General features: G+C 74.1%; 36 protein-coding genes and 2 pseudogenes. 20 read left to right on the top strand and 18 right to left on the bottom strand.

Annotated features, from left to right (window positions below; all coding sequences use genetic code 11):
* Positions 1-126: 126 nt before the first annotated feature.
* The 3 genes from ACFWTC_RS31650 to ACFWTC_RS31640 are packed head-to-tail and all read right to left on the bottom strand — an operon-like array spanning position 127 to position 4,110.
* The gene (locus ACFWTC_RS31650; RefSeq protein ID WP_383916580.1) at positions 127-708 is read right to left on the bottom strand and encodes a flavin reductase family protein; all 582 of its coding nucleotides are present in this window, start codon (positions 706-708) and stop codon (positions 127-129) included.
* Between the two features lie 9 nt (positions 709-717).
* Entirely contained in the window at positions 718-2,850 is a 2,133-nt protein-coding gene (locus tag ACFWTC_RS31645; protein WP_384027077.1) for a tetratricopeptide repeat protein, read from the bottom strand.
* A 36-nt stretch (positions 2,851-2,886) separates the two neighbouring features.
* Positions 2,887-4,110, bottom strand: a complete 1,224-nt coding sequence (locus tag ACFWTC_RS31640) for a hypothetical protein (RefSeq protein ID WP_383916574.1) — start codon at positions 4,108-4,110, stop codon at positions 2,887-2,889.
* 393 nt (positions 4,111-4,503) lie between these two features.
* Here ACFWTC_RS31640 and ACFWTC_RS31635 point away from each other — a divergent pair, with 393 nt between their 5' ends.
* Complete coding sequence (locus ACFWTC_RS31635) at positions 4,504-5,331, top strand: APH(3'') family aminoglycoside O-phosphotransferase (RefSeq protein WP_383916571.1); 828 nt, start codon at positions 4,504-4,506, stop codon at positions 5,329-5,331.
* A 158-nt stretch (positions 5,332-5,489) separates the two neighbouring features.
* On the top strand, positions 5,490-5,813 hold the full coding sequence (locus tag ACFWTC_RS31630) for a hypothetical protein (protein WP_383916568.1): 324 nt from the start codon (positions 5,490-5,492) through the stop codon (positions 5,811-5,813).
* A 33-nt stretch (positions 5,814-5,846) separates the two neighbouring features.
* On the opposite strand, the gene ACFWTC_RS31625 is transcribed toward ACFWTC_RS31630, so the two are convergent.
* The 4 genes from ACFWTC_RS31625 to recQ form a co-directional block, all read right to left on the bottom strand.
* Positions 5,847-7,655 (bottom strand): hypothetical protein, encoded by a 1,809-nt coding sequence (locus ACFWTC_RS31625; RefSeq protein WP_384027079.1) that lies wholly within the window; start codon positions 7,653-7,655, stop codon positions 5,847-5,849.
* A gap of 345 nt (positions 7,656-8,000) precedes the next feature.
* Complete coding sequence (locus ACFWTC_RS31620; protein ID WP_384027081.1) at positions 8,001-8,438, bottom strand: hypothetical protein; 438 nt, start codon at positions 8,436-8,438, stop codon at positions 8,001-8,003.
* Between the two features lie 202 nt (positions 8,439-8,640).
* Positions 8,641-9,180 carry a hypothetical protein gene (locus ACFWTC_RS31615; RefSeq protein WP_384027083.1) on the bottom strand — a complete coding sequence of 180 codons (540 nt, stop codon included), beginning with the start codon at positions 9,178-9,180 and terminating at the stop codon, positions 8,641-8,643.
* A 130-nt stretch (positions 9,181-9,310) separates the two neighbouring features.
* Complete coding sequence (recQ, locus tag ACFWTC_RS31610) at positions 9,311-11,323, bottom strand: DNA helicase RecQ (protein WP_384027085.1); 2,013 nt, start codon at positions 11,321-11,323, stop codon at positions 9,311-9,313.
* 265 nt (positions 11,324-11,588) lie between these two features.
* Between recQ and ACFWTC_RS31605 the strand changes: the two genes are divergently transcribed.
* Entirely contained in the window at positions 11,589-14,150 is a 2,562-nt protein-coding gene (locus ACFWTC_RS31605) for a discoidin domain-containing protein (protein ID WP_384027087.1), read from the top strand.
* A gap of 181 nt (positions 14,151-14,331) precedes the next feature.
* On the opposite strand, the gene ACFWTC_RS31600 is transcribed toward ACFWTC_RS31605, so the two are convergent.
* Complete coding sequence (locus tag ACFWTC_RS31600) at positions 14,332-14,742, bottom strand: Fur family transcriptional regulator (RefSeq protein ID WP_383916090.1); 411 nt, start codon at positions 14,740-14,742, stop codon at positions 14,332-14,334.
* Positions 14,743-15,019: 277 nt separating this feature from the next.
* Between ACFWTC_RS31600 and katG the strand changes: the two genes are divergently transcribed.
* The 4 genes and pseudogenes from katG (at position 15,020) to ACFWTC_RS31580 (ending at position 20,363) form a co-directional block, all read left to right on the top strand.
* A complete protein-coding gene (gene katG, locus ACFWTC_RS31595) occupies positions 15,020-17,251 on the top strand; it encodes a catalase/peroxidase HPI (protein WP_384027089.1) in 2,232 nt (743 codons plus the stop codon).
* 226 nt (positions 17,252-17,477) lie between these two features.
* Positions 17,478-19,118 (top strand): pectate lyase, encoded by a 1,641-nt coding sequence (locus ACFWTC_RS31590; protein ID WP_384027090.1) that lies wholly within the window; start codon positions 17,478-17,480, stop codon positions 19,116-19,118.
* A 196-nt stretch (positions 19,119-19,314) separates the two neighbouring features.
* Positions 19,315-19,473 (top strand): annotated as a pseudogene (locus ACFWTC_RS31585) (sigma factor-like helix-turn-helix DNA-binding protein); the annotation flags it as partial.
* Entirely contained in the window at positions 19,470-20,363 is an 894-nt protein-coding gene (locus tag ACFWTC_RS31580; protein WP_383916098.1) for a hypothetical protein, read from the top strand. The pseudogene ACFWTC_RS31585 and the gene ACFWTC_RS31580, both read left to right, overlap by 4 nt.
* A gap of 34 nt (positions 20,364-20,397) precedes the next feature.
* On the opposite strand, the gene ACFWTC_RS31575 is transcribed toward ACFWTC_RS31580, so the two are convergent.
* Complete coding sequence (locus ACFWTC_RS31575; RefSeq protein ID WP_383916100.1) at positions 20,398-20,964, bottom strand: hypothetical protein; 567 nt, start codon at positions 20,962-20,964, stop codon at positions 20,398-20,400.
* Between the two features lie 300 nt (positions 20,965-21,264).
* On the opposite strand from ACFWTC_RS31575, the gene ACFWTC_RS31570 reads away from it, so the two are divergent.
* Positions 21,265-22,620: a cytochrome P450 gene (locus ACFWTC_RS31570; protein WP_384027092.1), complete on the top strand. Its 1,356-nt coding sequence runs from the start codon at positions 21,265-21,267 to the stop codon at positions 22,618-22,620.
* A 27-nt stretch (positions 22,621-22,647) separates the two neighbouring features.
* Complete coding sequence (locus ACFWTC_RS31565; protein ID WP_384027094.1) at positions 22,648-23,742, top strand: amidohydrolase family protein; 1,095 nt, start codon at positions 22,648-22,650, stop codon at positions 23,740-23,742.
* A 22-nt stretch (positions 23,743-23,764) separates the two neighbouring features.
* Here the strand turns inward: ACFWTC_RS31565 and ACFWTC_RS31560 are convergent, their stop codons facing one another.
* Entirely contained in the window at positions 23,765-24,298 is a 534-nt protein-coding gene (locus ACFWTC_RS31560) for an SRPBCC family protein (RefSeq protein WP_383916106.1), read from the bottom strand.
* Between the two features lie 67 nt (positions 24,299-24,365).
* Between ACFWTC_RS31560 and ACFWTC_RS31555 the strand changes: the two are divergent.
* From ACFWTC_RS31555 to ACFWTC_RS31545, 3 genes and pseudogenes are all read left to right on the top strand, one after another.
* Positions 24,366-24,470, top strand: a pseudogene (locus ACFWTC_RS31555) (hypothetical protein); the annotation flags it as partial.
* A 230-nt stretch (positions 24,471-24,700) separates the two neighbouring features.
* On the top strand, positions 24,701-25,951 hold the full coding sequence (locus ACFWTC_RS31550) for a serine hydrolase domain-containing protein (RefSeq protein WP_384027095.1): 1,251 nt from the start codon (positions 24,701-24,703) through the stop codon (positions 25,949-25,951).
* A gap of 296 nt (positions 25,952-26,247) precedes the next feature.
* Entirely contained in the window at positions 26,248-27,609 is a 1,362-nt protein-coding gene (locus ACFWTC_RS31545) for an AMP-binding protein (protein ID WP_384027097.1), read from the top strand.
* A gap of 85 nt (positions 27,610-27,694) precedes the next feature.
* On the opposite strand, the gene ACFWTC_RS31540 is transcribed toward ACFWTC_RS31545, so the two are convergent.
* The 5 genes from ACFWTC_RS31540 to ACFWTC_RS31520 form a co-directional block, all read right to left on the bottom strand.
* Positions 27,695-28,021 carry a putative quinol monooxygenase gene (locus ACFWTC_RS31540; protein ID WP_383916110.1) on the bottom strand — a complete coding sequence of 109 codons (327 nt, stop codon included), beginning with the start codon at positions 28,019-28,021 and terminating at the stop codon, positions 27,695-27,697.
* A 75-nt stretch (positions 28,022-28,096) separates the two neighbouring features.
* Positions 28,097-29,077 (bottom strand): NAD(P)-dependent alcohol dehydrogenase, encoded by a 981-nt coding sequence (locus tag ACFWTC_RS31535; protein WP_384027099.1) that lies wholly within the window; start codon positions 29,075-29,077, stop codon positions 28,097-28,099.
* Entirely contained in the window at positions 29,074-29,307 is a 234-nt protein-coding gene (locus ACFWTC_RS31530) for a helix-turn-helix transcriptional regulator (protein WP_267718979.1), read from the bottom strand. Before ACFWTC_RS31530 ends, ACFWTC_RS31535 begins: the two co-directional genes overlap by 4 nt.
* Positions 29,301-29,729 carry a hypothetical protein gene (locus ACFWTC_RS31525; protein WP_383916113.1) on the bottom strand — a complete coding sequence of 143 codons (429 nt, stop codon included), beginning with the start codon at positions 29,727-29,729 and terminating at the stop codon, positions 29,301-29,303. The genes ACFWTC_RS31530 and ACFWTC_RS31525 overlap by 7 nt, the downstream gene beginning before the upstream one ends.
* Positions 29,730-29,912: 183 nt before the next feature.
* Entirely contained in the window at positions 29,913-31,544 is a 1,632-nt protein-coding gene (locus tag ACFWTC_RS31520; protein WP_383916114.1) for an FAD-dependent oxidoreductase, read from the bottom strand.
* 230 nt (positions 31,545-31,774) lie between these two features.
* On the opposite strand from ACFWTC_RS31520, the gene ACFWTC_RS31515 reads away from it, so the two are divergent.
* Both ACFWTC_RS31515 and ACFWTC_RS31510 read left to right on the top strand, forming a co-directional pair.
* Positions 31,775-32,935, top strand: a complete 1,161-nt coding sequence (locus ACFWTC_RS31515; protein WP_383916116.1) for a SchA/CurD-like domain-containing protein — start codon at positions 31,775-31,777, stop codon at positions 32,933-32,935.
* 13 nt (positions 32,936-32,948) lie between these two features.
* A complete protein-coding gene (locus tag ACFWTC_RS31510; protein WP_383916118.1) occupies positions 32,949-33,206 on the top strand; it encodes a phosphopantetheine-binding protein in 258 nt (85 codons plus the stop codon).
* A gap of 88 nt (positions 33,207-33,294) precedes the next feature.
* Here the strand turns inward: ACFWTC_RS31510 and ACFWTC_RS31505 are convergent, their stop codons facing one another.
* Positions 33,295-34,362 (bottom strand): methyltransferase, encoded by a 1,068-nt coding sequence (locus ACFWTC_RS31505; RefSeq protein WP_383916120.1) that lies wholly within the window; start codon positions 34,360-34,362, stop codon positions 33,295-33,297.
* A gap of 46 nt (positions 34,363-34,408) precedes the next feature.
* The gene (locus ACFWTC_RS31500) at positions 34,409-35,473 is read right to left on the bottom strand and encodes a nitrous oxide reductase family maturation protein NosD (RefSeq protein WP_384027101.1); all 1,065 of its coding nucleotides are present in this window, start codon (positions 35,471-35,473) and stop codon (positions 34,409-34,411) included.
* A gap of 302 nt (positions 35,474-35,775) precedes the next feature.
* On the opposite strand from ACFWTC_RS31500, the gene ACFWTC_RS31495 reads away from it, so the two are divergent.
* The 3 genes from ACFWTC_RS31495 to ACFWTC_RS31485 all read left to right on the top strand — a co-directional run bounded on the left by ACFWTC_RS31495 (position 35,776) and on the right by ACFWTC_RS31485 (position 41,334).
* On the top strand, positions 35,776-36,138 hold the full coding sequence (locus ACFWTC_RS31495) for a hypothetical protein (protein WP_383916123.1): 363 nt from the start codon (positions 35,776-35,778) through the stop codon (positions 36,136-36,138).
* A 150-nt stretch (positions 36,139-36,288) separates the two neighbouring features.
* The gene (locus tag ACFWTC_RS31490) at positions 36,289-40,296 is read left to right on the top strand and encodes a helix-turn-helix domain-containing protein (RefSeq protein WP_383916125.1); all 4,008 of its coding nucleotides are present in this window, start codon (positions 36,289-36,291) and stop codon (positions 40,294-40,296) included.
* 162 nt (positions 40,297-40,458) lie between these two features.
* Complete coding sequence (locus ACFWTC_RS31485; protein ID WP_384027107.1) at positions 40,459-41,334, top strand: C40 family peptidase; 876 nt, start codon at positions 40,459-40,461, stop codon at positions 41,332-41,334.
* Positions 41,335-41,409: 75 nt separating this feature from the next.
* On the opposite strand, the gene ACFWTC_RS31480 is transcribed toward ACFWTC_RS31485, so the two are convergent.
* The gene (locus tag ACFWTC_RS31480; RefSeq protein WP_384027109.1) at positions 41,410-41,646 is read right to left on the bottom strand and encodes a cupin domain-containing protein; all 237 of its coding nucleotides are present in this window, start codon (positions 41,644-41,646) and stop codon (positions 41,410-41,412) included.
* A gap of 4 nt (positions 41,647-41,650) precedes the next feature.
* On the opposite strand from ACFWTC_RS31480, the gene ACFWTC_RS31475 reads away from it, so the two are divergent.
* The 3 genes from ACFWTC_RS31475 (at position 41,651) to ACFWTC_RS31465 (ending at position 43,467) form a co-directional block, all read left to right on the top strand.
* Positions 41,651-42,265 (top strand): hypothetical protein, encoded by a 615-nt coding sequence (locus tag ACFWTC_RS31475; RefSeq protein ID WP_383916131.1) that lies wholly within the window; start codon positions 41,651-41,653, stop codon positions 42,263-42,265.
* A gap of 93 nt (positions 42,266-42,358) precedes the next feature.
* Positions 42,359-42,817: a hypothetical protein gene (locus ACFWTC_RS31470; RefSeq protein WP_384027111.1), complete on the top strand. Its 459-nt coding sequence runs from the start codon at positions 42,359-42,361 to the stop codon at positions 42,815-42,817.
* Positions 42,709-43,467 (top strand): aryl-sulfate sulfotransferase, encoded by a 759-nt coding sequence (locus ACFWTC_RS31465; protein WP_383916135.1) that lies wholly within the window; start codon positions 42,709-42,711, stop codon positions 43,465-43,467. The genes ACFWTC_RS31470 and ACFWTC_RS31465 overlap by 109 nt, the downstream gene beginning before the upstream one ends.
* Positions 43,468-43,674: the final 207 nt, after the last annotated feature.

Here is a 43,674-nt window from a genome sequence, read left to right as displayed (position 1 = left end):
GGGCCGCCGGGGGGGGGGCGCCCGGCCGCGCCCTCGCCCCCGCCCCCCCCCCCGGCCCCCCCCCCCCCCCCCCCCCCCCCCCCGGGGCCCCCCCCCCCCCCCCCACGCCCCCGCCCGCGGGGCCGGTCAGCCGGCGGGACGTCCGCGTGCGGGTGGGCCCAGACTCCAGTCGAGGCGTCGGCGGAAGTACACCAGGGGCTCGGCCTCCGCCACCGCGCAGTCGACGACCTCGCCCACCACGACCACGTGGTCGCCGTGCGGGAGCAGCACGCCCGTACGGCACTTCGCGTAGACCGGGACCCCGACCAGCCGGGGAACCGGCCCGTCCCACTCCCAGAGCACGTCGGCGAACTTGTCCTCGGAGCTGCCCGCGAAGGTCTGGGCCAGGGAGGAGTGGGTGCGTGCCAGCAGGTGGACGCCGAAGTGCGCGCCCGGTACCGCGGCGAGCTCCCGGCAGGTCCGAGAACTGCGGGCGAGCGCCACCAGGATCGACGGCGGGGCCGCGCTGTAGGAGCAGAGGGACGACACGAGCAGCCCGCAGGGCCGCCCGTCGTCCCGCCGGGCGGAGACGACCGCCACCCCTGACACCAGCCGGGACATCGCCTCCGTGAACCCGCCCGCCTGGCCGGCTCCCCGGCTCTCGTCCCGGCCGGGGTCCTGTGCGCGTGCGCGTTCCCGGCGCTGCTTCTCCTGCTGTCGGAGGTCCATCCGGCCCCCCTACGCGTGAGCGCGCTCGGCCGCGCGCAGGCAGGTCTCCCGACGGCTCCGCGCCTCGGAGTCGTCGGTGACGGCCAGGACGGCCTCGAAGTCGGCCACGGCCCGTTCGAAGCTGCCCGCCGCTTCGTGCACCACGCCCCGGTTGAACCGGAAGTCGGGCCGGCCTTCGAGCTCCACCGCACGGTCGAAGTCGGCGAGCGCCCCGACCAGGTCGCCCTCCAGGTAGGCGAGTTCGGCCTTGATCGCCCACGCCTCGGCCAGCTCGGGGTCCAGGCGCAGGGCCTCGGCCAGGGCGGCGCGCGCCTCGGCCGTCCGGCCGTCCTCGCCCCACAGGCGTCCCTGCAGACAGAGCAGGTGCGGGTGTTCGGGGTCGAGCCGCAGACCGGCCGTCACGTCCTCCAGCGCGGCCGTGTCGTCGCCCCGGTCGGCCAGCAGGCCCGCGCGCGCGAGCAACGCCTCCAGATGGCCGGGTTCCAGCTCCAGGGTCCGGTCGAAGTCGGCCAAGGCCCCTTCGGCGTCGCCGAGTTCCAGCAGGGCCTCGCCGCGGTTGTAGTGCGCCTCGGGGAAGGGCGGCTCAAGGGCCAGCGCCCTCTCGTAGTCGGCTATGGCCTCTTCGACGCGGCCCAGGCGGCGCAGCATGCTGCCGCGGTTGAAGTAGTGGTCGGCGAAGTCGCTGTCCGCGTCGATGATCGAGGCGTAGTCGGCGAGGGCCTCCTCCAGGCGGCCGCTCATGCCGTTCACCTGGGCCCGGTTGTAGCGCAGGCCCACGCGGTGCCATGTCCGCTCGCCGATGCCCAGTTCGCGGTCGAGCCTCTCGATCCCCTCGTCGAGCAGCCGCAACGCCTCGTCGGGCCGGCCGGCCCTGACCTCCACCAGGGCCAGCCCGTTGCGGTTGAACACCGAGTAGAAGGCGCGTTCCTTGGGATCGGGCAGCAGGTCCGAGATCGCGATGGCCTGGTTGACGTAGGCCCTGGCCCGCCGGTCGTCGCGCAGTTCGGGCGGGAAGTGGCGGGCGTAGAGCATGCCCGTCTCGTAGGCGAGGCTCATGTGGTGCTTTGGCATGGAGGTCGCCGCCCGGGCCTCCTCCTGGACCGCGGCCGACTCCTCCGGCCGCCCCGCGGCGGCCAGGCACACGCCCGTCTCCCGGGTGAAGGGCCACCAGAGTTCGGGGCGCGTGACGGGATCCGCCCGGTGGCGGCCCTCCTCGCCCATCTCGGCCGCGGCGTGGTAGAAGCCGAAGTACTTGCAGCGGCCCTGTGCCCACCGCAGGGCGTCGAGGCCGGCGCCGTCGGAGTCGCTGCCCCGCAGCAGGTGGTACGGCAGGGCGCCCAGCTTCAGGGACGGTTCCGCCTCCGCCCGGGAGGCCAGTGTCGCGGCCCTGCGGTCGTGCAGGCCGGCGCGCTCCTCGTCGCCGAGCGCCCGGTACGCGGCGTGCAGCGCGGGATCGTCGTCGACGCACTCCCCCTCGACGTACCGGGTGGCCGCCTGGAGCGGCGTCTCCGTACGGGCGTCCGCGCCGTCGGGCCCGGGGCCGGATGCGGTGTCCGGGCGGTGGATGCGGGTGGTCCGGGTCGCGAGTTCCGAGGGGAGGGAGACCGACAGCATGCCGGGAGGGTCGGCGAGGGTGTCCGTGTCGGTGCCGATCACGAGGGTCAGCAGCTCCGCGGGGATGCGCCGCAGCGCGGCGGCGAGGAACTCCCGGTCGGTGACGTCCGCGTGGTGGACGTTCTCCACCACGAGGGTGCGCGGACCGTAACCGGCCCCGGCCAGCGCGGCGAGCAGGAAGTCCACGAGGCCGTGCGCGACCCGCAGCGAGTGCAGCCGGGCCGGGTACCTGGTCGCCTCGCCCGGCGCCTTCGCGTTCTGCTCCAGCGCCCGTTCCTTCGGCGGCACCAGCGGCGCCAGCTCCGGCGTGCTCTCCTGGAGTTCGATGTAGTGGCGGGCGGCCAGCTCCGGCTGTCGGCGCAGCGCGTCCGGCGCCACCTGCCGCAGCAGCTCGCCGGCCGCCGTGTAGGGGCCCCGGAGGCGCCGGTGCGCGTCCACCACCGTCAGTGGGGAGGGCAGTCCGAGGCCGGCCCGCAGCCGGTCGCGCTCGCGACGCCGGGGAGCCGAAATCCAGTAGTGGCCGGTCATGAACGTACCTTTCGCGGGGGCCGACGGGGGCACGCGTCAGTCGATGACGTGGTGGGTCCTGGACCGTCGGGCGCGCACGCGTTCCCTGGCGGCGATCCAGAGGGTGAGGGCGATCTGGCCGAAGGTCAGGAAGAGGAAGGCCGAGGAGTCCAGGAGCTCGGTCCAGCTCGACCCCTCACCCGCGCCGAAGCGGTCGATCGCGCCGGAGACCATCCGTACGAAGACCGGGGCGAGCGCGAGCACGAAGGTGCCGAGGCTGACGGTGTAGCCGGCCACGATGAGCCAGGAGTACCAGCGTGCCGCCCGGCGGTCCACCGGGTGCCACTGGGACTCGTCCGCCAGCCGTTCGGTCCGCCCGCACCACCGCAGGAACCGGTTGCGCAGCAGGCGGACGGAGGTGGTGTGCAGGTCCACGCAGCCGAGCAGAGTGGTGATCAGCACGTAGACGTCGGTGCGGAGGTAGAGGAAGAACTGCCACAGCAGGCGCAGCAGGGCGGCGAAGGCCAGCCCGAGGCACACCCGGCTGGTCGGCGTTTCGGCCCCGCCGGGGCCCCGGGACACGTCCGCCACCGTGATGAGCAGGCCGAGGAGGACGCAGTCGGCGACCATTCCTGCCACGATCGGCAGGTAGCGCTTCCTGCGCTCGACGGCGACCAGGCCGTCCAGTGCCGTCTCGACCACCAGGAAGTAGAAGCGGTACGACAGCCGGGTCCGTGAGCGGACGCCGAGACGCCGTGCGGCCAGGGCGTGGAACGCCTCGTGCACGGCGATGAGGGGGACGGCGGCGACCAGCAGCACGAGGCTGATCACCGCGTAGTAGTCGCTGAACAGCAGGTCCTCGGCCGTCGGTACGAGGTCCGGGGACTGGAACGTGCGCAGCAGCGCCCAGGCCACGACGAGGGCGTAGCAGACCCAGGCGAGCGGCGAGAACATCGCGCGGCCGAGCCTCTGCCAGCGCACCGGCTCCGCCTCCGCGGGCTCCTCGCCGTCCTCGCGGACGAACCCGAGTTCGCGCAGGGCGCCGATGATGTCCTCTACGTCGACCTGCTCGCCGTACTCGGCGGCATACCAGTCGGAGGCCTGCGCCGGCGTGGCCCCGTCCGCCAGGCGGCGCACCAGGTGGGCCCCGTCGGCCGGGAAGATCGCGTAGGAGTCCGTGTCGGGCCGGCCGATGGTGACGTCGTCGCCGTCCTCCAGGTAGACCAGCGTGTGGAACGGCAGCGGCGTGTCGGCGGTGCTGCGGATGCCGTGCTCCGGCATGGGGTCTCCCTCGGCTTCCGGTCCGGACCCGGCACGGGCGGGCGACCGCCTCCCCGGGAGGCGCCGTCGTGCCGGGCGGCGGCCTGAGTCGCCTCGGGCTGCCCGCAGGCACGACGGCGTCGTGGCCCTGGCGTGCTAGGGGCCAGGGCTCAACTGATCCGGGATCAGTTGGGGTTGGTGTAGACGCTGCAAGCAGACGAGGTCAGGCGGACCGGACCGGCCTTGCGTACCTGGATCTTCTTCATTCAGGACACCTCCTTCAACCAGTGGGTGATGCGGACGGGCTCATCCTGGCGAGGGCCGCCATCGTTTCCCCAAAGGCCTGCCAAACCTCTCCCGGGGTGTGCACGCCGCCCGGTCCGGACGGGGCCTTCGCTTCGTAGACTGGCTGCCATGGGTGATCGTCCTGGACTTCGGAGCGTGTCGCCGGTGCTGCTGGGTGCGGGCGGCGGCGCGGACGGCTGGCTCCCCGTCGGCGCCGGCGAGTCGGGGGCCGCCGTCTTCCGCAGCGCGGACGGCTCCCGGTACGCCAAGTGCGTCGCGGCGGCGGACGCGGCCGGCCTGGAGGCCGAGCGCGACCGGGTCGCGTGGCTGTGCACCCGGGGGGTTCCGGGCCCGCGGGTGCTCGACTGGCACTCCGGCGACGCCGGCGCCTGCCTCGTGACCGGCACGGTCTCCGGGGTACCCGCCGACCAGGTGTCCCCGGCGGACCTGCGGGCCTCCTGGGAGCACATCGCGGACGCGGTGCGCGGGCTGCACGAAGTGCCCGTACGGCAGTGCCCGTTCGGCCGGGACCTGGACGGGGTGGTGGCCGTGGCGCGCGATGTCGTGACCCGCGGCGCGGTGAACCCGGAGTTCCTCCCCGTCGAGCAGCAGCGCACGCCGCCCGCGGACCTGCTGGGCCGCCTCGTGCCGCAGGTCGCGCGGCGACGGGAGCAGGAGGCCGCCGACACGGTCGTCTGCCACGGAGACCTGTGCCTGCCCAACATCGTCCTCGACCCGCGGACCCTGGAGGTCTCGGGCTTCATCGACCTGGGCCGCCTGGGACGGGCCGATCGCCACGCCGACCTGGCGCTGCTGCTCGCCAACGCCCGGGAGACGTGGCCGGACGAGGAGCGGGCGCGGGCCGCGGACGCGGCGTTCGCCGCGAGGTACGGCACGTCCCTCGACCACGACCGCCTCCGTTTCTACCTGCACCTGGACCCCCTCACCTGGGGATAGGCGGCAGCCTGGGAGAACGGCGACCGGCAGATTCCCGTGCGGGACCTGGCAAAAGCCAAGGGCTTTCCAGCCCATTCCTTTACCGGGCGGGAGGTGTCGGCACTTCCGCTGCGGCTACCATGGGATGCACATCAGACACACTGCGTAGTGGAGGCGTAATGCTGGGTCTGGTTCCCGGCGCCAAGCCCGATCAGGGCGGGAGCGCCCTGGGACTCGGCGAGATCAGTGCGAATCCCTGGGTCTTCAAGTGCATGGGCCGCTGCTACAGCGCCGCGAAGTCCGGTGGCGCCGTCGTCATCCAGGACATCACCGACATCACGCGGCCGTTCCCCGTCGGCAGGGCCGAGCCCTCCTCCGACATGCTGTGGAGCGTCCGGACCCCCCGGGGTCAGCTCGCCGGCCACACCGGCGGCACCCTGCACGCGGTCGCGGCGCTCCGGGAGGCCGCCCTGCCGCCCGGCGGCCCTTTCCCCGGGGTCTGAGGGGGCGCCGCTCGGCCCCACCGGCGGGGCCGATCAGGGCCGTTGCGGCGCGGCGGTGTAGCGCAGGCCGTCGAAGCGCAGTCGTACGGGTTCCCCGGGGCCGGTTCCGTACGGTGGGGCGGTCGCCCCGGCGACGTGACCTCGATGACGATGCCGAGGATCTTCGCGGCGGCGGCCACGTCGGCCGGGCCCGCCGGCAGCCAGCGGAGGTGCTGCTCGGGGGTCAGGCCCGGCTCCTCCACGCTCAGCGAGCCTCCGAGCAGGACCGCGTGCGCAGCCTGACCGGCGGTCAGGACCACGTCCACGGCGCCGAGATCGGCGACGGGTACCGGGTGGCGGCGGTCCAGCAGGCCGCGGCCGTCCTCGTCGCCGAGCGCCGCCAGCAGCGCCGCCGCGAAGGCGGCCTGGTCGGCTGCGCGGAGGGAGGGCGGCTCCCCCTGGTCCGGTGGGGTGGCGGTGAACTCCGGCCCGAGCGACGGGGGTTCCACCGCACCGGCGGGCGGTCGGGCGGCCTCGGACCCCCCGGCGGCGGGCGGGGTCACGGTGGGCGGGTCGGGCGGTGGGCGGCGGGGGTTGCTCTGCCGGGACCGGCCGCGTGCGGGTCGCGGGGGTCGCGACGGCGAGGCGGTAGTGGCGGTCGTCCAGGACGAGGACGACGTGGGGGCGCGGGGCGTCCGGATCCTCGACGAGCCCGTGGAGGCGGCCGGATCCCGCCCGGCTGCCGGGGGTGAAGGCCTGGAAGCTCCCGTCGCCGCGCACCACGGTCACGTCGATGCCGAAGGTGCGGGCGGCGAGGAGCGGGAGGAGGTCGGCGGCGGAGTGGTCCCAGCCGGCGTCGCCGTCCGCCTCGCCGGGCCGGACCAGTTGGGCGGTCGCGAGGGCGGCGCGGGCGCCGTCGTCCAGGGCGGCGGCGTGCGGAACGACGCCGCGCTGGTCGAACTCCCGGCGGCCGGGCGCACCGGCGGCGAGGTCCGGGGCGGGTCCGGTGGCGTCGGCCTCGGCGGCGGTGAAGACGTCGGTGTCGTCCGGGGCGACGGCGGCGAGGAGGTCCGCGTCGGCGGGGTCGGACAGACGCGCGGCGACGAGCCGGCGCAGGGCCCGGGGGGTCAGCGGGTCGGCCGGGTCTATCCCGTGGCGCGCCAGGAGGGCGGGCGCGGTCCTGGCCAGCCCCTCGGCGAGCGCGTGGAAGAAGGCGTCGCCGTCCCGGGGCACCTCGTGCACGGTGTACGGAACCCCCTCGGGCGAGGTCAGCCGGCTGCCGCCGGCGGACGGGGTGTAGCGGGGGCGCGCGGGCCCGGTCGTGGTGGGTACCGGCGGCGCCGGCGGGGCCCTGGAGGTGACCGGCGCCGGTTCCGCGAGGCCGCCGAGGCGCCGGCGCCCCGCGGCGGTGGCGTTGAGCTGGTGCCAGCGGGTGAGCCGGTCGGTGGCGGCGCGCACCCGGCCGAGGTCGGCCGCGGCGGCCTCCGTCGTCCGGGCGAGGGCGTCCAGTTCGGCCCGGCGGGTGTCGAAGGCGCGGTCGGCCGCGGTGGACCGGCCGGTCGCCCTGGCGAGGGCGGCGCGGGCGGCGGCGTCGGCGCGTACGGGACCGGTGAGTCGGCGGGCGGCGGCGCGCTGTCGGGCCGCGGCGTCGGTCAGCCGCCGGTCGGCCCCGGTCCGCAGGGCGTCGGCGGTCCGCCGGGCGCGCGCGGTTCCGGGCCCGGGGGCGACGGCTGCGGCGACGGCGGCGGCGGCGGCCGGAGCGTCCGTCCCGGGGCCACGCGGCCCGGGGCGCCGTCGAGGACTCCCCGCCTTGCTCGGAGGTCCCGCCGGGCGCGGAACTCCCGCCGGGCGCGGAGATCCCACCTTGCTCGGAACTCCCGCCGGGCGCGGAGATCCCACCTTGCTCGGAAGTCCCGCCGGGCGCGGAAGTCCCGGCTGGCGCGGAAGTCCCGGCTGGCGCGGAAGTCCCGGCTGGCGCGGAAGTCCCGTTGGTCCCGGCAGCCCCCAACTCCCCCAACTCCCCTGACGCCCCGAGCAGTCCCGGTCCCGGCGCAGTCCCCGCCGGCCGGGACGTTCCCGCGCCCGCACCCGGCACGCCCCCCTCGGCGGCCGCGAGTTCGCCGGTGGCCGTGTCGTACAGGGTGCGGGGGGCGGCGGCCCGCCGGCCCGCGGCGAAGCGGAGCGCGGCGGCGGTGCGCCGGGCGGTGGTCAGCCCCTCCTCGGCCTGCCGTAGGGCGTCGGGGTCGGGCCCGTCGCCGGGCAGGGCGGCCCAGCCGTGCAGGGCGTCCAGGGCCTCGCGGGCGGCGTCCTCGGTGGCCCGGCGGTCCGTCCGGCGCGTACGGCGTCGGCCTCGGCCCGCAGCAGGGCGGTGGCGGCGCCGTCCAGGGCGTCGGCGGCGGCGTCCAGGCGGGCCGCCGCCGCGCGGTCCCGTACGGCGTCGGCCCCGGCACGGGCCAGGGCGGTGTCGGCGGCCTCGGCCGCGTCCAGGAAGGGGGCGAGCCGGCGGGCGGCGTCCCCGGCGGCGGAGCGGGCGGGGACGAGTGCCGCGCGCGCGGCCTCCCGGGCCTCGCGCAGTCCGGCCGAGGCGCGCCGCTTCTTCCAGTACGCCCGGTCGGCCCCGGTCCGTGCGGCGGCCGCCCTGCCCACGGCGCCCCAGGCGGCGGAGACCCGGGCGGGGAAGGCGCTGTCGTTGATCAGGCCGAGCTCCCGGGCGACGTCGTCGCGGACCCAGGCCAGGGCGTACGTCCGGGAGGAGACGGCCTTCGGGCCGCGCGGCGGGTGGCCGAAGGCTCCGGCGAGAACCTGCCGAGGCCGCTGTCCTTGATGCCGCGGTGCACCTCGGCGACGCTCAGCCAGTCCGTGGGGACGGCGAACAGGAAGGCCCGGCCCGTCTTGGGCTTGACGTTGAGCGAGGAGAGCCGCTCCGCGCCGACCGGGGCGCCGTCGCCGTCCGCCGCGTACGGGCCGGTGGCCGTCGCGGCGAGCTGGTTGAGGCCGGTGTCCTCGGTGCGGATCGCGACGCCCCGCCGAACGCGGAGTCCTGGGTGTGCTCGTGGGCCACGGCGGTGCCGGTGCCCTCGGCGCTCTCGCGCAGGACTTCGAGCTTCTTGCCGTCGGCGACGGTCAGCAGGACCGCCCGGGAGAAGTCGGGCTTCGCGTGCAGGGAGAGCCGGGCCGAATCGGTGCCGGCCGGATCGCGGTGGGTGAGCCCGGGGACCTCGTATCCGGTCGGGGTGAGCGCCTGGTCGTAGAAGGTGGACAGCGCGGTGTTGGTGGTGCCGTCCTCCAACGTCTGCGCGGCCCCTGCGCCGGGCCGGGTGAGGGCCGTTCCGGCGGCGCAGCGGAGCAGTTCCGTACGGCGTGCGGGGATGGGGAGATGATGACGCAACAGGCCCGCTGCCTGGGGTCGTTGGCGGCTCCCCGGCCTGGAGGACCTGCGGCTGCTGCTGCCGGAGGACCTGCCGGACTCCCGGCCGACCCGGGTCTGACCGCGCCGCGACACCCCCGCGGTGGCGCTGCTACTGCCAGTCGTCCCAGGGCGCCGTCTCGTCCAGGTCGTACGGCGGCTCCTCCTCGTCCGGAGCCTCCGGCTCTGCCACCGGCGCGGCCGCCGCCGCGGCGGCAGGACCGGCCGGGGCGGCCGCGGCGGAGGGCGCCGCGACGGGGGCGGGACCGGCGGCGTCGCGCTGTGCCAGGGTGTCGAGGACGCCCTGGGCGTACTTGGTCAGCTTGGCCTCGCCGACCCCGCCGATCGTGCCCAGCTCCTCCACCGTGGCGGGAAGCCGCGTCGCGATCTCCCGCAGCGTCGCGTCGTGGAAGACGACGTACGCCGGCACGCCCTGCTCGCGCGCCGTCGCGGCCCGCCAGGCGCGGAGTGCCAGGAACACCGGCTCGGCCTCGGCGGGCAGGTCGACCGGTACGCGGGCGCCCTTCCCGGAGCGCGACCCGGACTCCTTCCGGGACGGGGCGGCAACCGCCTTCTCCTTGCGCATCTGGACGGTGCGGCGGCCTCCCAGCACCTCGCCGCTGTCCTCCGTCAGCACGAGCGTGCCGTAGTCGCCCTCGACGGCCAGCAGTCGCTGCGCGAGGAGCTGGCGTACGACCCCCCGCCACTCCGCGGTGCTCAGGTCCGCCCCGATGCCGAACACGGAGAGCGCGTCGTGGTCGAACTGGATGACCTTGGCCGTCTTCTTGCCCTGGAGGATGTCGACGATCTGGCCGGCGCCGAACTTCTGCCGCCGCTCGTTCGCCAGCCTCCACACGGTGGACAGCAGTTTCTGCGCCGCGACCGTCCCGTCCCAGGACTCGGCCGGAGTAAGGCAGGTGTCGCAGTTGCCGCACGCTTCGCCGGACTGCCCGAAGTAGGCGAGCAGCCGCGTCCGGCGGCAGTCGACCGTCTCGCACAGCGCGAGCATGGCGTCCAGGTGCATGCCCAGGGACCGGCGGCGGGCGTCGTCGCCCTCGGAGCCCTCGATGAGCTTGCGCTGCTGGACCACGTCCTGCAGGCCGTAGGCCAGCCACGCCGTGGCCGGCTCGCCGTCGCGGCCCGCGCGGCCGGTCTCCTGGTAGTAGCCCTCGACCGACTTCGGCAGGTCGAGGTGTGCCACGAAGCGCACGTCCGGCTTGTCGATGCCCATGCCGAAAGCGATGGTGGCGACCACCACGACCCCCTCCTCCCGGAGGAAGCGCGACTGGTTCGCCGCCCGCGCGCGGGCGTCCATCCCGGCGTGGTAGGCCACGGCGTCGATGCCCTGCTCCACCAGGAAGGCCGCGGTCTTCTCCACCGAGGCCCGCGAGAGGCAGTAGACGACTCCGGCGTCGCCGTCGTGCTCGGTGCGGATCAGCTCCAGCAGCTGCTTCAGCGGGTTGTTCTTCGGGGCGATGCGGTACTGGATGTTCGGCCGGTCGAAGCTGGCGACGAAGTGCCGGGCGTCCTCCAGGCCGAGCCGCGCCACGATCTCGGCGTGGGTGGCCTCGGTGGCCGTCGCGGTCAGCGCGATCCGCGGCACCTTCGGCCAGCGCTCGTGCAGCATGGACAGCGCGAGGTAGTCGGGCCGGAAGTCGTGCCCCCACTGGGCGACGCAGTGTGCCTCGTCGATCGCGAAGAGCGACACCTTGCCGCGGTCGAGCAGCCGCTGCGCGCTCTCGGTGCGCAGCCGCTCGGGCGCCAGGTAGAGCAGGTCCAGCTCGTCGGCGAGGAACGCCTGCTCGACCGCCTGCCGCTCGTGCGGATCCTGCGTCGAATTGAGGAATCCGGCCCGCACCCCGAGGGCGGTGAGCGCGTTCACCTGGTCCTGCATCAGGGCGATGAGCGGCGAGATCACGACGCCCGTGCCGTCTCTGACGAGCGCGGGGATCTGGTAGCAGAGCGACTTTCCGCCGCCGGTCGGCATGAGGACGAGGGCGTCGCCGCCACCGACGACCTGATCGATGATCTCCTGCTGCTCACCGCGGAAGGAGCTGTATCCGAAGACGCGGTGCAGCACCTGCAGAGCATCGGAGGTATCGGGGGAAGCGTCCGGAAGGGCCATCCTCGAAGCCTAACGGCACCCGCCGACACCCCGGCGCCGTCCGCCCGTGCCTGTGGACGACCGCCCCGCCCGCACACCGCCCCGGAACCGGCCCGGCCGGTCGGGGCGCCGCTCGCCGGTGCCCCTGCGGAGCACTGGGGCGCACGCGCCGGCGCCTCGCCGGCAGGCCTCTCCGTTTCGCGCCAACCCTCGCTCATTCAGGACGAGTTCATCCCCGTCTGACCTATGTTCTACGGGCCACACCCGCCCGCTCCAGGAGGTCAGATTGCAGTCCAGGCGCTCCCCCGCCGTCATCCGCGCCTTACGGCGGTCCCACCTGCTCATCGCCTTCGGCCTCGGCTCGGTGCTGCTCGGGTCGACGCCGTGGCTCGGAGTCGCGAGCCAGGCCGCGGCCGGCCGCGCCCCGGCGCCCCGGCCCGTACCCGCGCCCGCCCCGTTCGAGCAGCAGCCGGCCTCGCAGTCGCCGCACCACGGCATCGCCCCGGCGAACGCCATGGAGCCGGCGGCCCCCCTTCTCGACCGGACCGGATGGACGGCGACGGCGAGCGACGAGGAGACCAGCGGCGAGAACGGCCGCGCGGCCCACGTCCTCGACGGCGACGCCGACACCATCTGGCACAGCAAGTGGAGCGGCACCGCGACCCCCCTGCCCCACAGCATCACCATCGACATGCACCGCACGGCGGTTGTCTCCGCACTCGTCTACCGGCCCCGGCTGAACGGGGCCAACGGGCGCGTCGGCGAGTACGCCCTCAGCGTCAGCGCGGACGGCCAGAGCTGGGGGAACCCGGTGGCCACCGGCACCCTCGCCGACGACGGCAGCGCCAAGACCCTCGGGTTCGCCCCGCAGGGAGCCCGCTTCGTCCGGCTGACGGCCCTCACCGAGGCCGGCGCCCGCGGACCGTGGACCTCCGCGGCCGAGATCAACCTGCTGGGCGACCCCGGCACCCCGGCCGCCACCGTCGACCTGGCCCGGACCGGGTGGACGGCGACCGCGAGCGACGAGGAGACCACCGGCGAGAACGGCCGCGCGGCCCGCGTCCTCGACGGCGACGCCGACACCATCTGGCACAGCAAGTGGAGCGGCACCGCGACCCCCCTGCCCCACAGCATCACCATCGACATGCACCGCACGACCGCCGTGTCCGCGTTCGTCTACCACCCCCGGCCGGACGGTCCCAACGGTCGGGCCGGCACGTACGCCGTCACCACCAGCACCGACGGCTCCGCCTTCGGCGCGCCGGTCGCCTCCGGCACCTGGCGGGACGACGACACCGTCAAGACCGCCACCTTCACACGTGCCGAGAACACCCGCTTCGTACGCCTGACCGTGACCACCGAGGCCGGCGGACGCGGCCCGTGGACCTCCGCCGGGGAGATACGGCTGAGCGGACCGGCCAGTCCGGCCGCGCACGGGGCCTGGGACCGGATCACCGGCTTCCCGCTGGTTCCCGTCGCCACCGCCGCCCTGCCCGGCGACAAGCTGCTGGCCTGGTCGGCGTACGCGGTCGACCGCTTCGGCGACAGCAACGGCTACACCCAGACCGCGATCCTGGACCTGAAGACGGGCAAGGTCACCCAGCGCCGCATCGACAACACCGGCCACGACATGTTCTGCCCCGGCATAGCCATGCTGGCCGACGGACGCGTGCTGGTCACCGGCGGCAGCAACGCGGAGAAGGCGAGCGTCTACGACCCGGCCACCGACCAGTGGTCCGCCACCACGAGCATGAACATCGCCCGCGGATACCAGGCGATGACGCTCCTCTCCACCGGTGAGGCCTTCGTCCTCGGCGGATCCTGGAGCGGCGCCGCGGGCGACAAGGCCGGCGAGGTCTGGTCCCCCGACACCCGCACCTGGCGGACGCTGCCGGGCGTTCCCGCCTCCCCGGCGTTGACGGCCGACCAGGCCGGGCCCTACCGCGCCGACAACCACATGTGGCTCCACGCCACGTCGGGCGGCAAGGTGCTGCAGTTCGGCCCGAGCAAGCAGATGAACTGGATTTCGACGAGCGGCGCGGGCAGCATCACCGGGGCCGGCCCGCGCGCCGACAGCCCGGACGCGATGACCGGCAACGGCGTCGCCTACGACATCGGCAAGCTGCTCACCCTGGGCGGCTCGCCCGCGTACGAGAAGACCCCCGCCACCCCGCGCGCCTACACGGTGAGCGTCACCGACGGCGGTCAGGTCCGGTCCGCCCGTACGGGGGACATGGAGCACGCCCGCGGATTCAGCAACAGCGTCGTCCTGCCCGACGGCAAGGTGGCCGTCTTCGGCGGACAGTCCTTCCCGGTGCCGTTCAGCGACGCGACCTCGGTCCTGACCCCCGAGCTGTGGGATCCGTCGACCGGCGCCTTCACCCCGCTCGCCACCATGGCCGTACCGCGCAACTACCACAGCGTGGCCAACCTGCTGCCCGACGGGCGGATCTTCTCCGGCGGCGGGGGCCTGTGCGGTGACTGCGCGACCAACCACCCGGACGGGGCCGTCTTCACCCCGCCGTACCTGCTGAACGCCGACGGTTCGCCGAAGCCGCGGCCGGTGATCACCGGCGGCGTGCCCTCCCGGGCCGCTCCGGGGGCGTCGCTCGCGGTGAGCACCCAGGCGCCGGTGGCCTCGTTCGTCCTCATGCGGGCCGCGGCCGCCACCCACTCCACCGACAACGACCAGCGGCGGGTCCCCCTCGTGTCCGCCGCCACGGGACCGGGGGCGTACACGGTGTCCCTCCCCGCCGACCCGGGCGTGGTCCTGCCGGGTACGTACATGCTCTTCGCCCTCGACGCCCAGGGGGTACCGAGCACCGCCCGGTTCATCACCGTCTCCTGACCCGCGCCGACCGCCTGACGGGGTAGCCCGTCAGGCGGTCCGGGCCCGGGCCCGTCGGCGAAGGCCCGTCGGCCCGGCGCCGGCCCGGCGATCGGTTCGGGCCGGAGTCCGCGGCCGGCCGTACGACCGGGCCGCCCCGCTGGTAGAACAGCGCGGGGCGCGCCGCGCCCGCCGTACGCCGCTACGCGCAGGACGGGCACAGGCCGCGGTAGGTGACCTCGGCCCCGGACACCGTGAAGCCGAACCTCCCCTCCACCGGGAGGTCGGCCAGCGGGTCGCCCGTCGGACGGACGTCGCGGATCAGGCCGCAGCGCGAGCAGACCAAGTGCTCGTGCGGGTGGTGCGCGTTGGGGTCGTAGCGCTTCGCGCGACCGTCGGTGGAGACCTCCGCGACCTCGCCGAGGGAGACCAGCTCGCCCAGCGCGTTGTAGACGGTGGCCCGGGAGATCTCGGGCAGCAGCAGCGCCGCACGCGCGTGCACCTCGTCCGCCGTGAGGTGCACGTGGTCGCCTTCGAGGACCTCCGCAACGACACGCCGCTGGGCAGTCAACCGCCAGCCGCGCCCCCGCAGCCGTACCAGCAGGTCACTCATGTCGGCTCACCCGTTCAGGTTCGGCGGGACCCCGGAGTTCACGAAGCTCGTCCGGGATCCGATGGAATATGGGATTGGTATCCTTCTTGACTTGGATTCTGTCCATCGTAGGATCGGTTCCGTAGATAGCCAAGGGGCAGGAAGATTCCAGAGCGGCAGGAGACAGCGCCGTGAAGGACCACCGCCGAGGAGCCGCGCGACGCCGGAACGGCGTCCCGGCTGCTCCACCGCACGCACTTCCTGAGCACCGTGATCCGCCTGGTCCGGAAGGATTCCCATGTCTGAGAACCATGATGCAATCGTCGTAGACGCCAAGACGGAGGGCGGAGGTGGCTGCCCCGTCGCGCACGAGCGCGCCCCCCACCCGACGCAGGGCGGCGGCAACCGCCAGTGGTGGCCCGAGCGGCTCAACCTGAAGATCCTCGCGAAGAACCCCGCCGTGGCCAATCCCCTCGGCGAGGAGTTCGACTACGCCGCGGCGTTCAAGACCCTCGACCTCCCCGCGGTGAAGCAGGACATCGCCGAGGTGCTGACCACCTCCCAGGACTGGTGGCCGGCCGACTTCGGCCACTACGGCCCGTTCATGATCCGGATGGCCTGGCACAGCGCGGGCACCTACCGCATCAGCGACGGCCGCGGCGGCGCCGGAGCCGGACAGCAGCGCTTCGCGCCCCTCAACAGCTGGCCGGACAACGGCAACCTCGACAAGGCCCGCCGCCTGCTGTGGCCGGTCAAGAAGAAGTACGGCCAGAGCCTCTCCTGGGCCGACCTCATGATCCTCACCGGCAACGTGGCGCTCGAACAGATGGGCTTCGAGACCTTCGGCTTCGCCGGCGGCCGTGCGGACGTCTGGGAGCCCGACGAGGACGTCTACTGGGGCCCGGAGACCACCTGGCTCGACGACGAGCGCTACACCGGGGACCGTGACCTGGAGAACCCCCTCGGCGCCGTCCAGATGGGCCTCATCTACGTCAACCCCGAGGGCCCCAACGGCACTCCGGACCCGCTCGCCGCGGCCCGCGACATCCGTGAGACGTTCCGCCGGATGGCGATGAACGACGAGGAGACCGTCGCGCTGATCGCGGGCGGCCACACCTTCGGCAAGACCCACGGAGCCGGCCCCGCGGACCACGTCGGCGACGACCCCGAGGCCGCCCCCATCGAGCAGCAGGGCTTCGGCTGGAAGAACACGTACGGCACCGGCAAGGGCGCCGACGCGATCACCAGCGGTCTCGAGGGCATCTGGACGAACACCCCCATCACTTGGGACAACAGCTTCTTCGACATCCTCTTCGGCTACGAGTGGGAGCTGTTCAAGAGCCCGGCCGGCGCGCACCAGTGGCGGCCGAAGGACGGCGCCGGAGCGGGTACCGTGCCGGACGCCCACGACCCGGCCCGGACGCACGCGCCGACGATGCTGACGACCGACCTCTCGCTCCGGATCGACCCGGCCTACGAGCAGATCTCGCGGCGCTTCCACCAGGACCCGGCCGCGTTCGCCGACGCGTTCGCCCGCGCCTGGTTCAAGCTGACCCACCGCGACATGGGCCCGGTCGTGCGCTACCTCGGCCCCGAGGTCCCGGCCGAGACGCTGCTGTGGCAGGACCCGCTCCCCGCCGTGACGCACGAGCTCGTCACCGACGCGGACGTCGCCGCACTGAAGCAGCAGGTCCTCGCCGCGGACCTGTCGGTGTCCCAGCTCGTGTCCGCCGCCTGGGCCTCGGCCTCCTCCTTCCGCGGCAGCGACAAGCGCGGCGGCGCCAACGGCGCCCGCGTCCGCCTCCAGCCGCAGAGCGGCTGGGAGGTCAACGAGCCCGACCAGCTCGCGGCGGTGCTGCGCACGCTGGAGGGGATCAAGGAGTCCTTCAACGGCGCCCAGACGGGCGGCAAGCGGATCACGCTCGCCGACCTGATCGTGCTCGCCGGCGGCGCCGCCGTCGAACAGGCTGCCAAGGAGGCCGGGTTCGACGTACGGGTCCCCTTCGCACCGGGCCGTGCGGACGCCTCCCAGGAGCAGACCGACGTGGAGTCCTTCGCCGCACTGGAGCCGACCGCCGACGGGTTCCGCAACTACCTCGGCAAGGGCAACCGGCTGCCGGCCGAGTACCTGCTGCTCGACCGGGCTAACCTGCTGACCCTGAGCGCCCCCGAGCTGACGGTCCTCGTGGGTGGTCTCCGCGTCCTGGGCGCCAACCACCAGCAGTCGGCCCACGGCGTGTTCACCACGACGCCCGGAACGCTGACGAACGACTTCTTCGTCAACCTGCTGGACCTGGGCACGACGTGGGCGGCGACGTCCGAGGACGCGAACACCTTCGAGGGGCGCGACTCGGCCACGAACGAGGTCAAGTGGACCGGCACCCGCGCCGACCTCGTCTTCGGGTCGAACTCGGAGCTGCGCGCGGTCGCGGAGGTCTACGCGGGCGACGACGCGAAGGAGAAGTTCGTGAAGGACTTCGTCGCCGCCTGGGACAAGGTCATGAACCTGGACCGGTTCGACCTCGTCTGATCCCGGCAGCCGGGTCGTGATCACGACGCCCGGGCCCGGCCCCACCGGCCGCGGCCCGGGCGTCCGCCGTTGCACGGGGCAGCGGCTCCCGTACGTCCGCTTCACCGCGCGGACGTTCCGCCAGGCCGCGACGCGTTCGATCTTTCTGCTCCGGCGCGGCAACCTTCCCGGCTCCGGCGGCAACTGAAGGGGAAACAGCGCACCCCACCCCGAGGAGCAACCCCGGATGTCCGCTTCCCCCCACCGCCGTCCCACCGCCCGCCGAAGGCTCGCCCTGGCCGGAGCGGCCACCGTGGTCGCCGCCGGTCTCGGCGCCGTCCCGCTGATCGCGAACGCCGGCGCCGCCGCCCCCGCCGGCCTCGCCCACGGCGTACTGCCCGCCGGGGACGGCTGGGCCGCGAGCGGCGCGGGCACGACCGGCGGCCGGGCCGCCGACGCCGCCCGCGTGTTCACCGTCTCCACACGCGCCGCTCTGGCGAAGGCCCTGGCCGCCGGCCCGGCCGGGGCCCCGCGGATCATCCGGGTCAAGGGGATGATCGACGCGAACACCGACGACAGCGGCAAGCCGCTGACGTGCGCCGACCACGCCAAGGGCACCGGCTACTCCCTCGACGCCTACCTCCGGGCCTACGACCCCGCCTCCTGGGGGCGCGCCAAGCTGCCGGCCGGCCCGCAGGAGAACGCCCGCAGGGCGGCGCAGGCGCGGCAGGCCGCCCGCATGGTGTTCACCGTGCCGGCGCGGACCACCGTCATCGGGGTGCCCGGAACCGGCGCGGGCATCACCGGCGGCAGCCTGGTGGTGAAGGACGCCGACAACGTGATCATCCGCAACCTTCTCCTCACCGACGTCCGGGACTGCTTCCCGCAGTGGGACCCCACCGACGGCTCCACCGGCAACTGGAACTCCGCCTACGACGCCGTCAGCCTGCGCGGCGCCACCCACGTGTGGGTCGACCACAACAGCTTCTCCGACTCCCCGCACCACGACGCCGCGAGCCCGTCCCACTTCGGCCGGAAGTACCAGGTCCACGACGGCGCCCTCGACATCACCAACGCCTCCGACCTGGTCACCGTCGGGTACAACACGTTCGACAACCACGACAAGACGATGCTCATCGGCAGCAGCGACAAGGACACCAAGCTGCGGGTGACGCTCCACCACAACGTCTTCCGCGGCGTCGTCCAGCGCGCCCCGCTCGCCCGGGTGGGCAGGATCCACCTGTACGACAACCTCTACGACACGGCCGAGCGCGCGGGCTACGCGCACAGCTACAGCCTCAACTCCCGGGCCGGCGCCCAGGTCGTCGCGGAGAACAACCACTGGAGGCTGTCGCCCGACCGCAAGGTCTCCCAGCTGCTCAACGGTGACGGTACGGGAGCCGTGGCGGGCGGCGGCAACCTCGTCGACGGGAAGCCCGCCGACCTGGTCGCCGCGTACAACGCCGCCAACCCCGGCAAGAAGATCAGGACATCCGTCTCCTGGAAGCCCATCCTCTCGGCCGGCCTGGAGCCCGCCGCCGGGCTGCCAGCGAAACTCGCGGCGAAGGCGGGCGCGGGCGTCCTCACCGAGACCGGCTCCACCTCCGCCCCCGCACCCGGGGACACCGTCCTCGTCGCGCGCGGCACGTACCGCGAGACGGTGGACGTGCCGGCCGCCAAGCACGGGCTGACGCTCAAGGGCGCCACCGGCAACGCCGAGGACGTGGTCATCACGTACGACAACGCGTCCGCGCGGTTCGCCTACGCCAACAGCGGCCCGGGCGCCGGTACGGGGCCGGACCGGCCCCAGCTCACCGCGGCCCAGGCCGCCGGCCACACCGCCCGCACCTACCTGGCCGGCACCGACGGCTGGAACCCGGTGGGCTGATGGACGCCGTCACGCGGACCGGCACCCGGTTCCGGCCGGGCCCCGCCCGGGGCCCGGCCGGCGCCCGCCGGCCGGAGCGGGAAGCGCCCGTACGGCCGCTCGAACGAGCTGCTACGCTCCCGCACCCGCCGGTTGGCGCCCCCGTCGCATCGAGAGGCCGTACCGAGGCCATGACCACCGATGAGGCGTCCGCGGACTTCCACGCCCCTTCGACCTGTCGGAGAAGGACACCGCCCTGGCCCTGGGGATATCGGTCGGTACGGTGAAGAGCCAGACCTCCAGGGGAACGGCGGAACTACAGCGGCTGCTCGGCACGCGGGCCGCCAACGAGCTGGTGGGGAGGAGGAGCCGGTGACGGACGAACTGCGCGACCTGCTGCGCGAGAGCGCCGCGGCCCACCGGCCCGACCGGGCCCGCATCCTCGCCCGGGTCGAGCGCGGCACGGCCCGCCCGGAGCCGCCCGCCCGGCCGTTCGGGCGCGGGCGCCGCGGGGTCCTGTCCTGGCCGAGGGTCGTCCTCGCGACCCTGGCGACCGCCGGGGCCCTGGCGGTGGGCAGCTTCGCCGTGGCGACGGTGTTGCACGCCCCGGACCCGCCGCAGGTCGCCACGGATCCGGCGCCACCGGACTCCGTGTCCCCCTCACCCGCCCCGCCCGCGTCCGCGCCCCCGTCCCCCTCCACCTCCACCGCCCCGACCGGTACGGGGACCGGGTCGCCGCCCGCGTCGCCGCCGCCCTCCACGGCTCCGGCCGGGCCCGGACCCGACGCCGGACGGACCGCCTCCGGTTCCCCGTCCGCCGGTTCGCGCGCGACGCCGCCCGCGGCGGGTTCGCGTACCGAGGACGGCCCGCTGTGGGCCGACGGCTCCGTCGACCCCGACAGCACCGTCCACTGGGCGCTGAGCAACGTCACCCTCAAGACGTCGAGTCCGCTCACCGCACTCACGGTCGAGCTGCGGATCGCCCTGACCGAAGGGGTGCGGAGCACCGGCAGAGAGCAGTCGCTCCCGACCGGCGACTTCGCCGTCTCCGTCCGTACGGACGGCGGCTTCCTCGTCTACCGGTGGACGCTCAAGCCGGGCCGGACGGTCCCGGTCGGCGAGCACCTCTTCGCCGGCCGGTACGACCACGCCACCGGCGGGCGCGACGCCAACGACGACGCCTACGCCGCCGAGGCCACCGCGGCGCGCGGCGGCGGCCCGGACGGCAGGGCGTCGGTGTGGGGCGACTTCGCCCGGACCGGCTGAGCGGGGCGCCGGCCGGGGCGGACGGCCCGCCGGCTCAGGCGGCCGGCCGGGGGCGGGTGGTGCCGGGGAGGCAGGCCACCGCCGTGTTGTAGGTCTCGTACACGCCCTTCGGGTTCGCCTTCCAGAGCCACAGGTGCAGGGCGTAGTGGACGGGCTGGCCGGGGAAGTTGCCGCGCTGCGGGCCCTTGAAGGCGCGGCCGAACAGGCGGGGGCGGTCGTCGTCCGTGGCGGGGTTCTGGTCCCGGTCGTAGACCAGCCACTGGACGCCCACGAGGCGCTTGCCGCCGCGCCCGTCGTCCTCGTAGTACAGGGCGGCGGGCTTCGCCGGGTCCACGGAGTTGTCGTAGGCGTGGTTGAAGTGCGGGTAGCCGAGCGCGCCGGGGCCCGTCCGGTTCGCGACGCAGTACTTGTCCGGCACGTAGCCGGCCTTCACCCCCTTCGCGTGGATCAGGTACGGGGCGGTCGCGCCGTACGTGACGCTGCGTTCGGCGGCCGCTCTCGCGCGGTCGGCGCCGGCGGGACCGGACGCGGTGGCGGGAGCGGCGACGGCCAGCGCGAGCGCGGCGGCCGTCGTGAGGACCAGGGCGGGACGTCGGGCCATGCGGGGTCTCCTCTGGGCGGTGGGCTGCACGCACAGCCCCTTCCCCGCCCCCGGGGACGCGTCACCGCGGCGGACCGTACGGCCGTCGGCCGGTCGGCCGAAGGCCGGACCGCGGCGGGCGCCGCCGCCCGGCCTCCCCGGCGGGGCCCCGCCCTGCTCCGGCCGGGCCGGGCGGGTGCCGGAAGGGCTCCGGGCCGGGCGGGCGCGGCGGCTCACCCGATCGGGCGGGGGCCGTTTCGCGGCCCGCTCCCGCAGGGAAGCGCTGGGTCCGGGATCCCGAGTGTCACGGAGGCGCGGAACATGACGCAGGACAACGCGGCACCGAAGGCGGCACCGCAGGGCGGCGGAGCGCTGCACGACATCGTGTCGGCGGTGTCCGCCGGCGCGCCGGAGTACCGGGCGTGCCCCCATGCCGCCTACGCCGCGCTGCGCGAGCAGGCCCCGGTGTGCCGGCTGACACCGCCGCACGGGGTCGACACGTACCTGATCACCCGCTATGACGACGCCCGGGACGCCCTCTCGGACCCGCGGTTCAGCAAGGACATGCGCGGGGCGATCGAGACGTACCACGCCGTGTACGGCAGCTTCTTCGACGCACTCGACGACAACGTGCTCTTCTCGGACCCGCCGCGGCACACGCGGCTGCGCCGCAGCCTGCGGAGCGCCTTCACGCCCCGGCGGGTGGAGGCCATGAGACCGCGGATCACGGAGATCGCGGAGGGCCTGCTGCGCGACTGCCGGAGGCAGAACACGGTCGACCTGATGACGTCGTTCGCGTTCCCGCTGCCCATCGCGGTCCTCTGCGAGCTGATGGGGATCCCGGAGGCGGACCGCGGCGAGATCCTGGAGCAGTTCACGGTCGTGACGCGGGCCCGGTTCGACCCCCGCCTGAAGGCGGAGCTGAGGGCGGCCGAGGAGTGGCTGCAGAACCGTCTGGGACGGCTGGTGGCGCACACCCGCGAGAACCCGTCCGACTCGTTCCTCAGCGACCTCATCCGGGCGGAGGACGCCCTGGACGACGCGGAGCTCGTCTCGTCGATGTGGGTGATCTTCTTCGCGGGCCACAAGACCACCGCGTTCCAGATCGGGAACACCGTCCTCAACCTGCTGTTGCGGCCCGACCAGCTGCGGCGGCTGCGGGAGGACCCGCGGCGGATCCCGCAGGCGGTGGAGGAGATCGTGCGGTTCGAGGGGTCGGTGGAGACCTCGACCTTCCGGTACGCGACCGGGGACGTCGAGATCCGCGGGACGCTGATCCCCGAGGGCTCCCTGGTGCAGATCGCCATCACCTCGGCGAACCGGGACCCGGAGAAGTTCGGGGACCCCGATGTCCTGGACGTGACCCGCGAGGGAATCCAGGGCACGCACCTGGGGTTCGGGCACGGCACGCACTACTGCCTCGGGGCGCCGCTGGCGCGGCTGGAGCTGGAGATCGCGCTCTCCTGCCTCCTGCGGGAGTTCCCGCAGATGCGGACGGCCGACGACGAGGAGGCCGAGGGGGCGTGGCTGAAGGGGCCGGTGGCGGCGTTCCGCGGGCTCCAGCACCTGCGGCTCGTCCTGGACCCGTCCCGTACGGCCGTGAACCTCGGTCCGGAGCCCGTGCGCTCCGCGGCTCCGACGGCCGCCGCGGCCTCCCCCGCGGCCTCCCGCAAGTAGACCCGACCCGACGGACGGTGGACTGGCATGCCGGACTCTGCGCGCACCTCCGAACGACCCCTCCCGCCGATGGCGGCGGACGAACCGCTGATGGCGTCCGTGGGCACCGGTGACCTCGCCCTCACGGCGCCGGGCGATCACGCCCCGGGACCGGACGGGGAGCGTTCGGCCTCCTCGAAGATCGACATGCACCACCACTTCTGCGCACCGGAGTGGCGCGAGTGGGCCGAGCACCACGGGCTGATCGAGGCGAAGCAGCTGCCGCCGTGGACGCGCCTCGACACCGCGGCCGCCGTCCGTTTCATGGACGGCGCCGGCATCGCCACGGCCGTCCTCAAGCCCATGCTGCCGGCGCGCTACCGTTCGTCGGCTCAGCTGCGCGAGGCCGTCAACATCACGCTGCGTTCGATGATCGAGGTCGTGAACTCGCATCCGGGCCGCTTCTCGTTCTACGCGCCGCTCTTCCTGGACGATCCCGACGCCTCGTCCTGGGCCGTGCGCCGCGGGCTCGGGCAGCTCGGCGCCGTCGGCGTGAACGTCACGGCCAACTACGGCGGCGTCTACCTCGGAGACCCCTCCTACGACCGGCTGTTCGGCGAACTGAACGACTGCTCGGCCGTGGTGGACACCCACCCGCACAACCTCCCGGGCGGCCCGCCCGGCGCGGCGACGGTTCCGGGCATCCCGAACTTCATGTGCGACTTCCTTCTTGACACCACGCGCGCCGCGGTCAACATGATCAGCAGGCGGACGCTGGACCGCTTCCCGGACATCTCCGTGATCCTCCCGCACGCCGGCGGCTTCCTGCCGTACATCGCGACGCGCATGCAGGCCCTCGGACGGTTCTGCGACCCGCCGATTGACCCCGGCGCGGTGCGCGACCACCTCGGCCGCTTCTACTACGACACGGCGGGTCCCATGGCTCCCGCCGCGACCCTCCTCGCCCACGTGCCGGCCGACCGGATCCTCTTCGGCACCGACTGGCCCGCCGCCCCCGCCGACACGGTCACGGACCTGGCCTTCCCCGCGCTCGAAGCGGACCCGGCCTTCACCCCGGAGCAGCTGCGGGGAATCTACCGGGGCAACGCGCTCCGCCTGATCCCGCAGCTCGCGACGGTCTGACCGCCGCCCGGCCCCCGGGCCCTCACGGCGAGGGGGTTCCGGGCGCCGCTCCCGGCGCCGCTTCGAGCGCGGCCTTCAGGTTGCGCAGCGTGGTTCGGATGTTGCGCTGCTGGAACTCGGCGAAGGTGTGCCCGCGCGTCGCCACCCGGTCGAAGGCGTTGGCCACGGCGTCGGGCCACGTGCGCCGGTCGTCGGTCCAGGTCTCCGTGACGCGGGTGCCCTCCGCGACCGGCTCGAAGCGGTACTCCCAGGTGGCGATGGGGCCCGGAAGCCGCGGCCGCCTGAGCCCGATGGCGTGGACCCGGAACCGGAACAGCCGGTCATGGTCCGCCGCGGTGACCGTGCAGCGCGTGGTCCAGCGGAACGGGCCCCGCTTGTTGTGGCCCTCGAACACCATCCCGACGTACGCGCTCTCCCCGCTGCCGCCGGGCACGGTGGCCCCCAGGTTCTCCGGGCTCCAGTCACCCATGCGGGTGGGATCGGAGACCCGCCGGTAGACCGTGGACGGGTCGGCGCCCACGAGGACGCTGTCGGACACGCTGAACGTGCGGGGCATGGCACTCCGATCTCCGGGGGTCTGACGCTATCGCCTGACCACCCCCGAAGCTACCCCCCGGTAACCCGTGGCCGGCCTTCGCACCGCGGCGCGGCCCGACCGGCGGCTGTTCCCCGGCTGCCGGGACGTCGAGGGCGGGCACGTCGAGCCGGGCGAGTCGCTGGTGGGCGCCCTGGTGCGGGAGGTCGCGGAGGAGGACGACGTGTCCCCGGCCCGGTTCCCCTTGAGCGTCCGGCGGGATCCGAGGCGGGGCGCGGGCCCGCGGCGGGCCGGTTTCGCACGCCGGAACGGCAACGGATCTTCCGTATGCTCGTGCCGCCCGGAGCGGTCAATTCCGCTTCCCGGAGCACGAGTCCGCGACGCCGTGCCCGGGTCTCCCCGCCAGCAGACCAGAGGAACCGCATGCTCCTGTCCTTCGACCGACGTCTGGCCGTGTGCGCCGCCCTGCTCGCCGTCGTGGCCGGCGTCGTACCGGCGACCGCCGCGCACGCGGCGCCGGCCGGACCCGCCGGGACCGCGCAAGCCGGACCCCCCGCTCCCGACCTCGCGGCGCTGGAACAGGCCCTGCGGAACACGACCGCCGCCGGCGCCCCGGGGGCGATGGCCCGCTTCAGCGGCCCCGGCGGCGTCAGGACGAAGGCCGTCGGCGTGCGCGACCGGACCACCGGCGCCGCCATGGACCCCGGGGCCCGGTTCCGGATCGGCAGCGTCAGCAAGACGTTCACCTCCGTCGTCCTGCTCCAGCTGGTGGCCGAGAAGAAGGTCGCCCTCGACGCGTCCGTGGGCCGGTACCTGCCCGGCCTGCTGCCCGACGACCGCATCACCGTGCGCCACCTGCTGACCCACCGGAGCGGGCTGGCGGACTACACGGACGCGATGTTCGCGCGGACCGTGCCCGGGTTCGAGGCCGTCCGGAACAAGGTGTTCGGGTACGGGGACCTGGTGAGGCTCTCGCTGGACGAGCCGCGCACGAACCGGCCCGGCGCGGCGTACGCGTACTCGAACACCAACTTCGTGGTCCTCGGCATGCTCATCGAGAGGGTGACCGGCACCGAGATCGCCGGGGAGTACGGCCGCCGCATCATCAAGCCCCTGCGCCTGCGGAACACCTCGTACGTTCACCCCGGCACGACCATCAGGGGACGGCACGCGCGCGGCTACCTCCACCCCGACGAGCCGGGTGCGCCGCTGGTCGACTCCACCGAGCAGACGGTGTCGTGGGCCCAGTCCGCCGGAGCGGTCATCTCCGACCCCGCGGACCTGAACGCCTTCACGTCCGCCCTGCTCGGCGGGAAGCTGCTGTCGAAGCCGATGCTCGACGCCATGACCGCCGCGACCCCGACCGACGCGGCGCGCACCCGCTTCTACGGGCTGGGCCTGCGCCGCTACGACCTCTCCTGCGGCACCTCGGTCTACGGGCACACCGGCACCGTGCAGGGCTTCTACACCTACGCGTTCACCACCCGCGACGGCCGCCGGAGCCTCGCCGCCATGGCGAACACGTCGAACAGGGGCGAGGCGAACACCGCCCTCGGCGGCGCCCTCGACGCCGCGTTCTGCGGAAGGGCGGCCGCCAATCCGGCGAAGGGCGCGGCGCGCGGCTTCGCGGCCGCCCCGGCCGACGTCGACCTGCCCGAGCACCACGCCCGCTGACGCCTGCGCACGGATCCGGGGGTGCACGGCGTGCACACGGTTGCCCGCCGGTGCACACCCGGCCGAAACGGACGGACGGTGCAGTCACATGACCTAACCGGGCAGGAGGTACCCCGTCGATGCTGAGGACGCGCCCAACCGGCGCCGCCGCGCCACGGCCGACCCCGTCGTACGGCGCGCGCGACCCCAAGCCGCGCGGCCCACCGTCCCCCGGCACCACATCGAGGAGTCCACGGCCCAGTCCGTCGGCCACTTCGCGCCAGCCGCTGTCGATCGTCAAGGTGTGGCCCGCGCCCTTGATCTCGACGATCTTGGTGGGGTGGTCCTCGTTGCGGCCTGCTTGCGGTACCGCCCACGAGTTGGAGTACGTGCTGCGGCAGTCCGGGATCCGGCTGCTCGTCGCGGCCGACCGGTTCAAGACGTCCGACTACGCGGCGATGATCGAGGAGGTCCGGCCGAACTGTCCGGAGCTGGAGTTCACGGCCCTGCTGGGCGGTCCCGTCTGGACGTCGCTGCTGGAGCGGGGCCGGCTGGGCGACCCCGCCGGCCTCGCCCGGGCGCAGGCCGCGCTGAGCCCCGACGACGCGGTCAACATCCAGTACACCTCCGGGACCACCGGCTTCCCGAAGGGTGCGACCCTCTCGCACCACAACATCCTCAACAACGGTTACTTCACCGGCGAGTTGTGCCACTACACCGAGCAGGACCGGGTCTGCATCCCGGTGCCGTTCTACCACTGCTTCGGCATGGTGATGGGAAACCTGGCCTGCACCAGCCATGGCGCCGCGATGGTGATCCCCGCGCCCTCCTTCGACCCTGCGGCCACCCTGGCCGCGGTCGAGGCGGAGTCGTGCACCTCGCTCTACGGCGTGCCCACGATGTTCATCGCCGAGCTGGCGGACCCGGGCTTCGACGGCTACGACCTGTCCAGTCTGCGGACGGGGATCATGGCGGGCTCGCCCTGCCCGGTCGAGGTGATGAAGGAGGTCATCGACCGGATGGGCATGGCCGAGGTGGCCATCTGCTACGGGATGACGGAGACGTCCCCCGTCTCGACGCAGACCCGCGCCGACGACTCGGTCGAGCGCCGGGTGTCGACCGTGGGGCGCGTCGGCCCGCACCTGGAGGTGAAGGTGGTCGACCCGGCGTCCGGACGGACGGTGCCTCGCGGGGAGCCCGGTGAGCTGTGCACCCGCGGCTACTCGGTCATGCTCGGCTACTGGGCGGAGCCGGAGCGCACGGCCGAGGCCGTCGACGCCGCGCGCTGGATGCACACGGGCGATCTGGCGGTGATGGACGCCGAAGGCTACGTGAGCATCACCGGCCGCATCAAGGACATGGTGATCCGCGGCGGGGAGAACGTCTATCCGCGCGAGGTCGAGGAGTTCCTCCACGCGCACCCCGACGTACTGGACGTCCAGGTCATCGGGGTGCCCGACGCCAAGTACGGGGAGGAGCTGATGGCGTGGGTGCGGATGCGCGAGGGCGCGGAGCCGCTGACCGCGCAGGCCGTCCGGGAGTTCTGCGCCGGGCGCCTCGCGCACTTCAAGGTGCCGCGCTACGTGCACGTCGTGGACGAGTTCCCCATGACGGTCACCGGCAAGATCCGCAAGATCGAGATGCGGGAGGCGGCGGCCCGGCTGCTGGAGGGTTCCTGAGCCGCCGCCGGAGGGTTCCGGGCCGCCGCCGGAGGGTTCCTGCGCCCCCGCCGGAAGGCTCCCGGGCCGCCGCGTCCGGACCGGATCAGCCGCGGGGGGTCAGCTCGGCCATGGCGCTCCAGCCCTGGCCGGGCACCTCGACGTTGATGATCTCCGGGGTCGTGGCGATCACCCCGGCCAGCGTCTCCATGCCGGCCCGGAAGTGCGCGGACCCCACGTGGGCGGCGCCCGCGTCGGCGTCGGCGAAGGCCTCCAGCAGCGTGAAGCTGTTCGGGTCCTCGACGCTGCGCGACCAGTCGAAGAAGAGGTTGCCCGGCTCGTCGCGGGTGGCGCGGGTGAAGTCCTCGACGAGGGTGAGCCAGTCGTCGCTGTGCTCCGGGCGGACGTCGAACCTGACGGCGATGAAGATCATGCGGGCCAGCCTGCCAGGAACCGGCCGGCGGCGCACATTCTGCGGGCGCCTGGCCGGGGGCGGGCCCGGCTCCGGTCACCCGGCGGCGACGGTGACGACCGTCTTGCCGCGCACCTGTCCCACCCTCAGGCGACGTACGGCCTCGGGTACCTCGGCCAGCGGGTGGACCCCGTCGACGACGGGGGTGAGCGAGCCCGCCTCGATGAACTCCGTGAGGGCCACCAGGTCCGCGTGGCGCACGCCGGCCGCGAGCGCCCGGAGCCGGTGGCCGGTGAACGGCGACAGCAGGAGGGCGCGCAGCTGCCGGTCGTTCCCGCCGATCCACCGGCCGCCGCCCTCGCCGCCGACGATGACGAGGGTGCCGCGGGCGGTGAGGGCCCGGCGCAGGGCGGTGAGGGAGCGGTTGCCCGCGATGTCGAGGACGAGGTCGTAGCGGCGGGCGCCGTCGGTGGGGTCCTGGCTCGTGTAGTCGAGGACCTCGTCGGCGCCGATCGAGCGGACCAGGTCGGCCTTGCCCGGGCTGCACACGCCGGTGACCCGGGCTCCGAGGGCCTTGGCCAGCTGGACGGCGAAGGTGCCGACCCCGCCCGACGCGCCGAGGACGAGGACGCTCTGGCCCTCGGTGAGCCGGCCGACGTCGCGCAGGGCCTTGAGGGCGGTGCACCCGGAGACGGGAACGGCGGCGGCGGCCTCGAAGCCGAGGGTGCTCGGCTTGGGCGCGAGCTGGTCCTCCTTGGCACGGGCGTACTCGGCGAACGCGCCGCCGCAGCCGCCGTAGACCTCGTCCCCCACCCGCAGCCGGGTCACGCCGGGGCCGACGGCCGCCACGCGTCCGGCGACGTCGATGCCCCGGACCTGGTTGTTGGGCCTGCGCAGTCCGAAGCCCGCGGCGCGGATCAGGTAGGGCATGCCCGCGGTGAGGTGCCAGACCCCGGGGTCGACGCCGGCGGCGTGGACCCGTACAAGGACCTCGCCCCGACCGGGCACGGGCTGTTCCCGCTCCGCGGGGCGCAGGACGTCGGGCGGTCCGTAGACGTCGTGGACGATCGCCTTCATGGTGTGTCTCCTTCTGGGTCCGGGTACTGGAACACGCTGTCGAGCGGCGCCGCGAACACGCGGGCGATCTGGAAGGCCATCTCCAGGGAGGGCGAGTAGCGGCCCTGCTCGATGGCGATCACGGTCTGGCGGCTGACCCCGATCCGGCGGGCGAGTTCGGCCTGCGTCATCTCGCCGTGGGCGAAGCGCAGGGCGCGGATCGTGTTGGTGACCCTCGTCGACTTCACCACGGGTGGAATCCCAGCCGGTAGGAGACGAGTTTGGCCGCGGACGACAGGACGGAGGACAGGACGAACGCCAGGTAGATGGCGTTGGCGATCCAGAACTGGTCGGCGTCGGCCATGGCCAGCAGCAGGCCGGCCACGCCTCCGATCACGACGAAGGACTGGCCGACGTACTCGCCGAAGCGGTGGATCTCCCGGTCGCGCTGGTCCTTGACGTTCTCCTCGGCGGGCGAGAAGGAGGCGACCACGATGTGCAGGACGATCTGGGCGACGATCGCCGCCCCGACCGTCCACAGCAGCGCGGCGGCGTAGGGCGCCTCGGCGAGGGGCACGCCCGCCGGCCGGCCGAGCACGAGGACCAGGTAGACCGCGTACGCGGCGATCGCGACCACCAGCATGGTCCAGGCGCGTTTCTCTTCGACCGCCACGTCCGCTCTCCTCCTGATGTAAAGAATTCTTGACACTTTGGAGTGTCAAGCAGGAGCGACCTCATGTCAAGTTTTCTGTACATCGACGGAGGGCGTCCGCGGTCCCGGACGCCACGAAGCCGCCCCGGTTCCCGTGAACGGCACGGGAACCGGGGCGGCTCCGGCGGAGGACCGCCCGGGGGTTCAGTCCAGGCCGAGCAGCCGGCCCAGCACCTCGTGGAGCACGGCCTCCGGGTCCCCCACGGCCTCCGTCACCCGCCAGGCCACGAAGCCGTCCGGGCGGACGAGGACCGCGCCGGACGGGGTCGAGCCGTGGGCCGCGGCCCAGTCCGCCCCGTCCTCCGGGGCCAGGTCGGCGTCGGGCCCGGCACCGAGGGCGTACGCCTCCAGCGGCGCGCCCGTCTGGGCTGCGACCCGGCGGGCGGCGTCGCGCCAGGGCGTGCCCTCGGAGGCGAGCAGCACGAAGGAGCGCTCGTACAGGTCGACGGTGGACCTGCGCCCGTCGGGCCCGGTCAGCCACAGGTGCGGGGCCCGGGTTCCGGGCTCGCCCGACAGCTGCAGCCGCTCCGGGACCACCGGCAGCGCGGGGTCGGTGCCCAGGACGGCGCCCCGGGTGTAGCGGTAGCCCATGGCCACCTTCAGGACCCCGCCCGGCCGGCCGCCGCGCGCGTCGGGGGCGGGCTCGTACCCGGGGTGGCTGTGCTCCGCCGAGCGGGCCGAGGCGCGCTCGCTCGTCGCCCGCGCCACCGGCAGCCGCTCGGCCTCGTACGAGTCGAGCAGCCGCGGACCGGCCGTGCCGTTCAGCACCGCCGCCAGCTTCCAGGCCAGGTTGTGCGCGTCCTGGATCCCGGTGTTGGAGCCGAACGCCCCGGTCGGGGACATCTCGTGGGCGGAGTCGCCCGCCAGGAAGACCCGGCCCGACCCGTACCGCTGCGCGACCCGCTCGGCGGCGTGCCAGGGGGCCTTGCCGGTGATCTCGACGTCCAGGTCGGGGGCGCCGATCGCGCGGCGGATGTGCGCGGCGCAGCGCTCGTCGGTGAAGTCCTCCATGGTCTCGCCCCGGTCGGGGTGCCACGGCGCGTGGAAGACCCACCGCTCGGCGTTGTCGACGGGGAGCAGGGCCCCGTCCGCGTCGGGCTTCGTGAGGTAGCACACGATGAAGCGCCGGTCGCCGACCACCTCCGCGAGTCCGCGGGAGCGGAAGGTGATGCTCACGTTGTGGAAGAGGTCGCCGGAACCGGTCTGCCCGATGCGCAGCTGCTCCCGTACGGGGCTGCGCGGGCCGTCGGCGGCGACCAGGTAGTCCGCGCGCACCGTGAGGTGCTCCCCGGTGTCCCGGTTCTTCATCCGCGCGGTCACCCCGGTCGCGTCGGGGTCGAAGGACTGGAGCTCGGTGGCGTACCGCAGGTCGGCGCCGAGCGTGGGGGTCACGGACATCAGAACCGGCTCGATGTCGTTCTGGCTGCACAGGCACCACGCCGAGGGGCTGAAGCGCGCGAGCGTTCCCCCCGGGTCGATCTCCTCGAACAGCCACTCCGAGTCGTCCCCGGTCAGGGAGCCGCCCTGCAGGATCCCGTGGTTGTCGGACAGGACCGAGGCGGCGTCCCGGATCCGCCCCTCGACACCCGCGACCCGGAACAGCTCCATCGTCCGTACGTTGATGCCGCGTCCGCGCGGGTGCAGCGAGGTGCCCCCGTGCTTCTCGACCAGCATGTGCCTGATGCCGTGGCGGCCCAGGAACAGCGAGGTGCACAGGCCCACCAGGGAGCCGCCCACGATGAGGACGGGCACGTGGTGGTCGACGTTTTCCTTCATGGGTCCCTTCATGCCCGGTGCGGGGGGTCTTCCCTCGCCCGTTCACCCGCTTGGTTCTCCCCTCTCGCGCCGATCGCGCTACGGGACAACGATCGGTTCGGGTGGCGCCACCCGCGTTCCGGGGGGCTGACCGACCGCATCCGCAGGTGGATCACCCAGGCGGATGCCACCGAGGACCGACGACGCCCCAGGGAATGCGGCGACCACGTGGTCTCGAAGGAGTGAGAACGATGACAACCTTGTCGGAACGGATATCCCAGTCCGCCTTCGACGACTCCCGGCTGCGGGTCGTACTGCTGCTGGACCTCTACGACGGGGCCCAGACCCAGTTCCTGGAGGTGTACGAGCAGCTGCGCAGGCAGGTCTCGTCCGTCCCGGGGCACATCAGCGACGAGCTGTGCCAGTCGATCGAGAACCCCTCCCAGTGGCTGATCACGAGCGAGTGGGAGAGCGCGCAGCCCTTCCTCGCCTGGGTGAGCAGCGAGGCGCACGTCGCAACGGTCCAACCGCTGCACGGATGCGTGCGGGACACCCGGTCGCTGCGTTTCAGCGTGCTGCGGGAGACCGGAAAGCCCTCCCCTCCGGCGCCGGTCGACGCCTTCCCCGGTACCGCGGGCACGGGCGCCGCTGAGCGCCGTGACGGCCGGCTCCAGGCCGCCCCCCGGCGCGGGGACGGCGTGGTGCGCCACGCCCTGACCTTCACCGTGAAGCCGGGCAGCGAGGCCGTGGTCGCGAAGCTGCTGGCCGGGTACGCGTCCCCGCAGGCCCGGGTCGACGAGCACACCCGGCTGCGCCGCACCTCGCTGTTCATGCACGGCAACCGCGTCATACGGGCGGTCGAGGTCGAGGGGGACCTCCTCGCGGCGCTGCGCCACGTGTCCCGCCAGCCCGAGGTCAGGGCGGTCGAGGAGGCCCTCAACCCGTACCTGGAGCAGGACCGGGACCTGACCGACCCGGGGTCCGCGCGGGTGTTCTTCACCCGCGCCGCGCTCCCGGCGGTGCACCACGTGGCGGCCGGCGGGCGGGAACTCGCGGACCTGGGGCGGCACGCGCTCTTCTACCCCGCCAAGGACGGGTGCGGCTCGGCCCTCGCCCGGCTGCTGGCCGGCCAGGACGAGGCTGCCGTGGACGATCCGGCGAGCCCCATCGAGGCCAGCACGGTCTTCCAGCGCGACGACGTCGTCGTCCGGCTCCTCGATCTGAGCGGCCCGATCGACGCGCGGCCCGCCCACGCGCTGGGCGTCCAGGGCGGCCACAAGGCGGCCGTCCTCGCCCGGCTCCTCGACAGCGCCACGGACGGCGTGCCCACCACAGACGAGGAGATCTCCCGATTCCTGGCGCGCTCCGAGATGCGCCTGATCACCGACCGGCGCCCGCCGGCGCAATCCTGAGGAGAGACACGCCATGACCGTACAACTGACCATCGAGGAACTGGCCGTACTGATGAAGAAGGGCGCGGGCGTCACCGTGGACCCCGTCGCCATGGCGAGCCGCCCCGACTCCGGCTTCGACGAGTGGGGCCTCGACTCCCTCGGGCTCCTCGGCATCGTCGGCGAGCTGGAGAACCGGCACCGCCGGCCCCTGCCGCCCGACGCGGACCGCTGCAAGTCGCCGCGGGAGTTCATCGAGCTGGTCAACAACTCCCTGCTGGCCGGGAGCTGACCCGCCGGTCAGCGCCCGGCACACGAGCCACCACGCCCCGGGTTCGGGGCGTGGTGGTGGCGGTGGTGGCCGGTGCCGGCCCGGGGCCCTACCCGGGCACGGTGCACTCGAAGGCATGCAGGTACGCGTTGACCGGACGGACCTCGCCGACCGCCAGGCCGGCCTCGGTCATCCGCGCGACCAGGCTCTCCTTGGTGTGCTTGGCACCGCCGACGTTGAGCAGGAGCAGCAGGTCCATGGCGGTGGTGAACTTCATCGACGGACTGTCGTCCACGAGGTTCTCGATGACGACGACCCTGGCGCCGGGCCGGGCCGCGTCGAGGACGTTGCGCAGGGTCCTGCGCGTGCTCTCGTCGTCCCACTCCAGGATGTTCTTGATGATGTAGAGGTCGGCTTCGACCGGGATGGCCTCGCGGCAGTCCCCGGGAACGATGCCGGCCCGGTCGGCGAGCGGTCCGCCGTCCCGCAGCCGGGGGTCGGCCTTGGCCACGACGCCCGGCAGGTCGAGCAGGACGCCCCGTACCTCCGGGTGCTTCTCCAGCAGGCTCGCCAGGACATGTCCCTGGCCGCCTCCGACGTCCGCGACCACCGAGACGCCGGTGAGGTCGAGGAACTCCGCGACGTCCAGCGCCGACTGCGTGCTGGAGGTGGTCATCGCCCGGTTGAAGACGTGGGCCGACTCGTGCGCGTCCTGGTGCAGGTACTCGAAGAACCCCTTGCCGTAGAGGTCCTGGAAGACGCTCCCGCCGGAGCGCACCGCGTCGTCGAGCCGGGGCCAGGCCTCCCAGGTCCAGGGCTCCGTGCACCACAGGGCGATGTAGCGCAGGCTGTGCGGGTCGTCCTCGCGCAGCAGCCGCGACATCTCGGTGTGGACGAAGCCGCCGTCCTCCGTCTCCGCGAAGATCCCGTAGCAGGTCAGGGCGCGGAGCAGGCGGTGCAGGGGCTGCGGCTCGGCGTCCACCGCCGCCGCGAGCCCGGCCGCGGTGGCGGGCTCGTCACCCAGGGCGTCGGCCACGCCGAGGCGGGCCGCCGCGCGGACGGCGGCGGCGCACGCGGCGCCGAAGACGAGCTCCCGCAGGCGCATGGCCGGCTGGGGGGTGTGGGCGGGGGCGGGAACGGTGGGGGTGGTGGCGGGGGTGGTGCTCAGCGTGGTCATACGGCCTCGATCCTCCGGGGAAGGGGAAGCGACGGGAAACGGGGGGTCAGCACAGGCCCGCGGGCGTGGAGACCTGGCAGCGGTTGCCGAGGAACTTGTTGCCGCTTCCGGTTCCCTGGTTGGCCAGGTCGGCGGGCTTGTTGCCCGTCACTACGTTGTCCTTGACGACGTTGTCGGTGTTCTGGGCGCCGACGAAGCTCTTGAACAGCAGGATTCCGCCGGAGATCGGCGCGGTGCCCACGTTGTCCCGGATGGAGTTGCCCCGGATGACCGTCTCCTCGGCTCCGGTGAGGACGATGCCGGCGCCCTGGATGTCCGGGAGGCGGCTGTTGCCGCGGCAGAACTTGTTGTTCGCGTGGATGCGGTTGCCGCGGATCGTCATGTCGCCGGCGCCGGGGTCGCCCTCGTCGCCGACGACGAACACGCCGCCGCAGTTGCCGGTGAGGACGTTGTCGTTGACGGAGAGGTTGCGGACCCGCCTGACCGTCACTCCGATCCGGTTGCCGGTCAGCCTGTTGTCGCGGACCACGGCGCCCCGGGTGTCGGTGGCGCCGCCCTCGCGGTCGATGGTGTTCGCCAGGAAGATCCCGGACTCCGCGTTGTCCCGGGCCGTGTTGGAGCGGAACACCCCGCGCGTGGAGCGCTCCTGTGCGATGCCCCAGGTGCCGTTCTTCTCCGCGGTGACCCGCTCGACGCGCATCCGGTCGGTGCGGGAGGCCCAGATGCCGCTCTTCTTGAAGCCCGTCAGGGTCAGGGAGCGGATGCTCACCCGGTCGACGGTCTTCTCGGCTGCTCCTATGACGCAGATGCCGTTGCCGGACGCCGCACAGGCGTTGTCCGCGCGGGCCGTGCCCGGGGCGGGCGGCGTGATCACCGTCGTGGCGCCCGCGCCCCGCAGGGTCAGGGGCTTGGTGATGTTCACGCTCTCGTGATAGGTGCCGGCCAGCACGAAGATGCTGTCTCCCGGCCGTGCGGCGTCCACCGCTTCCTGGATCGACTCGCCCGGATGCACCGTGTGGCCGGCGGCGGCCGCGGGCGGCGCGACCGCGCCGAGGCCAGCGGCCATGACGACGGTGATGCATGCGAGGCTGTTGAACTGTCGGTTCGTCACCTTGCCGAAGCTAGGGGCGATCACCGCCGCCCGCCACACCGGGTAAGCGTATGGATACACGGCGCGGGCAAACGGCTCCATTTTGGCGCCCGGAGGAGTGGCCCGGGAAATGGCCGGGGCCCCTCCCCGCCGCGGCGGCCGGCGTACGCCCGGGGCCGTTGACCGCGCGTCGGGTACGGGCCTGGTCACGGGGGGTTTCCCGGCGGGGCCCACCGAGGGGCAACGGGAAACCCGTCGACCCCGGTGGGCTGCCGGGACAGGCTGAAGGCGTCAGCACGAGGCAAGACCCACAAGGGGAAATCATGCGCAAGATGATCCGCGGCGCCGCCGCCGTCGCCACTGCCGCCGTCGCCGTGATCGCGCTCGGCGGGACGGTCGAGGCGAAGCCCGCCGACGCGTGGGCCGGCTGCCCGGAGGGGGCGGTCTGCATCTACCCCCAGGACCAGAACCCGGCCGTGAAGCCGACCCACGTCTTCTACAAGTACGGGGCCCACAACCTGAGCAACCAGTTCGGACGCCACTGGGTGCTCAACAACCAGTACGGCGGTGCGACCGCGAACCTCTGCACCGGCTACAACGGCGCGGGCTGCGGCAGCTCCATCGCGGCGAAGACCGGTGTCTACGCCGACCTCGGGCCGATCAACTCCATCCGGCTGAACCCGTAGCACCCCGCCCCGGAGGGACAGGTTCCGGAGCCGCCCGGCCGCGGCTCCGGACGTTCCTCTTCTCGTCATACCGGGCGAAGGAACCGGCTCCCCGTCACACCCCCGCTGTAGCCTGGACCCTGCCATCTCGCAGCCTGGGCGCGCTCTGCCATGGGGGATGTTTTGGGGGATCCGGATCCGGACCACCGGCGGAACACCGACACCACAGAAACCACCGGGAACACCGACGGGACGGGCGGCACCGGCGGGACCGACAGCGACGGCGGGGCCGACCGCACCGGCGGGACCGACAGCGACGGTCACCGGCACGAACCGTCCGGCGGCCACGCCGCCGCCTTCCCCGCCCGGCTGCGGAGCCTGCGCGGGGAGCGCGGCCTGTCGCTCGCCGATCTGGCCCGGCGGACGCACTACAGCAAGGGCTATCTCAGCAAGATCGAGACCGGCGCGAAGCCCGCGACCCCCGACGTCGCGCGGCGCTGCGACGAGGTGCTGGGGGCCGGGGGCGAACTGCTGCGGCTGGTCCGGGAGACGGGCCCGCCCGGCGCCGTGCCCGGCCCGCGGCCCGCGGGTGCGGCCGGACCCCCGCCCGCCGGCGACTGCCCCTACCGGGGGCTGCCCGCCTTCACCGCGCGGGACGCGGAGTGGTTCTTCGGCCGGGAGCGGGCGACTGCGGAGCTCGTCGAGCGGGTCTTCGAGCGCGTCGGCAGCGGGCCGCTCCTCCTCGTCGCCCCCTCCGGGGCGGGCAAGTCCTCCCTGCTCAACGCCGGTCTCGTACCGGCCTTCCGGCGTGTCGGAGGGTTCCCGATGCCGGGCGCCGACGCGTGGCCGGTGATCCGGTTCACGCCGACCGCGCATCCCCTCAGGGAGCTGCTGGACCGCGCCGCGAAGGTGCTGGGCGGCGATCCGGGGATCACCGTACGGGACGTGCGGGAGCGGCCCGAGGCGCTGCTGGAGGCCGTCAGCCGGTTGGCGGGGGACGCTCGTGCGGGTGATTTCCCGTCACGGCCGGCCCGACCGGTCCGGCCGGTGCTGCTCGTCGACCAGTTCGAGGAGCTGTTCACCCTCTGTTCCGACGAGGAGGAGCGCCGGGCCTTCGTACGGGTGCTCTCCGCCGTGTCGGCCGCCTCCCGGGCGGCGGCCGCCGGGCAGGACCCCGCCGTCGTGGTGCTGGGCGTACGGGCCGACTTCTCCGGGAGCTGCATGGAGCTCCCGGAGCTCGCCTCGGCCTTCACCGAGGGCCTGTTCGTCCTGCCCCCGATGTCCGTGGCGGAGCTGCGGGAGTCCGTCACGCGCCCGGCGGAACTCGCCGGGGTCACGCTGGAGCCCGGCCTGGTCCCGCTGTTGCTGCGCGACGCCGGACTGCGCGGGGACGCCTCGGAGCGCACCCCCTCGGGCGCGCTGCCGCTGGTCTCCCACACCCTGAGGGCCACCTGGCAGGAGCGTACGGGCGACACGCTGACCGTCGCCGGGTACGAACAGGCCGGCGGGATCCAGGGGGCGGTCGCGCGCACGGCCGAGACCGTGTTCGCCGGGCTGTACCCGGCCGAGCAGAAGACGATCCGCCGCGTCCTGGTCCGTCTGGTGCACGTCGCCGACGGCGCCGGCCCGACGCGCCGCCGGGTCACCCGGACCGCCCTGCTGGGGCCGCCGGACGGCGCGGACCGGGCCGCGGCCGCGCTGGACCCCTTCGTCCGGGCCCGGCTGGTCACCATGGACCGGGACACCGTGGAGATCACCCACGAGGCCCTGCTGCACGCCTGGCCGCGGCTGCGCGGCTGGATCCACGCCGACCGGGCCGGCCTGCTCATCCACCAGCAACTGGCCCACGCGGCCGCCGAGTGGGAGCGCGAGGGGCGCGACGCCTCCGCCCTCTACCGCGGGACCAGGCTGGACACCGCGCGTTCCTGGGCGGACGAGCTGGACGGCCGGAGCCTGCTGGGCCCTCCGGAGGAGGCCTTCCTGCGGGCGAGCCAGGACGTGGAGGACGGCCGGCAGCGGCAGGCGCGGCGTCAGGTCCGGCTCCGGCAGCGGATGCTGGCGACGCTGCTGGTCCTGCTGGTCCTCGCGGTGGGCGGGGGCGGCCTGGCGTACCAGGAGCGCACGGCCGCGCTCGGCCAGGAACGCGTCGCCCGTTCACGGGCCCTGGCCCTGCAGTCCACGGCGCTCGCCGCCGGACAGCCGGAGGGGTCGATGCTGCTGGCCGGGCAGGCGTACCGGACCGAGCCGACCGCCGAGGCGCGGGGCGCCTTGCTGAGCACGCAGTCCCAGCCGTTCGTCGCCCGTCTCGGCGGGCACGACGGGCCGGTCAACGCGCTGGCGTTCTCGCCCGACGACTCCGTGCTGGCGACGGCCGGTTCCGACGGCCGGGTGGTGGTGCGCCGGCTGTCCGACCGCCGGACGACGGCGACCCACACGCTGCCCGGACGGGTGCGCGCGGTCGCCTTCGGCCCCGGCGGCCGCACGCTCGCGGCCGCGTCCACGGACGGGCCCGCCCGGGTGTGGGACACCACCGGGCGGGCGGCGCCGACCGTGCTCCCGGCGGTCACTGCGGGCGCCCGCGCCCTCGCCTTCGCGCCCGACGGGCGGACCCTGGCCGTCGCGGCCTTTGACGGGACGGTCCTGCTGTGGGAGACCGGCGGCGAGCACCGGGTCGTGGGGACGCTGACCGGGCACACCGGGCGGGTCAACGCGCTGGCGTACGCGCCGGACGGCCGGACGCTGGTGTCGGCCGGCGCCGACCGGACCGTACGGCTGTGGGACCCGGCCCCGGACCCCGGCCGGGAGCGGTCGGACCCCCGCGAGACGGCCGTCCTGTCCGGACACACCGACGAGGTGCTGGGGGCGGCGTTCGCACCGGACGGGCGGACGGTCGCCACCGGGGGCGTCGACCGGACCGTGCGGCTGTGGGACGTGGCCGGCCGCAGGTCGACGGCGACGCTGAGCGGGCACAGCGACGACGTCAACGGGGTCGCGTACACGCCCGACGGGACGACGGTGGTCAGCGCGGGCGGCGACGGGACGACCCGGCTGTGGGACGTGCGCGGCGGCCGCCCGACGGCGACGTTCGCCGGGCACACCGACTACGTGCTCGGCGTGGCCGTGGACTCCGGCGGGACGCTGCTGGCCACGGCCGGGTTCGACCAGTCGGTGGTGCTGTGGGACCTGCGGGGGCCGGTGCTGACCGCGCGCCCGTTCACGGAGATCTGGCACGCCGCGTACAGCCGGGACGGAAGGCTGCTGGCCACCGCGCAGGCGGACCACACGGTGCGGCTGTGGGACGTGGCGGGGCGCCGGGTCGTGGCCACCTTCACCGGGCACGGCGAGACCGTGTTCTCGGTGGCCTTCTCCCCCGACGGCAGAACCCTGGCCTCCGCCGGGTCGGACGGCACGGTCCGGCTCTGGGACGTGGCCGCGCGCGCCCCGGCCGCGATCCTCACTAGCCTGGGCGGCACCGTGTTCTCGGTGGCCTTCTCCCCCGACGGCAGAACCCTGGCCTCCGCCGGGTCGGACGGGACGATCCGGCTGTGGGACGTGGCCGCGCGCCGTCCGCTGGCCCTCCTCGCCGGGCACACGGACTTCGCCAACGACGTGGTGTTCAGCCCCGACGGGCGCACCCTGGCGAGCGCCGGGGACGATCTGACGGTACGTCTGTGGGACGTCGCGGCGCGCAGCCCGCTGGACACGCTGACGGGCCATACGGGCGCGGTCCGCGCCGTGGCCTTCACCCCGGACGGGCGGTCGCTGGCCAGCAGCGGCAACGACGGCACCGTACGGCTGTGGGACGCCCGGAGCCACCGCTTCGAGGCGGCCCTGTCCGGGCACACCGGCTCCGCGCGGGGCATCGCCTTCTCCCCCGACGGCCGGACCCTGGCGAGCAGCGGCAACGACCGTACGGTGCGGCTCTGGGACGTGCCCGGACGCCGGGCGCTGGCTGCGCTGGCCGGGCACGGGAACGCGGTGTGGGGGGTCGCCTTCGCCCCCGACGGCCGGACCGTCGCCAGCAGCAGCACCGACGGCACCGTACGGCTGTGGGACCTGGACGTACGGGCCCGGCTGGCCGAGCTGTGCCGCCTGGTCACGGACGGCGCCCCGCGCGAACACCGGGCGCCGGTGCCCGGGGTGGCCGTCTCCCGGGACCCCGGCTGCCCGCGGGGCTGAACACGGCCCCGCGCGGGATCCGGTGAACGCCCTGCTCGGCGGGGGTTTCCCGGGGTGTTTCCCGTTGCCCGTCCGGACAGGGCCGCGCCCGCCCCTCCCCGGGCGGGTGGTGCGGCGCGCAGGCTGCTGCCATCCCACCGCACCACGAATCGAGGTCCTCCCATGGTCCACCGCCGATCCGGACTGCCGGGCGCGGTCGCCGCGTTGCTGGCCGTCCTGCTCTGGGCAGCGGCCCCACCGGCCGCGGCCGCCGCGGCCGCCGCGCCCGCCGGGGCCTGCGCCGTCCGCGCCCCGGGGGCCTCGCCGGCCGCCGAACGGGCGGTCGCCGCGGCCTGCGCCCAGGTCGACGCCGACGTCTGGTACACGTGGGGCGGTGGTCACGGCGCCCGCCCGGGTCCCACGTACGGGCAGGTCGATCCGACCGACCCGGCCAGCGAACACGACCCCGAGCGGATCGGCTTCGACTGCTCGGGCCTGGTCCGCCACGCGTGGGCTCAGGCGGCCGGGTCGGACATCCTGAACGGGGTGGCGAGCGCGCAGTACTACACGACCCGCGCCGCCGCCCGCTTCGGCGCCGACCGGGGCCTGGCCCCGCTGCTCCCCGGGGACCTGCTGGTCTGGGGCACCCCGCGGGACCTGCACCACATCGCCGTCTACCTCGGCGCGGGCAAGATGGCCGAGGCACGGCAGTCCGGCACCAAGCTGATGGTCAGTGACGTCCGGCTGGGCGGCGACTACCACGGCGCCGTGCGCATCGACCCCGGGCCGGTGACCGGGCACGTGTTCACGACCTGGGGCACGGGGGTGTGGACCAAGGCGGAACCGTCGCTGAAGGCCGCCCGCGTGTACGCGTTCCCCGGCCCGACGAAGGTCCGCGTCGGATGCCAGAAGCACGCGGAGCGGGTCACCTCCGACGGGTACACGAACGACGCGTGGTCCTACCTCCCCGACTACGGGGCGTGGATGACGAACATCTACGTCCAGGGGCCGGAGTGGCTGCCGGGGGTGCCCGACTGCGCCGACGCGGGGGCTCCGTAGCGGGCGGTACGGAGGAGGCCGGCGGCGGGTGCTCCGCGGCGGGCGGCGGCGCGGCGGGTGCTCCGCGGCGGGCCGTCAGGACCCGGCGATGACCAGGAGCGTGCGGGCCCCGTCCGGGCCGCCCAGGCGGCAGCGGTGCGGGACCTCGCCGCGGTGGTGGGCGCTCTGGCCCGCCCGCAGGGCCAGCGGCTCCTCGCCCTCGACCTCCAGGAGGATCTCGCCCTCCAGGACGTACAGGAAGTCCTCGCCGGGGTGCTCGAACCAGCCCCACTCGCCCCGGCCGGGCTCGAAGTGGTGCTCGTACGCCTCCATCAGCGTGCTCCGCCCGCCGGGGATCAGCACGCGGGCGGTCTGTCCCGCCGCCTCGTCTACCCGGATCACCTGCGGGTCGCTCTCGTGGCTGACCGCGCCGGGTCGGGCGGGGGGCCTCAACCTCGCCCCGAACCAAATCACTTCGGCACTCGCCCGCGGTGACGTCGACGCCGGGGTCACCTTCCCCGGCTTCTACGGCGCCGCGCGCACCGCCCTCGGCGCCCGTTACGCCGAGCTCCCCTACTCCGGCTACACGGCCAGGACCCTGCTCGTGGCCGGCCCCTCGGCCACCCCGCAGGGCACGGCCGCCGTGCTGCGCACCCTGCTGCGGGCCCAGCGCGAGATCGGCGAGGACCCGGCCGCCGCCCGCCGGGCCGTCCTCGCCCAGTCCGGGGGAGCGCTCGAAGCCGCGTACGTCGAGGCGTTTTTGCCCCGCTACACCTACGGCGCCACCCTCTCCCCCGAGCTGCTGACGCAGTTGACGGAGGAGGCCGCCTGGGCCAAGACCGCCCAGGGCCTGCCGGGAGCCGCCGACCGCGCGGCACTGTCGGCCTACCTGAACCCGGGGCCGCTGGCGGCCGCCGATCCGGGCGCCGTCACCGTCACCGCCGCCGGCTGACCGGCCCCGACCCGGTCCGGCCCGCGCAGCCCGTACCGGACCCACCCACCCACCCACCCACCCACCCACCCACCCACCCACCGGGAGCAGCCCATGAGCATCGACCAGAACACCCTGCGCCGCCGCGGCACCGGCCTCATCGCCCACGACCCCGGGCGCAGCTACGGCGGCTACACCCTCTACACGCCCATCACCAGCGCCGGCGAGATCCACCTCGTCGACATCGAGGGACGGCCCGTCCACACCTGGAACTCCCCCCACCCGCCCGGCCGTCAGGCCCAGCTCCTGCCGAACGGCAACCTCTTCTACGCGGCCAAGGACACCGCCGGCCCCACCCTCTTCCCCATCTGGGACGTCTACCACGGCGGCATCTTCCAGGAACTGGCCCCCGACTCCACGGTCGTGCGCGAGGCCCGGCACCCTTCCACCACCACGACGCGTCCGTGCTGCGCAACGGGAACCTCGTCGTCACCGGCGTCGAGCCGCTGTCCCCCTGCGACACGGCCCGGATCCGGGGCGGCATCCCCGGCTCCGAGGCCGAGGGCGGCGTGATCTACGGGGACGTGGTGTACGAGCTGACGTGGGACGGCGAGGTCGTGTGGCGCTGGGCCGCCATCGAGCACCTCAAACCCGAGGAGGTGCCGCTGAACCGCCACTTCGCCCGCGAGCACTGGCCGATGGCGAACACCGTCAACGAACTGGCTGACGGCTCCCTGGTGGTGGGCTTCCGCAGCGCCTCCACCACCGTGGCGGTCGACCGCGCGGACGGCTCCGTGCGCTGGCGCATCGGCCCCGACGTCCTGGCCCAGCAGCACCACCCGCACGAGCTGCCCGGCGGCACCATCCTGGTCTTCGACAACGGGACCTACCGCGACCACACCTCCGTCCCGTACTCGCGGGTGCTGGAGCTCGACCCGCACACCGGAAAGGAGGTCTGGTCGTACGAGGACAACCCGCCGCAGAACTTCTTCAGCCCGTACATGTCCAGCGCCCAGCGCCTGCCCAACGGGAACACCTTCATCGCGGAGGGCTCCTTCGGGCGGCTCTTCGAGGTGACGCCCGGCGGGGACGTGGTGTGGGAGTTCGTGGTCCCGCAGTTCCGGGCCTTCGGGGAAGGCGTCGGACTGGAGTCCTCCGGCGGCGCCCAGAACTCGGTATTCCGCGCCTACCGATACGCCGCGGACCAGCTCCCCTGGCTCTGATCCGCACCCCGGTTCATTTCACCCGAGGGCGTTGTGTGTACGGCAGATGAAATTGGTACGCGCATAAGCCCGTTCCGATATCAGAACCGTTGACACCCGCTCTCCGCGCTGCCTAAGGCTTGTCCCGTAAATGATCTACGAGTCGCCTCGGGCGTGGTTGGCCGTGTGGCGGTCCGCTCGCCTATCCGGCGAGGGCGAGGTTGTGCA

The sequence above is a fragment of the Streptomyces sp. NPDC058619 genome, assembly GCF_042717785.1.
Lineage (GTDB): Bacteria > Actinomycetota > Actinomycetes > Streptomycetales > Streptomycetaceae > Streptomyces.
Note: the sequence above shows the minus strand (reverse complement) of the source record. Positions and strands in the feature narration are given on the sequence as shown.

What these genes read in the sequence shown, in the direction of transcription:
- ACFWTC_RS31650 (WP_383916580.1), bottom strand. Translation starts at nt 708, where the DNA reads ATGGACCTCCGACAGCAGGAGAAGCAGCGCCGGGAACGCGCACGCGCA.
- ACFWTC_RS31645 (WP_384027077.1), bottom strand. Translation starts at nt 2,850, where the DNA reads ATGACCGGCCACTACTGGATTTCGGCTCCCCGGCGTCGCGAGCGCGAC.
- ACFWTC_RS31640 (WP_383916574.1), bottom strand. Translation starts at nt 4,110, where the DNA reads ATGCCGGAGCACGGCATCCGCAGCACCGCCGACACGCCGCTGCCGTTC.
- ACFWTC_RS31635 (WP_383916571.1), top strand. Translation starts at nt 4,504, where the DNA reads ATGGGTGATCGTCCTGGACTTCGGAGCGTGTCGCCGGTGCTGCTGGGT.
- ACFWTC_RS31630 (WP_383916568.1), top strand. Translation starts at nt 5,490, where the DNA reads ATGCTGGGTCTGGTTCCCGGCGCCAAGCCCGATCAGGGCGGGAGCGCC.
- recQ (WP_384027085.1), bottom strand. Translation starts at nt 11,323, where the DNA reads ATGGCCCTTCCGGACGCTTCCCCCGATACCTCCGATGCTCTGCAGGTG.
- ACFWTC_RS31600 (WP_383916090.1), bottom strand. Translation starts at nt 14,742, where the DNA reads ATGAGTGACCTGCTGGTACGGCTGCGGGGGCGCGGCTGGCGGTTGACT.
- katG (WP_384027089.1), top strand. Translation starts at nt 15,020, where the DNA reads ATGTCTGAGAACCATGATGCAATCGTCGTAGACGCCAAGACGGAGGGC.
- ACFWTC_RS31590 (WP_384027090.1), top strand. Translation starts at nt 17,478, where the DNA reads ATGTCCGCTTCCCCCCACCGCCGTCCCACCGCCCGCCGAAGGCTCGCC.
- ACFWTC_RS31575 (WP_383916100.1), bottom strand. Translation starts at nt 20,964, where the DNA reads ATGGCCCGACGTCCCGCCCTGGTCCTCACGACGGCCGCCGCGCTCGCG.
- ACFWTC_RS31570 (WP_384027092.1), top strand. Translation starts at nt 21,265, where the DNA reads ATGACGCAGGACAACGCGGCACCGAAGGCGGCACCGCAGGGCGGCGGA.
- ACFWTC_RS31565 (WP_384027094.1), top strand. Translation starts at nt 22,648, where the DNA reads ATGCCGGACTCTGCGCGCACCTCCGAACGACCCCTCCCGCCGATGGCG.
- ACFWTC_RS31560 (WP_383916106.1), bottom strand. Translation starts at nt 24,298, where the DNA reads ATGCCCCGCACGTTCAGCGTGTCCGACAGCGTCCTCGTGGGCGCCGAC.
- ACFWTC_RS31550 (WP_384027095.1), top strand. Translation starts at nt 24,701, where the DNA reads ATGCTCCTGTCCTTCGACCGACGTCTGGCCGTGTGCGCCGCCCTGCTC.
- ACFWTC_RS31540 (WP_383916110.1), bottom strand. Translation starts at nt 28,021, where the DNA reads ATGATCTTCATCGCCGTCAGGTTCGACGTCCGCCCGGAGCACAGCGAC.
- ACFWTC_RS31535 (WP_384027099.1), bottom strand. Translation starts at nt 29,077, where the DNA reads ATGAAGGCGATCGTCCACGACGTCTACGGACCGCCCGACGTCCTGCGC.
- ACFWTC_RS31520 (WP_383916114.1), bottom strand. Translation starts at nt 31,544, where the DNA reads ATGAAGGAAAACGTCGACCACCACGTGCCCGTCCTCATCGTGGGCGGC.
- ACFWTC_RS31515 (WP_383916116.1), top strand. Translation starts at nt 31,775, where the DNA reads ATGACAACCTTGTCGGAACGGATATCCCAGTCCGCCTTCGACGACTCC.
- ACFWTC_RS31510 (WP_383916118.1), top strand. Translation starts at nt 32,949, where the DNA reads ATGACCGTACAACTGACCATCGAGGAACTGGCCGTACTGATGAAGAAG.
- ACFWTC_RS31505 (WP_383916120.1), bottom strand. Translation starts at nt 34,362, where the DNA reads ATGACCACGCTGAGCACCACCCCCGCCACCACCCCCACCGTTCCCGCC.
- ACFWTC_RS31495 (WP_383916123.1), top strand. Translation starts at nt 35,776, where the DNA reads ATGCGCAAGATGATCCGCGGCGCCGCCGCCGTCGCCACTGCCGCCGTC.
- ACFWTC_RS31490 (WP_383916125.1), top strand. Translation starts at nt 36,289, where the DNA reads ATGGGGGATGTTTTGGGGGATCCGGATCCGGACCACCGGCGGAACACC.
- ACFWTC_RS31485 (WP_384027107.1), top strand. Translation starts at nt 40,459, where the DNA reads ATGGTCCACCGCCGATCCGGACTGCCGGGCGCGGTCGCCGCGTTGCTG.
- ACFWTC_RS31480 (WP_384027109.1), bottom strand. Translation starts at nt 41,646, where the DNA reads ATGGAGGCGTACGAGCACCACTTCGAGCCCGGCCGGGGCGAGTGGGGC.
- ACFWTC_RS31470 (WP_384027111.1), top strand. Translation starts at nt 42,359, where the DNA reads ATGAGCATCGACCAGAACACCCTGCGCCGCCGCGGCACCGGCCTCATC.